Origin of the sequence: Nonomuraea sp. 3N208, assembly GCF_052245935.1 — a bacterium.
Lineage (GTDB): Bacteria > Actinomycetota > Actinomycetes > Streptosporangiales > Streptosporangiaceae > Nonomuraea.
Genome location: NZ_JBQQBR010000002.1, coordinates 224,334 through 281,732 on the forward strand (window position 1 = coordinate 224,334; position 57,399 = coordinate 281,732).

The 57,399-nt window shown below is 70.9% G+C and carries 50 protein-coding genes and 1 pseudogene (1 of these 51 cut by a window edge); 32 read left to right on the forward strand and 19 right to left on the reverse strand.

What is annotated here, in order from left to right; all coding sequences use genetic code 11:
- The first annotated feature begins 290 nt into the window (after positions 1-290).
- From mraY to ACTWPT_RS03510, 12 genes are all read left to right on the forward strand, one after another.
- Positions 291-1,346: a phospho-N-acetylmuramoyl-pentapeptide-transferase gene (gene mraY / locus ACTWPT_RS03455; protein WP_443175742.1), complete on the forward strand. Its 1,056-nt coding sequence runs from the start codon at positions 291-293 to the stop codon at positions 1,344-1,346.
- Complete coding sequence (gene murD / locus ACTWPT_RS03460; RefSeq protein ID WP_443175743.1) at positions 1,331-2,719, forward strand: UDP-N-acetylmuramoyl-L-alanine--D-glutamate ligase; 1,389 nt, start codon at positions 1,331-1,333, stop codon at positions 2,717-2,719. The genes mraY and murD overlap by 16 nt, the downstream gene beginning before the upstream one ends.
- The gene (gene ftsW / locus ACTWPT_RS03465; protein WP_443175744.1) at positions 2,703-3,980 is read left to right on the forward strand and encodes a putative lipid II flippase FtsW; all 1,278 of its coding nucleotides are present in this window, start codon (positions 2,703-2,705) and stop codon (positions 3,978-3,980) included. Before murD ends, ftsW begins: the two co-directional genes overlap by 17 nt.
- Positions 3,981-3,992: 12 nt before the next feature.
- Positions 3,993-5,069, forward strand: coding sequence for an undecaprenyldiphospho-muramoylpentapeptide beta-N-acetylglucosaminyltransferase (gene murG, locus ACTWPT_RS03470; protein WP_443175745.1), 1,077 nt, complete (start codon positions 3,993-3,995; stop codon positions 5,067-5,069).
- On the forward strand, positions 5,066-6,463 hold the full coding sequence (gene murC / locus ACTWPT_RS03475) for a UDP-N-acetylmuramate--L-alanine ligase (protein WP_443175746.1): 1,398 nt from the start codon (positions 5,066-5,068) through the stop codon (positions 6,461-6,463). The genes murG and murC overlap by 4 nt, the downstream gene beginning before the upstream one ends.
- Positions 6,464-6,632: 169 nt before the next feature.
- Entirely contained in the window at positions 6,633-7,298 is a 666-nt protein-coding gene (locus ACTWPT_RS03480) for a cell division protein FtsQ/DivIB (RefSeq protein WP_443175747.1), read from the forward strand.
- 323 nt (positions 7,299-7,621) lie between these two features.
- The gene (gene ftsZ, locus ACTWPT_RS03485; protein WP_443175748.1) at positions 7,622-9,049 is read left to right on the forward strand and encodes a cell division protein FtsZ; all 1,428 of its coding nucleotides are present in this window, start codon (positions 7,622-7,624) and stop codon (positions 9,047-9,049) included.
- 48 nt (positions 9,050-9,097) lie between these two features.
- Entirely contained in the window at positions 9,098-9,826 is a 729-nt protein-coding gene (locus ACTWPT_RS03490; protein WP_443175749.1) for a YggS family pyridoxal phosphate-dependent enzyme, read from the forward strand.
- Between the two features lie 140 nt (positions 9,827-9,966).
- Positions 9,967-10,467 carry a cell division protein SepF gene (locus tag ACTWPT_RS03495; RefSeq protein ID WP_443175750.1) on the forward strand — a complete coding sequence of 167 codons (501 nt, stop codon included), beginning with the start codon at positions 9,967-9,969 and terminating at the stop codon, positions 10,465-10,467.
- Positions 10,468-10,547: 80 nt separating this feature from the next.
- A complete protein-coding gene (locus ACTWPT_RS03500; protein WP_443175751.1) occupies positions 10,548-10,835 on the forward strand; it encodes a YggT family protein in 288 nt (95 codons plus the stop codon).
- Between the two features lie 105 nt (positions 10,836-10,940).
- Positions 10,941-11,813 (forward strand): DivIVA domain-containing protein, encoded by an 873-nt coding sequence (locus tag ACTWPT_RS03505; RefSeq protein WP_443175752.1) that lies wholly within the window; start codon positions 10,941-10,943, stop codon positions 11,811-11,813.
- Positions 11,814-11,888: 75 nt separating this feature from the next.
- The gene (locus ACTWPT_RS03510; protein ID WP_443175753.1) at positions 11,889-13,772 is read left to right on the forward strand and encodes a hypothetical protein; all 1,884 of its coding nucleotides are present in this window, start codon (positions 11,889-11,891) and stop codon (positions 13,770-13,772) included.
- Between the two features lie 124 nt (positions 13,773-13,896).
- On the opposite strand, the gene ACTWPT_RS03515 is transcribed toward ACTWPT_RS03510, so the two are convergent.
- Positions 13,897-15,171 (reverse strand): RNA polymerase sigma factor, encoded by a 1,275-nt coding sequence (locus tag ACTWPT_RS03515; RefSeq protein ID WP_443175754.1) that lies wholly within the window; start codon positions 15,169-15,171, stop codon positions 13,897-13,899.
- Positions 15,172-15,175: 4 nt separating this feature from the next.
- Positions 15,176-15,541 carry a YciI family protein gene (locus ACTWPT_RS03520; protein WP_443175755.1) on the reverse strand — a complete coding sequence of 122 codons (366 nt, stop codon included), beginning with the start codon at positions 15,539-15,541 and terminating at the stop codon, positions 15,176-15,178.
- A gap of 292 nt (positions 15,542-15,833) precedes the next feature.
- Here ACTWPT_RS03520 and ACTWPT_RS03525 point away from each other — a divergent pair, with 292 nt between their 5' ends.
- Positions 15,834-16,739: an NAD(P)H-binding protein gene (locus ACTWPT_RS03525; protein WP_443175756.1), complete on the forward strand. Its 906-nt coding sequence runs from the start codon at positions 15,834-15,836 to the stop codon at positions 16,737-16,739.
- Positions 16,740-16,954: 215 nt separating this feature from the next.
- Here ACTWPT_RS03525 and ileS read toward each other — a convergent pair whose 3' ends face one another.
- The gene (gene ileS / locus ACTWPT_RS03530; protein ID WP_443175757.1) at positions 16,955-20,101 is read right to left on the reverse strand and encodes an isoleucine--tRNA ligase; all 3,147 of its coding nucleotides are present in this window, start codon (positions 20,099-20,101) and stop codon (positions 16,955-16,957) included.
- Positions 20,102-20,581: 480 nt separating this feature from the next.
- Between ileS and ACTWPT_RS03535 the strand changes: the two genes are divergently transcribed.
- The 3 genes from ACTWPT_RS03535 to ACTWPT_RS03545 are packed head-to-tail and all read left to right on the forward strand — an operon-like array spanning position 20,582 to position 22,447.
- Positions 20,582-20,971 carry a TraR/DksA family transcriptional regulator gene (locus ACTWPT_RS03535; protein WP_443175758.1) on the forward strand — a complete coding sequence of 130 codons (390 nt, stop codon included), beginning with the start codon at positions 20,582-20,584 and terminating at the stop codon, positions 20,969-20,971.
- A gap of 35 nt (positions 20,972-21,006) precedes the next feature.
- Positions 21,007-21,525 carry a signal peptidase II gene (gene lspA, locus ACTWPT_RS03540; RefSeq protein WP_443175759.1) on the forward strand — a complete coding sequence of 173 codons (519 nt, stop codon included), beginning with the start codon at positions 21,007-21,009 and terminating at the stop codon, positions 21,523-21,525.
- On the forward strand, positions 21,518-22,447 hold the full coding sequence (locus ACTWPT_RS03545; protein ID WP_443175760.1) for an RluA family pseudouridine synthase: 930 nt from the start codon (positions 21,518-21,520) through the stop codon (positions 22,445-22,447). Before lspA ends, ACTWPT_RS03545 begins: the two co-directional genes overlap by 8 nt.
- A gap of 9 nt (positions 22,448-22,456) precedes the next feature.
- Here the strand turns inward: ACTWPT_RS03545 and ACTWPT_RS03550 are convergent, their stop codons facing one another.
- The 6 genes from ACTWPT_RS03550 to ACTWPT_RS03575 are packed head-to-tail and all read right to left on the reverse strand — an operon-like array spanning position 22,457 to position 29,026.
- A complete protein-coding gene (locus ACTWPT_RS03550) occupies positions 22,457-23,749 on the reverse strand; it encodes a serine/threonine-protein kinase (protein WP_443175761.1) in 1,293 nt (430 codons plus the stop codon).
- A gap of 9 nt (positions 23,750-23,758) precedes the next feature.
- The gene (locus tag ACTWPT_RS03555; protein ID WP_443175762.1) at positions 23,759-24,070 is read right to left on the reverse strand and encodes an AzlD domain-containing protein; all 312 of its coding nucleotides are present in this window, start codon (positions 24,068-24,070) and stop codon (positions 23,759-23,761) included.
- On the reverse strand, positions 24,067-24,732 hold the full coding sequence (locus tag ACTWPT_RS03560) for an AzlC family ABC transporter permease (RefSeq protein WP_443175763.1): 666 nt from the start codon (positions 24,730-24,732) through the stop codon (positions 24,067-24,069). The genes ACTWPT_RS03555 and ACTWPT_RS03560 overlap by 4 nt, the downstream gene beginning before the upstream one ends.
- Positions 24,733-24,743: 11 nt before the next feature.
- Positions 24,744-25,586, reverse strand: a complete 843-nt coding sequence (locus ACTWPT_RS03565) for an AraC family ligand binding domain-containing protein (protein WP_443175764.1) — start codon at positions 25,584-25,586, stop codon at positions 24,744-24,746.
- Positions 25,583-27,211 carry a serine/threonine-protein kinase gene (locus tag ACTWPT_RS03570; RefSeq protein ID WP_443175765.1) on the reverse strand — a complete coding sequence of 543 codons (1,629 nt, stop codon included), beginning with the start codon at positions 27,209-27,211 and terminating at the stop codon, positions 25,583-25,585. The genes ACTWPT_RS03565 and ACTWPT_RS03570 overlap by 4 nt, the downstream gene beginning before the upstream one ends.
- 9 nt (positions 27,212-27,220) lie before the next feature.
- On the reverse strand, positions 27,221-29,026 hold the full coding sequence (locus ACTWPT_RS03575) for a protein kinase domain-containing protein (protein WP_443175766.1): 1,806 nt from the start codon (positions 29,024-29,026) through the stop codon (positions 27,221-27,223).
- 289 nt (positions 29,027-29,315) lie between these two features.
- Between ACTWPT_RS03575 and ACTWPT_RS03580 the strand changes: the two genes are divergently transcribed.
- On the forward strand, positions 29,316-30,236 hold the full coding sequence (locus ACTWPT_RS03580; protein ID WP_443175767.1) for a chorismate mutase: 921 nt from the start codon (positions 29,316-29,318) through the stop codon (positions 30,234-30,236).
- 22 nt (positions 30,237-30,258) lie between these two features.
- Here ACTWPT_RS03580 and ACTWPT_RS03585 read toward each other — a convergent pair whose 3' ends face one another.
- Both ACTWPT_RS03585 and ACTWPT_RS03590 read right to left on the reverse strand, forming a co-directional pair.
- A complete protein-coding gene (locus tag ACTWPT_RS03585) occupies positions 30,259-31,332 on the reverse strand; it encodes an SGNH/GDSL hydrolase family protein (RefSeq protein ID WP_443175768.1) in 1,074 nt (357 codons plus the stop codon).
- 17 nt (positions 31,333-31,349) lie between these two features.
- Positions 31,350-32,702, reverse strand: a complete 1,353-nt coding sequence (locus ACTWPT_RS03590; RefSeq protein ID WP_443175769.1) for an amino acid permease — start codon at positions 32,700-32,702, stop codon at positions 31,350-31,352.
- Between the two features lie 171 nt (positions 32,703-32,873).
- Here ACTWPT_RS03590 and dnaE point away from each other — a divergent pair, with 171 nt between their 5' ends.
- Together dnaE and ACTWPT_RS03600 are read left to right on the forward strand one after the other, a co-directional pair.
- Positions 32,874-36,398 carry a DNA polymerase III subunit alpha gene (gene dnaE / locus ACTWPT_RS03595; protein WP_443175770.1) on the forward strand — a complete coding sequence of 1,175 codons (3,525 nt, stop codon included), beginning with the start codon at positions 32,874-32,876 and terminating at the stop codon, positions 36,396-36,398.
- Between the two features lie 77 nt (positions 36,399-36,475).
- Positions 36,476-37,846 (forward strand): amidase, encoded by a 1,371-nt coding sequence (locus tag ACTWPT_RS03600; protein WP_443175771.1) that lies wholly within the window; start codon positions 36,476-36,478, stop codon positions 37,844-37,846.
- Here the strand turns inward: ACTWPT_RS03600 and ACTWPT_RS03605 are convergent.
- Entirely contained in the window at positions 37,843-38,355 is a 513-nt protein-coding gene (locus tag ACTWPT_RS03605; protein ID WP_443175772.1) for a hypothetical protein, read from the reverse strand. The two genes, ACTWPT_RS03600 and ACTWPT_RS03605, sit on opposite strands and share 4 nt — an antisense overlap.
- 66 nt (positions 38,356-38,421) lie before the next feature.
- Here ACTWPT_RS03605 and murA point away from each other — a divergent pair, with 66 nt between their 5' ends.
- The gene (murA, locus tag ACTWPT_RS03610) at positions 38,422-39,729 is read left to right on the forward strand and encodes a UDP-N-acetylglucosamine 1-carboxyvinyltransferase (protein ID WP_443175935.1); all 1,308 of its coding nucleotides are present in this window, start codon (positions 38,422-38,424) and stop codon (positions 39,727-39,729) included.
- 52 nt (positions 39,730-39,781) lie between these two features.
- The gene (locus tag ACTWPT_RS03615) at positions 39,782-42,004 is read left to right on the forward strand and encodes a transglycosylase domain-containing protein (protein WP_443175773.1); all 2,223 of its coding nucleotides are present in this window, start codon (positions 39,782-39,784) and stop codon (positions 42,002-42,004) included.
- A 128-nt stretch (positions 42,005-42,132) separates the two neighbouring features.
- On the opposite strand, the gene ybaK is transcribed toward ACTWPT_RS03615, so the two are convergent.
- Together ybaK and ACTWPT_RS03625 are read right to left on the reverse strand one after the other, a co-directional pair.
- On the reverse strand, positions 42,133-42,588 hold the full coding sequence (ybaK, locus tag ACTWPT_RS03620) for a Cys-tRNA(Pro) deacylase (protein WP_443175936.1): 456 nt from the start codon (positions 42,586-42,588) through the stop codon (positions 42,133-42,135).
- 62 nt (positions 42,589-42,650) lie between these two features.
- Positions 42,651-43,409, reverse strand: coding sequence for an AraC family transcriptional regulator (locus ACTWPT_RS03625; RefSeq protein WP_443175774.1), 759 nt, complete (start codon positions 43,407-43,409; stop codon positions 42,651-42,653).
- A gap of 53 nt (positions 43,410-43,462) precedes the next feature.
- On the opposite strand from ACTWPT_RS03625, the gene ACTWPT_RS03630 reads away from it, so the two are divergent.
- Positions 43,463-44,587, forward strand: coding sequence for an MFS transporter (locus ACTWPT_RS03630; protein ID WP_443175775.1), 1,125 nt, complete (start codon positions 43,463-43,465; stop codon positions 44,585-44,587).
- Between the two features lie 58 nt (positions 44,588-44,645).
- Here ACTWPT_RS03630 and ACTWPT_RS03635 read toward each other — a convergent pair whose 3' ends face one another.
- Both ACTWPT_RS03635 and ligD read right to left on the reverse strand, forming a co-directional pair.
- Positions 44,646-46,127, reverse strand: a complete 1,482-nt coding sequence (locus tag ACTWPT_RS03635; protein WP_443175776.1) for a trypsin-like serine peptidase — start codon at positions 46,125-46,127, stop codon at positions 44,646-44,648.
- 168 nt (positions 46,128-46,295) lie between these two features.
- Entirely contained in the window at positions 46,296-47,306 is a 1,011-nt protein-coding gene (gene ligD, locus ACTWPT_RS03640) for a non-homologous end-joining DNA ligase (RefSeq protein ID WP_443175777.1), read from the reverse strand.
- A 453-nt stretch (positions 47,307-47,759) separates the two neighbouring features.
- On the opposite strand from ligD, the gene hisD reads away from it, so the two are divergent.
- The 9 genes and pseudogenes from hisD to hisF form a co-directional block, all read left to right on the forward strand.
- Positions 47,760-49,079 carry a histidinol dehydrogenase gene (gene hisD, locus ACTWPT_RS03645; RefSeq protein ID WP_443175778.1) on the forward strand — a complete coding sequence of 440 codons (1,320 nt, stop codon included), beginning with the start codon at positions 47,760-47,762 and terminating at the stop codon, positions 49,077-49,079.
- On the forward strand, positions 49,049-50,146 hold the full coding sequence (locus ACTWPT_RS03650; protein ID WP_443175937.1) for a histidinol-phosphate transaminase: 1,098 nt from the start codon (positions 49,049-49,051) through the stop codon (positions 50,144-50,146). The genes hisD and ACTWPT_RS03650 overlap by 31 nt, the downstream gene beginning before the upstream one ends.
- On the forward strand, positions 50,143-50,736 hold the full coding sequence (gene hisB / locus ACTWPT_RS03655; protein WP_127932046.1) for an imidazoleglycerol-phosphate dehydratase HisB: 594 nt from the start codon (positions 50,143-50,145) through the stop codon (positions 50,734-50,736). Before ACTWPT_RS03650 ends, hisB begins: the two co-directional genes overlap by 4 nt.
- The gene (locus tag ACTWPT_RS03660) at positions 50,733-50,888 is read left to right on the forward strand and encodes a hypothetical protein (RefSeq protein WP_443175779.1); all 156 of its coding nucleotides are present in this window, start codon (positions 50,733-50,735) and stop codon (positions 50,886-50,888) included. Before hisB ends, ACTWPT_RS03660 begins: the two co-directional genes overlap by 4 nt.
- Positions 50,882-51,523, forward strand: a complete 642-nt coding sequence (hisH, locus tag ACTWPT_RS03665; RefSeq protein WP_443175780.1) for an imidazole glycerol phosphate synthase subunit HisH — start codon at positions 50,882-50,884, stop codon at positions 51,521-51,523. Before ACTWPT_RS03660 ends, hisH begins: the two co-directional genes overlap by 7 nt.
- A 39-nt stretch (positions 51,524-51,562) precedes the next feature.
- On the forward strand, positions 51,563-51,901 hold the full coding sequence (locus tag ACTWPT_RS03670) for a hypothetical protein (RefSeq protein WP_443175781.1): 339 nt from the start codon (positions 51,563-51,565) through the stop codon (positions 51,899-51,901).
- Positions 51,902-52,624, forward strand: a complete 723-nt coding sequence (gene priA / locus ACTWPT_RS03675; RefSeq protein ID WP_443175782.1) for a bifunctional 1-(5-phosphoribosyl)-5-((5-phosphoribosylamino)methylideneamino)imidazole-4-carboxamide isomerase/phosphoribosylanthranilate isomerase PriA — start codon at positions 51,902-51,904, stop codon at positions 52,622-52,624.
- 20 nt (positions 52,625-52,644) lie between these two features.
- On the forward strand, positions 52,645-53,055 hold the full coding sequence (locus ACTWPT_RS03680; protein WP_443175783.1) for a Rid family hydrolase: 411 nt from the start codon (positions 52,645-52,647) through the stop codon (positions 53,053-53,055).
- Positions 53,052-53,507: pseudogene (hisF, locus tag ACTWPT_RS03685) on the forward strand (imidazole glycerol phosphate synthase subunit HisF); the annotation flags it as partial. The gene ACTWPT_RS03680 and the pseudogene hisF, both read left to right, overlap by 4 nt.
- A 32-nt stretch (positions 53,508-53,539) precedes the next feature.
- On the opposite strand, the gene ACTWPT_RS03690 reads toward hisF, so the two are convergent.
- The 3 genes from ACTWPT_RS03690 to ACTWPT_RS03700 all read right to left on the reverse strand — a co-directional run bounded on the left by ACTWPT_RS03690 (position 53,540) and on the right by ACTWPT_RS03700 (position 56,178).
- Positions 53,540-54,901 (reverse strand): glutamine synthetase family protein, encoded by a 1,362-nt coding sequence (locus tag ACTWPT_RS03690; RefSeq protein WP_443175784.1) that lies wholly within the window; start codon positions 54,899-54,901, stop codon positions 53,540-53,542.
- A gap of 60 nt (positions 54,902-54,961) precedes the next feature.
- Positions 54,962-55,123, reverse strand: a complete 162-nt coding sequence (locus ACTWPT_RS03695) for a hypothetical protein (RefSeq protein ID WP_443175785.1) — start codon at positions 55,121-55,123, stop codon at positions 54,962-54,964.
- Between the two features lie 425 nt (positions 55,124-55,548).
- On the reverse strand, positions 55,549-56,178 hold the full coding sequence (locus ACTWPT_RS03700; protein WP_443175786.1) for a TIGR03085 family metal-binding protein: 630 nt from the start codon (positions 56,176-56,178) through the stop codon (positions 55,549-55,551).
- Between the two features lie 117 nt (positions 56,179-56,295).
- Between ACTWPT_RS03700 and ACTWPT_RS03705 the strand changes: the two genes are divergently transcribed.
- Positions 56,296-57,399: the 5' portion of an ABC transporter ATP-binding protein gene (locus tag ACTWPT_RS03705; protein ID WP_443175938.1), read on the forward strand. The gene runs 723 nt beyond the window's last position; the window shows 1,104 of its 1,827 coding nt (coding positions 1-1,104); the start codon lies at positions 56,296-56,298; the stop codon falls past the right edge of the window.

Below are 57,399 nucleotides of genomic sequence, written 5' to 3' on the forward strand. Positions count from 1 at the left end.
GGGGCCTCCCCGCACGGCTGGCAGGCGCCCGGCGGCGGTGTGCCGCAGGGCCGGCAGGTGCCTGCGGGCTCGCCGCCCGCGACGCCGCAGGGACGCCAGCATGCGGTAGGCGGGCCCCCTGGGGGCGGGGGAGCGGCGTATCCGCCGCGGATCGTGCACGTGCCCGACGCCGAGGCGGCGGCGGCGGAGTTGAACCGGTGGCTGCGCCCCGGTGACGCGGTGCTGATCAAGGGGCCGAGGGCGATGGGCCTGGAGCGGACCGCCGAGCTCCTGCTCGGGGGTGCCGCCCAGTGATCAACATCGTCATCGCCGGCGCGATCGGCCTGGTCCTGTCGATGCTGGGCACCCCGCTGGCGATCAGACTGTTCTCGCGGCGCGGCTACGGCCAGCAGATCCGCGAGGAGGGCGTTCAGGCCCACCACGGCAAGCGCGGCACCCCCACCATGGGCGGCACGGTGTTCGTGCTGGCCGCCCTGTTCGCCTACGGCGCCTCCCACTTCGCCACGTTCACCCCGCCGACCGTGTCGGGCATGTTGGTGCTGTTCCTCATGACAGGCCTCGGCGCGGTCGGGTTCCTCGACGACTTCATCAAGATCTACAAGCAGCGCAGCCTCGGCCTGCGCAGCGGCGCCAAGGCGCTCGGCCAGCTCGTCGTCGGCGCCGTCTTCGCCTTCCTGGTGGTACGCCAGCCGAACGTCTACGGCATCACCCCCGCCGAGACCCGCGTGTCGTTCCTGCGCGACATCGGCCCGTCGATCGGCCTCGTCGGCTTCACCATCTGGGTCCTCATCATGATCGTCGGGTTCTCGAACGCGGTGAACCTCACCGACGGTCTCGACGGCCTGGCCAGCGGGGCGTCCGGCGTGGTGCTGGGCGCGTACGTGCTGATCGGCAACTGGCAGCTGCGCAACAACTGCATCGATCAGCTCGGCCCCAACTGCTACTGGGTACGAGATCCGCTCGACCTCGCCGTCGTGGCCGCCGCCGTGCTGGGGGCGCTGATCGGGTTCCTGTGGTGGAACGCCCCGCCCGCCCGCATCTTCATGGGCGACACCGGCTCGCTGGCCCTCGGCGGCGTGCTGGCCGGGCTGGCCATCGCCACCCGCACCCAGCTGCTGCTGATCATCCTCGCCGGGCTGTGCGTGATCATCACGCTGTCGGTGATCATCCAGGTCGGGTTCTTCAAGATGACCCGCAAACGGGTGTTCAGGATGGCGCCGCTGCAGCACCACTTCGAGCTGAAGGGCTGGGCGGAGACCACGATCGTGGTCCGCTTCTGGCTGATCGCGATGCTCTGCGCGGCGCTCGGCCTCGGCCTGTTCTACGTCGAATGGATGCCCAGGTGAGTGTGACCTGCGTCGCCGGGCTCGGCGTCTCCGGCACCGCGGTGGCCAGGGTGCTGGCCGAGCGTGGTGAGCGGGTCGTGGTCGTGGAGGCCGTGGCGGGGGAGCCGCAGCTCGCCGCCGCGGCGGAGCTGGCCAGGCTCGGCGTCGAGGCCCGGTTCGGGGAGATGGCGCTGCCGGAGGGTGTCACCCGGCTCGTCACCACGGGCTGGGCGCCGCACCACCCGCTGATCGCCGCGGCCGCGGACGCCGGAGTCGAGGTCGTCGGCGAGGTGGAGCTGGCCTGGCGGCTGCGCCCGGCCCAGGCCGCCCCGTGGCTGGCGCTGACCGGCACCAACGGCAAGACCACCGCCGTGCGCATGCTCACCTCCATCCTGCTCGCCGCCGGCCGCAAGGCCCTGGCCGTGGGCAACGTGGGCCTTCCCGTGGTACGCGCCGTCTGCGAGCCGTACGACGTGCTGGCCGTCGAGCTGTCCAGCTTCCAGCTGCACTGGTCGAGCACGCTGGCCCCGCACGCCGCGGCCATCCTGAACATCGCGCCCGACCACCTCGACTGGCACGGCTCCATGGAGGCGTACGCCGCCGCCAAGGGCCGCATCTACGAGCGCGCCGGCACTGTGATCTTCAACGCCGACGATCCCGAGGCGACCCGGCTGGCCGCGCCCTACCCGGGGGCCGTCGGGTTCACGCTCAGAGTGCCCAAGCGCGGGGAGATCGGCGTCGTCGAGGACCTGCTGGTGGACCGGGCGTTCGTGGCGGATCCGGCGGAGGCGGCCGAGGAACTGGCGACGCTGGAGGACGTGCGGCCGTTCGCGCCCCACAACGTGGCCAACGCGCTGGCCGCCGCCGCCCTCGCCCGCTCGCTCGGCGTCCCGTCCGAGGCGGTGTGCCAGGGCTTGCGGGACTTCACGCCCGACCCGCATCGCCTGTCGCACGTCGACCGGATCGGCGAAGTGGACTACGTCGACGACTCCAAGGCCACCAACCCGCACGCCGCCGCCGCGGCGCTCGCGTCGTACCCGTCGATCGTGTGGGTGGCGGGCGGCCAGCTCAAGGGCGCCGACGTCGACGACCTGGTACGCCAGGCGGCCCCCAGGCTGCGCGGCGCGGTGCTGCTCGGCGTGGATCGCGCCAGGATCGCCGAAGCCATCGCGCGACACGCCCCGAATGTCCCCGTCGTGGACATCGCCGATCGGGACACTGGTGCGATGGACAGAGTCGTCACAGAAGCCGCCCGCCTGGCCTCGCCGGGTGACACCGTGCTCCTTTCCCCGTCGGCGGCCTCCCTGGACATGTTCGCCGGCTATCCAGCGCGAGGGGAGGCCTTCGCGCGTGCCGTACACGAGCTGAGGCGGCGACGTGAGCACGACAGCTGATGAGCGGCCGGGCGCCGCGCACAGGCCGGGCAGCCCGTTCCGCGAGCAGCTGGCCTCGCTGAAGGAGCTGCTCGAGAAGCCGCTGACCACCTACTACCTGATCATCATGTGCAGCGCGCTGCTGCTCGCGCTCGGGCTGATGATGGTGTTGTCGGCCTCCAGCATCGAAGCGCTGCAGAAGACCGGCAGCCCGTTCTCGTGGTTCATCAAGCAGTCGCTGTCGGCTGCGATCGGCGTGCCCCTCATGTACGCCTGCTCGCGCCTGCCGGCCAAGTTCTTCCGCTGGGCCGGCTACCCGCTGATGGCGCTGTCGATCATCGCGCTGGTCATGGTGCTGTTCATCGGCTCGTCCGAGCTGGGCGCGCAACGGTGGATCTACATCGGCCAGCTCACCATCCAGCCGTCGGAGCCCGCCAAGCTCGGGCTCGTGTTGTGGGGCGCCGACCTGCTGGCCCGACGGGCGCGGCAGGGCCGGATCGAGTGGCGGCAGTTGCTGATCCCGCTCATGCCGGGCACCGCGATCCTGGCCGTGCTGGTCATGCTGGGCCGCGACCTGGGCACCACGCTCGTGCTGTTCATGATCTTCCTGGCGCTGCTGTGGGTGGTGGGGGCGCCGGTCAAGCTGTTCGGCGGCATCATGGCGCTCGCGATGCTGGCCGCGATCATCATGATCAAGGTGGAGCCGTACCGGATGGCGCGCATCGGCGCCTTCTTCGACCCGTGGGCCGACGCGCAGGGCGCCGGCTACCAGGCCGTGCAGGGACAGATCGCCATGGGCTCGGGCAGCTGGTTCGGGCTCGGGCTGGGCAGCAGCCGGCAGAAATGGAACTGGCTGCCGCACATCGAGAGCGACTTCATCTTCGCCATCGTCGGTGAGGAGCTCGGGCTGATGGGCACGCTGATGGTGGTGGCGCTGTTCGGGCTGCTTGGCTACGCGGGGTTGCGGGTCGCGGTGCGGGTCAGCGACCCCTTCATCAGGCTGGCGGCCGCCGCCATGGTGGCCTGGATCGTCGGGCAGGCCACCGTCAACATGGGCGCGGTGCTCGGCGTGCTGCCGATCACCGGCATCCCCCTCCCGCTGGTCTCGTACGGCGGATCCGCGCTGCTGCCCACGCTCGCCGCGCTGGGCATGCTGTTGTCGTTCGCCAAACGCGAGCCGGGTGCGCGGGAGGCGTTGGCGGCCCGTGGCCCCGGACCCGCCGCCCGGGCCCTAAGCTGGCTTGGCCTGGGAGGTACGACCAGACGCCGAGTGACACGTTAGGGAGTGACCGAGATGAGGGTGGTCCTCGCTGGTGGGGGAACGGCCGGGCACATCGAGCCCGCGCTCGCCCTTGCGGACGCGCTGCGCCATCTAGACCCCAGCATCGGCATCACCTGCGTCGGCACCGAGCGCGGCTTGGAGACGCGGCTCGTGCCTGCCAGGGGTTATGAGCTGGAGCTGGTGCCGGCCGTGCCGCTTCCAAGGGCGATCACCCCGAGCCTGCTCACTGTTCCTGGCAGGCTCGCAGGCGCGATCAACGCCACGGCCGGCATACTCGACCGCGTCAAGGCCGACATCCTGGTCGGCTTCGGCGGTTACGTCGCAACTCCAGCCTACCTGGCGGCCAAGCGGCGTGGCGTGCCGATCGTCGTCCACGAGGCCAACCCGCGGCCGGGTCTCGCCAACCGGCTGGGCGCCCGGCTCACCGAGCACGTGTTCACCGGTTTTCCCGATGCCGCGCTGCCCAGGGCCGAGTTCATCGGCACGCCGCTGCGCCGCGACATCGTCAACCTCGACCGGCTGTCGATGGGCGACAAGGCCCGCTCCTGGTTCGGGCTGGAGAACGACCGGCCCACGCTGCTGGTGTTCGGCGGCTCGCAGGGGGCCAGATCGCTCAACCAGGCCGCGCTGGTCGCGTCGCCGGTCCTGCGCCAGGCGGGCGTGCAGGTGCTGCACGTGCTGGGCCCGAAGAACACCGTAGAGCGCGAGCCGCCGCCCGGCGACCCGCAATACGTCCTGCTGCCCTACGTCGACCGCATGGACCTCGCCTACGCGGCCGCAGACGTGGCGCTGTGCCGCAGCGGCGCGTTGACGTGTGCCGAGCTCACCGCGGTGGGCCTGCCGGCCGCGTACGTGCCGCTGCCGCACGGCAACGGCGAGCAGCGCATCAACGCCGAGCGCATCGCCCGGGGCGGCGGCGGCCTGATGGTCGACGACGCCGACCTGTCACCCGATTGGATCATCCAGAACGTGCTGCCCATGCTCCACGACCCCGAGCGGGTCGCCGCCATGTCGGAGGCCGCCTCCCGGCTGGGGCGCAAGGACGCCGATATCATGCTTGCCAGGAAAGTGTTGGAGATAGCCCGATGAGTCTCGTGAAGCTGGTCGATTCCGTCCGCGTCGAAGATCTGGGACGCGTGCACTTCATCGGCATCGGTGGCGCGGGCATGTCCGGCATCGCCCGCATCCTGCTCAAGCGCGGCGTACGCGTGTCGGGCAGCGACGCACGCAGCTCCGACCTGGTCACCGAGCTGCGCGAGCTGGGCGCCACCGTGCACATCGGCCACGCTGCCTCCCACATCAGGGACGTCGACACCGTGGTCGTCTCGACCGCCATCCGGGACTCCAACCCGGAGCTGGGCGAGGCACTCAAGCAGGGCCTGCGGATCATCCCGCGGGCGGCCGCGCTGGCCTCTGTCATGGCCGGGCGCACCGCCGTGGCCATCGCGGGCACCCACGGCAAGACCACCACGACCTCGATGCTGACCGTGGCGCTGCAGAAGTGCGGCGCCGACCCGTCCTACTGCGTGGGCGGCCAGCTCGTCACCACGGGGCTCGGCGCCGACGACGGGCAGGGCACGGTGTTCGTGGCCGAGGCCGACGAGAGCGACGGGTCGTTCCTCATGCTGGCGCCCGACATCGCGGTGGTGACCAACGTCGAGGCCGACCACCTGGACAACTACGGCGACCCGCGGGCCGTGCACGACAGCTTCGCCAGGTTCGCCGACCGGGTCGGCTCGCTGCTCATCGCCTGCGCCGACGACCCCGGCGCGGCCGAGGTGGCCCGCAAGGCGCGGGAGCGAGGGCTGCGGGTCAAGACGTACGGCGCCGAGGGGGAGGACTACCGCGTGAGCGGCATCCGGCCCGACGGGTTCGGGACCGTGTTCGAGATCGAGGGCCGGGGCGCCGTACGGCTGGCCGTTCCCGGGGCGCACAACGCGCTCAACGCCGCCGCGGCGCTCGCCGTGGCAGACGAGCTGGGGCTGCCCTTCGAGGAGATCAGAGAGGGCCTGGGGGCCTTCACGGGGGCCAAGCGGCGTTTCGAGGCCAAGGGCGAGGCCGGCGGGGTCGCCGTGTTCGACAGCTACGCGCATCACCCGACCGAGCTGGCCGCCGACCTGAGGGCCGCCCGCGATGTGGTCGCCTCCTACTCCGGCACCGGGCGGGTCATCGCGATCTTCCAGCCGCATCTCTACTCGCGCACCCGGTTCTTCGCCGACGAGTTCGGCGCGGCGCTCGGGCTGGCCGACGAGGCCATCGTGCTCGACGTCTACGGCGCCAGGGAGGACCCCGAGCCGGGGGTGTCCGGCGCGATGGTGGCCTCGCGGGTGCCGCTGCCGGACGAGCGGGTGGCGTACGCCCCGGACCGGGCCACGGTGCCCGAGTTGGTGGCCGAGCGGGCGCGGCCCGGCGACATCGTGCTCACGATGGGGGCAGGCGACGTCACGGAGCTCGGCCCGCACATCGTCGCCCGCCTGTCCTGACGTCCCGCGCCCCTGGACGGGCCGACGCGGGGTCCTGCCGCACTCCTGTGCCCCTCTCCTCGCAAAGGACCGCGACCCCGGACGGCGGGAGAGAAGCGGGGTTTGGGCGTGGCGTGCGGCGTCGCGCCGTACTCAGGCGTAGGTTCGGTGCCGACACGGTGGGAGGGCGATGAAGGCGCGGACGGCGTTCCTCGTGCTGCTGACCGCGGGGGTGGTGGGCACGGCCGCTTGGCTGGTGTTCTTCTCGCCCGTGCTCGGCGTGCGCTCGATCGAGATCGTGGGAAATCTCACAGTTCCCAGTGAGCGCATCGAGCAGCAGGCCGGGGTGGCGGACCTCCACCCGCTCGCCACGGTCGACCTCGCCGGCGTCCAGAGCCGTGTCCTGGGCATCAGGCAGCTCGCCAGTGCGAAGGTCGACAGGGTCTGGCCGGGCACGCTCAAGATCGAGGTGGTCGAGCGGGAGCCCATCGCCGTCATCGCCGCCGGTGACAAGTTCGCCGTCGTGGACAAGCAGGCTGTGGTGATCGAGGTCAAGTCCGCCGCCCCGCCGCTGCTGCCGCTGCTCAAGGTCGACCGTCCCGCCGCGGGCGATCCGGCCTTGATGGCGGCGCTGCAGGTCATCCAGGCGGTTCCGGACGAGGTGGCCCCGAAGGTCAGGCAGGTGCGCGCGGGAACGGCCGAAGGGGTGACCCTGGAGCTGTCCGACGGGCGAAGCGTCGTGTGGGGCGGCCCCGACCGTCCCGAGGAGAAGGGCCGCATTCTGGCCTCGCTTCTCAAACGCGAAAAGGCCACGGTGTACGACGTCAGCTCTCCGGACGTGGTGACACTGAAGTGATCAAGAGTGTCAGGGTCTGGCAAGGGCATCGCCGAGCCTGTGCGAGGTGGGGGTCGCGGCGTGAGAGCCTAAAGTCGGAGGTTCGGCAGAGGAGTGCTCCGACCAGGCGCGACTTCGGAGCGAAACGGACAGCCCGCGACACGCCGGACGTGCTTGCGGCGCGGTTAGTTGACCCGCCAGGTAGGGGGCTCCTACTGTCCGTATCAATCCTCAGGTTGACATAAATCTAAATCTCAACTTGAGGTTGAGAGTTATCCGAACTGACAAAAGCGGAGATGATCCGCACCGAAATGGCAAGTCAACGAGCGGAAAGGCCCCTCGTCGTGGCAGCACCGCAGAACTACCTCGCGGTCATCAAGGTCGTCGGCATCGGCGGCGGCGGAGTGAACGCCGTCAACCGGATGATCGAGGAGGGACTCAAGGGCGTCGAGTTCATCGCCATCAACACCGACGCCCAGGCGCTGCTGATGAGTGACGCCGATGTGAAACTCGACGTGGGCCGTGAGCTCACGCGCGGACTCGGCGCCGGCGCCAATCCCGACGTCGGGCGCAAGGCGGCAGAGGACCACCGTGAGGAGATCGAGGAGGTCCTCAAGGGGGCCGACATGGTCTTCGTCACGGCGGGCGAGGGCGGCGGCACCGGCACCGGCGGCGCGCCCGTCGTGGCCAACATCGCCAGGTCGCTCGGCGCGCTCACCATAGGTGTGGTGACCAGGCCGTTCAGCTTCGAGGGCCGCCGCAGGGCCATGCAGGCCGAGGCGGGCATCGAGACGCTGCGCGACGAGGTCGACACGCTGATCGTGATCCCGAACGACCGGCTGCTGTCGATCTCCGACCGGCAGGTGAGCGTGCTCGACGCGTTCAAGGCGGCCGACCAGGTGCTGCTGTCCGGTGTGCAGGGCATCACAGACCTCATCACCACCCCCGGTCTGATCAACCTGGACTTCGCCGACGTCAAGTCGGTCATGTCCGGCGCCGGCTCGGCCCTCATGGGCATCGGCCACGCCCGCGGCGACGACCGCTCGGTGGCGGCCGCCGAGATGGCGGTCTCCAGCCCGCTGCTCGAGGCCAGCATCGACGGGGCGCACGGCGTGCTGCTGTCCATCGCGGGCGGCTCGGACCTGGGCCTGTTCGAGATCAACGAGGCCGCCCAGCTCGTGTCCATGGCGGCCGCGCCCGACGCCAACATCATCTTCGGCACGGTCATCGACGACGCGCTCGGCGACGAGGTGCGCGTGACGGTGATCGCCGCCGGCTTCGACGACGTGCCGGGTCCGGCGGAGAAACAGCTGCCACGTCCGGCGAGCCGCCCCGCCGCGTCGCCGCCGCCCGCGCCGCCCGTGTCCTCGCCCGTACGGCCGAGCGTCTCGTCCCCCAGCGTGAAGTCGGAGCCGCCCGCGCTGCGCCCTGAGCCGCGCGCTGAGATGCGTTCCGAGCCTCGCCCCGACTTCAGGCCGGAGCCGCGTCCTGAGCCCCGTCCTGAGGCTCGTGCGGACTTCCGTCCGGAGCCCCGGAGCGAGTTCAGGCCCGAGCCCGTGCGCCCCATGGAGCCGGTGCAGGCGGCCGCCGAGCCGGCCGACGAGCCACCGGCCGACGGGCCGTCCGGCCCCGTCTCGATCCCGCGGCCCGCGCCCGAGCCCGCCAACCCGCCCACGCCCATCACCTCCCGCATGTCGGAGCCCGCCAAACGTCCGCGCGTGATCTTCGAGGAACAGGAAGAGGAACTCGACGTTCCCGACTTCCTCAAGTAACACGGAGACCCGACGCCGCTCCCCCAGGGATACGGGAGCGGCGCGCTCATGTGCGCCGAGAGCCGAATCGGGAGGGAGACTCACGTGAGAAGGGACGAGATCGCGGCCGGGCTCGCCGAGGTCGACGAGCGCATCGCGGCGGCCTGCCGCGCGGTGGGCCGCGACCGCGGCGAGGTCACGCTGATCGCCGTCACCAAGACCCGGCCCGCCGAGGACGTGCGCATCCTGGCCGAGCTGGGTGTGCACGACATCGGCGAGAACCGCGACCAGGAGGCCGCGGCCAAGGCCGCCGAACTCGCCGACCTCTCGCTGACCTGGCACTTCGTGGGCCAGCTCCAGACGAACAAGGTCCGCTCCGTCGTCGGATACGCCGACGTCATTCACTCCGTGGACCGCGTCAGGCTGGTGGAGGCGATCAGCAGGGAGGCGGTTCGCCAGGGCCGCAACGTCGGCTGCCTGGTGCAGATCGCGCTCGACGACGACCCGGCCAGGGGCGGCGCGCGGCCCGCCGACGTGCTCGAGCTCGCCGACGAGGTGGCACTCGCCGAGGGCCTGTGGCTGGGCGGCGTCATGGCGGTGGCGCCGTTGGGCGAGGAGCCCGCCAAGGCGTTCTCCAGACTGCGTGACATCGCCACCCGGGTACAGGAGCAGCACCACCGCGCCACGATGGTCTCCGCCGGGATGAGCGAGGACCTCGTGGAGGCGATCGCCTACGGCGCGACACACGTGCGGGTCGGTACGGCGTTGCTCGGTCGCCGCAAGCCCTACGTCAGGTAATGTCCCCTCAAGTGGGTCTTCAGGTCCATGATCAGGTAGAGGTCGATCGGCGGTGAGCTCCAAGGGGGTACGGCTACCGCCTCGGAGCCCGGCGAAGGGTCCCGAGCGAGGGCGACCGTGAGCAGGAGGACGACGTAGCGATGGCCGGCGCGATGCGCAAGATGGCGGTCTACCTCGGTCTCGTGGAGGACGACCGCTACGAGAGGTATGAGACCTACCCGGACGACTACGCCTACGACGACGAGGCGCAGCGAACCGGCGAGGAGCGGGCCGTGGCGGTCCAGGACCGCGACGAAGAGCCGGACGCCGGGGTTCCCGCGCCTAGACCCGCCACGACGATCCTGGAGCGCCGGACTACGGATCTGGCCCGGATCACGACCCTACATCCCCGGACGTACAACGAGGCGCGCACCATCGGAGAGCACTTCCGCGACGGCACTCCGGTCATCATGAATCTGACCGAGATGGTTGACAGTGACGCAAAACGACTCGTTGATTTCGCGGCAGGTCTCGTCTTTGGCCTACACGGCAGCATTGAACGTGTTACCAACAAGGTGTTCCTGTTGTCCCCTGCCAATGTCGAGGTGACTGCCGAGGACAAGGCCCGAATCGCGGAACGCGGGTTCTTCAATCAGAGTTAGAGTCTCTGTATGTCTATCGCACCCAACCGGGTCTCGCCGAGACCGGAAGGGCTCATCAGAAGTGGAGGCGCGGCCGGGCCGTGGGGATCATAGGTCAGATCTTGGTCGTTGTCCTGTCTCTCTACTTGGTGCTGCTCATCGGCAGGATGATCTTTGAGACGGTGCAGGCCTTCGCCCGCCAGTGGCGTCCGTCGGGCGTCGTCCTGGTGCTGGCGGAGGCCACATACACCGCAACAGACCCACCACTCAAGTTCCTCCGCCGTTTCATTCCTCCGCTCCGGTTGGGTACGGTGGCCTTTGACCTAAGCTTCACTGTCCTGTTCATCGTGGTCCTGATCTTGATCCAGATCGCCGGGTCGCTGCGATGACGGGGACGGTGGCGCCGGTCGTGATCCAACTCGTGTCCGCGCTGAAGTGATTCGGGTTGCCGTCCCTCCGGACAGACTCCCCAAGCGCGCCAAGGAGACCAAAAAATGCCGCTGACGCCCGCTGATGTGCGGAACAAGCAGTTCAGTACCACCCGGCTGCGGCCGGGCTACGACGAGGAAGAGGTCGACGCCTTCCTCGACGAGGTGGAGGCTGAGCTCGACCGCCTGATCCAAGAGAACGAGGAGCTTCGCGCGAAACTGGCCGAGTGCCTGCGCGGGAAGGTGCCGGGCGGCATGAACATGCCCATGGCATCCGCTCCGGTTCAAGAGCAGCCCAAGCCGGAGATGATGGCGCCGCAGCAGCCGGAGCCCATGCGGGCCCCCGAGCCGCCGCCGGTGCAGCAGCAGCCGGTCCCCGTGGCCATGAGCATGCCTCCCGCCGAGGACAACATGGACACCGCGGCCCGCGTGCTCGCGCTCGCGCAGCAGACCGCCGACCAGGCCATCGCCGACGCCCGCCGGGAGGCGGACGAGACGGTCACCCGTGCCCGTCGCGAGGCCGACGAGATCCTCACCAAGGCCCGCCGCCAGGCCGAGCAGGTCATCGGCGACGCGCGCGCCCGCGCCGAGACGCTCGAGCGCGACGCGCAGGAGCGTCACCGCCAGGCCATGGGCTCGCTGGTGCAGACCCGTGACGAGCTCGAGCGCAAGGTCGAGGAGCTGCGCAGCTTCGAGCGCGAATACCGCAGCAGGCTCAAGCTCTACCTGGAAAACCAGCTCGCCGAGCTCAACGTCTCGGCCGAGGGCAGCGGTGGGTTCCCGGTCATGTCCAGTGGTCCGCAGGGTCAGGCTCCCGCCATGTCGCACGCCGTGCAGGGTGGCCAGCAGCCTCTTCCCGGCAGCCCTAACCCGTTCGGCGGCGAGGCCCCGCAGGGCGTCTTCCCCGGCGGTGACGGTCCGCACAACGACCGCCGGTAAAGTAACGGGTCACTGCGAAGGGAGCGGAGCTCCCGAGTCAATGAGCGTAGGACCTGTCACTCGAAAGAGCCCTCTGTGATCCTTATCAGTGCTGGTTTGGTGCTCGCGGCAGTCGTGCTGCTGATCGCGGGCTTCGTACTGGCGAAGCCGTTCCTGATCATGTGGTCCATCGTGGTCAGCGTGCTGTCCGCGCTGTTCCTGGTGATCGGGGCCTTCCTGCGGCGTCACGAGCTTTTCCCCGGTGGTGGGCGGGCCGCTGCGCCGGCCACCCCTCCGAAAGGGCTCTTGCCGCCCGGCTTGCCGTACAACCAGACCGGTCCTGTGGCTCACCAGCCGCCACCTCAGCAGCCGCGTCCGCAACCGCCGCAGCGGACGGTGACCGTACCGGCCGCCGCCCCGCGCCGCCCCGCGGCAGGCGGCGTCGCGCCGGACGCGATCGTGCTGGTGATCCCCGGACGAAAGCGCTACCACGTGGCCGGCTGCCGTCAGCTGGCCGGGCGGGAGCACGAGGAGCTCACTTACGAGGAGGCACGCGAGGAGGGCTTCACTCCCTGCACCACGTGCCTTCCTGACGCAGCGCTCGGTGGACGGCAGCTGCCGCCTGCCGCCGACCCCGAGCCCGCTGCTGCGGCATCCCCCTCCGCGTTCGCCGCGGAGAGCCGGGCCCAGACCGCCCCGGAGAGCCGGGCCCAGACCGCCGCGGAGACTCGCGATCTGCGTCCGCCGGTCGCTCCGCCGAAGCCCGACACGAAGGCTTCCACCCCCAGCCCGGAGCCCGCCGCCGCCCACGAGGAAGGCGCCGCCGGGTGGTTCGGCAGGCCGGCCGCCGCATCCGCCGGCCAGGCCCACTCCTCCTCCGCCGCCTCGGAATCCGAGGACGAGCCGGCGGAGACGCAAACCTCCATTTTCCGGCCGCCGAACGCGCTCAGGTCCGAGTCGCCGTCTTCGGGCGCGACGAACCGCCCATCGTCCGGCGAACCGTCACAGGCGTCCGGCACGTCACCCGCATCCGGCAGTGCGCCTTCCAAGCCTGGTGCCGGGCCCTCCCGGCCCGCCGGCGACGCCCGGACTCCCGCTGATAAGTCCGACACATCCTCCGCCGGCAAGACAGGGACCCCTGCCGCCAAGGGCGGCCCGTCCACAGGTAAGGGCGACACGCCCACCGACCAGACGGGGTCCGCCGCGGACCGTACCGGACCTGGCGCGGGCAAGGCCTCGGCACCCGAGGGCGTGACCGGGCCTTCCCTCCGCCGCCCGGGCCAGCCTGGCGCGCCCGGGGGTGGACCAGGAGAGACGGTCGCCAACCTCAGGCAACCTGGAAGGCCCCTGTGGTCCGAGAGTCCTGCCGAGGACGACGACTCTGGGCCGTCCACGGCTCCACAGCCGCGTGTGCCTTCTTCTGCGGCGCCTTCCCGCCCAGGGGGTCCGGGGGCGCCGGGAGGGTCTGCTGGACCGTCTCAGCGTCCTTCTGGGGGTCCTTCCGGGGCCGCCAAGATGTTCGGGCCCGCGCAGCCGGAGCAGGACGTGGTGCTGGAGCGGCCCGCCTCCTCGGCCGAGTCGGAGGCCAAGCCCAAGGGACCGCTGCCCCCGGGGCCGGCCGCCTTCGCCAGGTCCTCGAAGGAACGGCCGTCCGGCACGGGCGCCGGGCCAGGTGCGTCCAGCACGGGTGCGAAGGCCGACCCTCCCAGGACCGGTGCTCCCGCGAAACCGCAGACCTCAGGGGCCAAGACCGAGGCCGCGGGTTCCAAGGGCGGCGACGAGCCTGCCGCCGCTTCCAAGGGCGAGCGTCCCGGCACGGTGAAGGTCATCGTCGGCACGCGCCGTTACCACAGCACCACCTGCCCGTTGATCAAGGGTGCGGGCGAGTCCGGCGTGGAGACGATGACGCTCGCCGCAGCAGAGGCGGCCGGACTGACGAGCTGCTCGGTCTGCCAGCACGACCGGGAAACGGTCGCCTGAGCAGCCGCGAGATGCTCGCCTGGAGCGACGGCGCTATGAGGTATCAGTAGAGCCGCTGCGTTCAGTAGTCGGCCAGGGTGCGCACTAAACGATGTACGGGCGGCGCGCGCCTCGACGGTTGGGCTCAGGTCAGGTGAGCGCGGACCTCCTCGAGCCGTCCGGTCAGGAATGCGCGTTCCACGAGGTTGTCGGTCATGGCCAGGGCCTCTTCGTACGCCGCGGTCGCCTCCTCCCACCGCCCCAGCCGGCGCAAGAAGTCGGCACGGGCCGCGCTGAGGTAGCCGTACGTGGCCAGCACCGGTTCGTTGAGCAGCGGGGTGAGGGCGGCGAGGCCGGCCCGAGGGCCGTCGCGGAAGCCGATCGCGACGGCGCGGTTCAGCTCGACTACCGGGGACGGCCACAGGCCGCGCAGCACGTCGTACAGCCCGACGATCTCCGTCCAGTCGGTGTCTTCCCAGGTCGCCGCGTCGGCGTGCACGGCGGCGATGGCGGCCTGCACGGCGTACCTCGTCGGCGCCTGCCGCAGCGATTGCGCCAGCAGCGCGGTGCCCTCAGCGATCTGCCGGGTGTCCCACCGCGTCCGGTCCTGATCGGCGAGCAGGACGAGGCGACCAGTGCCGGACAGCCGGGTGTTCCGGCGTGCGTCGGTGAGCAGCATCAGCGCGAGCAGGCCGGTGACCTGGCCGTCGCCCGGCAACAGCTGGTACAGCGTGCGGGCGAGGTGGATGGCACCATCCACCAGGTCCTGGCGCACGAGCTGCGCACCGACGGGTGCGGCATGGCCGGTGGTGAACACCAGGTGCACCACGTCCAGGACGGCGCTGACCCGCTCGGGAAGATCGGTACGCGCGGGAACGCGGTACGGGATCCGGGCGGTGCTGATCTTCTTCTTGGCACGCGTGATCCGCGCCGCCATGGCGGACTCCTGGACCAGGAACGCCCGGGCCACCTCGGCCGTGGACAGGCCGCACACCAACCTCAAGGTCAGCGCCACTTGCGCGTCGCGGGACAGCGCCGGGTGGCAGCAGGTGAAGATGAGGCGTAGCCGGTCGTCGTCGACCACCGGCGGGTCGTCACGGTCTTCCGGCCCGACCACGACGTCGTCCACAACGAGTGACGGTAGCGCCGATCGGAGCACGGACTGCCGCCGCAGCAGGTCCTTCGCGCGGTTGCGCGCGACGGTGGTCAGCCAGGCGCCAGGCCGGGCAGGAACACCGCTGGTGGTCCAGGTGCGCAGCGCCTGCGCGTACGCGTCCTGCGCGCACTCTTCGGCAAGGTCGAGATCGCGCACGACACGCACCGTCGCGGCGAGCACCCTGGCCCACTCGCGACGGTGCGCCTGCACGATCGCCTCGTTGACGTCGACGTCAGCGGCGGGACCGCGCTCGTGTTCGGTCACGCGGTCAGCTCGCCTCGCGGATCGGCCGGATCTCGACCCCGCTGTGCGCCGCGGACACCTCGGGCAGCTTCTCGGCGAGCGCGATCGCCGCGTCGAGGTCCGGCGCCTCCACCAGGTAGTAGCCGCCCAGCACCTCCTTGGTCTCCAGGAACGTCCCGTCGGTCGGCGTGGGCCGGCCACTGACGGTGCCGCGCAGGGAGGTCGCGGTGGTGGATGACTCCAGTTCGTGACCACCGAGTATCGCGTCACCGGCCGCCGCGGCGAAGGCGGCGTGGCCGGCGTTAAGTTCCTTGATCTCCTCCGGGGACCTCGCCTCCCAGAGCCGCTCGTCCCCGTAGATGAGGAGCAGGTATTTCGCCATCTCGGACATCCAATCGCTCTGAGGCCAGTTTGGCCTGACTACCTGTACGACGAACGAGGCGGTCGCGAATCGATGCGCCCTCACCGTATCCGTCGGACCGGGTAACCGGGATATACGTCGACAGAGCGCCCCGGCTCGGATTCGGACGCGCTCCGCCTGCGGTTCGCCACCATCGGCTGAACCCCACCGCTCGGGCGCGGGTACACCTGCTCAAGAAGCGGATCCTGCTGCCCGGCGCACCGTGTTGGTTCGCGGTCGGCGCGTCCGGTCCCGTCACACGGCGTTCTAAGGAGATCGACCGATGTCTGCCAGTGACCTTGTTCTGATTGCCGGGGCCGGTGGCGTGGGCCGGACAGTTCTTGGCCGGCTGCGTGCGCAGGACGTGCCGGTGCGGGCGATGGTCCGCCGCGACGATGATCGTGCGGCTGACATGCGTGCGGTCGGCACGGAGGTCGTCGTCGGCGATCTGACCCGGCCCGAGAGCGTGGCGGCCGCGCTGGAGGGTGTCGGGCGGATGTACTTCGCGATGCCGGTGTCGCCGGACCATCTGCTGGCCGCGACCGTGGTGGCCACCGTGGCGCGGGAGTACGGGGAGCTGGCCGGGCTGGTCGGTATGTCACAGATGACGGTGTCGCAGATGACCGCCACCAGCACCGCGGAGTCGCACCAGCAGCGGCTGCACTGGCTGGCGGAGCAGGTACTGAACTGGTCGGGCCTGCCGGTGGTACACATCCGGCCGACGTCGTTCCTGGACAATCCGCTGTTCACCACGCTGGCGGCGCGGTCGATCCGGGAGAACGGCACGATCGCGCTGCCGTTCGGTATGGGGCGCACGTCGCCCGTCGCCGTGGACGACGTCGCCCGGGTGGTCGCCACCGTGCTCCGCGACCCGGCTCCGCACATCGGGCACGTCTACGAGCTGACCGGGCCACGCACGGTCGACATGACGGAGATGGCCGAGGAGTTCTCACGGGCGCTGCGGCGTCCGGTGTCCTATGTGGACGTGCCGCTGGACCGGTGGCGGGCCGAGGTGCTCGCGAAGGCGGGCCTGCCGCCGCACACCGAAGAGCACATCGCCACCATGGCCCGGCTGCACCGCGAGAACCGCTACGACCGCCTGTCCGACGACGTCGAACGAGTGACAGGCGTACCAGCCCAGACGATCGAGGCGTTCGTGGCCGCTCGCAGGGACTTCTACCTGGGCTGAGCGGCGCGGAAAGCTGGACGACCCGCCTGCCGATCGCCGACGCTCCCCGTCCTGGACTTCGACGGAGAGGGGCCCGAGTGTGGAGGGTAGCCATCCCCCGTCGCATGACAGCAGCCCCGGTGGCATGTACAGGCCGTCACCACCCGCCTTCCTGGCCGGTGAGCCCGAAGCCGGGCGTAGGGGCGCGCCTGGATGGTGGGCGCGCCCCGGCGCCGTCAGGCGCGGCGGAGGTGGAAGGTCAAGGACAGGTCCTCATCCACGTGGGACGGCAGGTCGTTCATCGTGCCCTCCGTGACCGTCGTCGCCAGGACCTCCTCGGCGACCGCGTGCGGCTCGGCACGCAGGGCCGCGGCGAGGTCCGCCGACGAGGTGGTCCACCACAGCTCGATGCGGTCCGTGATGGACAGGCCCGTCGCCTTGCGTGCCTCCTGGACCAGGCGGATGACCTCGCGCAGCAGCCCCGCGCGGCGCAGCTCGTCGTTGAGCTCCAGGTCCAGCGCCACGGTCTCGCCGGTGCCGGTGCCGATCGCGCCGGTCTCCACTGCCCAGCCCGTCCGGGGCTGCTCGTTGACGATCACGTCGTCCGGGCCGAGCATGATCTCGCCCAGCTCGTCCGCCTCCACCATGACCGTGCCGCCGGAACGGAGAGCACGCGCCACCCGGGTCGCGTCCGCGGCGGCCACGGCGGCGGCCACGAGCTTGGTCCGGGAGCCGAAGCGCTTGCCCAGGGCCCGGAAGTTGGGCTTGATCGTGTAGGACACGAGATCGGCGCTGAAGCCCGACATGTCCTCGATGGTCTGGACGTTGAGCTCCTCGGCCACCAGGCCGCGCAGCTCGCCGGGCAGCGACGGCCAGCCGTGCGCGCCCACCAAGGCCCGCCCGAGCGGCTGCCGGGTCTTGACGCCCGACGACGCCCGGGCCGAGCGGCCGAGCTCCACCAGGCGGCGCACCAGCGCCATCTGGTCGGACAACGCCGGGTTCAGCAGGTCCTCGCGGACCTCCGGCCAGGACGCCAGGTGCACCGACGAGGGCGCCTGCGCCGAGCGCAGCACGTCCCACAGGTAGTCGGTGACGAACGGCGTGATGGGTCCCATCAGCCGCAGCACCGTCTCCAGGCACTCGTACAGCGTGGCGAACGCATCCTCCGAACCCTGCCAGAAGCGGCGGCGCGAGCGGCGCACGTACCAGTTGGACAGGTCGTCGAGGAAGTCGGCCAGGCGGCGGCCGGCGCGCTGGGTGTCGTATTCGTCCAGAGACGCCGTGACGTCGGCCACCGTGCGGTGCAGCTCGGCGAGCGCCCAGCGGTCGAGCAGCGGCCGCTCGGCCGGCGGCGTGGCGTCGGCCAGCCTGGCCGGCGACCACGACTCGGCGTTGGCGTAGAGGGTGAAGAACGACGAGGTGTTCCAGAGCGTCAGCAGGACCTTGCGGACGATCTCCTCCAGGGCGTTGTGCCCCACGCGGCGGGCCGCCCACGGCGAGCCCGAGCAGGCCATGTACCAGCGCAGTGCGTCGGCCCCGTGCTGGTCCATCAGCGGGATGGGCTCCAGGATGTTGCCCAGGTGCTTGCTCATCTTGCGGCCGTCCTCGGCCAGGATCAGGCCCAGGCACAACACGTTCTCGTAGGAGGACTGGCCGAAGACGAGCGTGCCGACGGCCATCAGCGAGTAGAACCAGCCGCGGGTCTGGTCGGTGGCCTCGCAGATGAACTGCGCCGGGTAGACGCCCTCGGGCTTGCCTCGCTCGCCCCACTGCGCGAACGGCATCGAGCCGGAGTCGTACCAGGCGTCGATGACGTCCGGCACGCGGCGCGCGAGAGCGCCGCACGTCGGGCAGTCGAAGGTCACGTCGTCCACGTATGGGCGGTGCGGGTCGAGCGCCGAGACGTCCTGGCCGGCGAGCGAGCCCAGCTCCTCCAGGGACCCGACGCAGGTCACGTGGGACTCGTCCGCCGAGCACACCCACAGCGGCAGCGGCGTGCCCCAGTAGCGCGAGCGCGACAACGACCAGTCGACGTTGTTGCGCAGCCACTCACCGAAGCGGCCCCACTTGATCGTGTCCGGGTACCAGTTGGTGTTCGCGTTCTCGGCCAGCATCTGGTCCTTGACCGCGGTGGTGCGGATGTACCAGGACGGGAGCGCGTAGTAGAGCAGCGGCGTGTGGCAGCGCCAGCAGTGCGGGTAGGCGTGCTCGAAGTGGCCGCCGCGGAACAGCAGGCCGCGGGCCAGCAGGTCCTCGGTCAGCTCCTCGTCGGCGTCCTTGAAGAACCGGCCGCCGACCATGGGCACGTCGTCGAGGAACCGGCCGTCGGGGCCGATCGGGTTGACGACCGGCATGTTGTACCGCCTGATCACGGCCAGGTCGTCGGCGCCGAAGGCCGGCGCCTGGTGGACCAGGCCGGTGCCGTCCTCGACCGTGACGTAGTCGCCGAGCACCACATAGTGGGCGTCCGGGATGTCGACCAGCTCGAACGGGCGGGAGTAGGTGGTGCGCTCCAGGTCACGGCCGCTGTAGCGGGCCACCTCGGTGACGCCCTCGCCCAGGACCGGCAGCAGCGGCTCGGCGACGACGAGCACCTCTCCGGCCGCGGTGCGGGCCGCGACGTAGGTCACGTCGGGGTGCACCGCCACCGCCGTGTTGGACACCAGCGTCCACGGCGTCGTCGTCCACACCAGCAGCGCCGCGCCCAGCTCGGCCAGCGGCCCTGAGGTCACCGGCATGCGGACGTAGACCGACGGGCTGGAGACGTTCTCGTAGCCGCCGGGCTGGCCCAGCTCGTGGTCCGACAGGCCGGTGCCGCAGCGCGGGCAATACGGCGTGATCCGGAAGTCGCGGAACAGCAGCCCCTTGTCGAAGACGACCTTCAGCGACCACCACACCGACTCGATATAGGACGGGTCCATGGTCCGGTACGCCTGCGACAGGTCGATCCAGTAGCCCATGCGCTCGGTCAGCTGCTCGAACGCGTCCACGTGCCGCAGCACCGACTCGCGGCACTTGGCGTTGAACTCGGCGATGCCGTACGTCTCGATGTCCTTCTTGCCGGACAGACCCAGTTCCTTCTCCACGCCCACCTCGACGGGCAGGCCGTGGCAGTCCCATCCGGCCTTACGCGGGACGCTGAATCCGCGCATGGACTTGTAGCGTGGGAACAGGTCCTTGAACACCCGCGCCTCGACGTGGTGCACGCCGGGCAGGCCGTTGGCGGTGGGCGGGCCCTCGTAGAAGACCCAGGCGGGGTTGCCCGCGTTCTGCTCGATAGAACGCTCGAAGATCTTCCCGTCCCGCCAGCGGTCGAGGACCTCGCGCTCGAGCGCGGGCAGGTCGACCTGCGCGGGAAGAGGGCGGAAGGTTGGGGAAGACATTTCGGGCGGGCCTCCACGCTTGGTCAATATGGCAGGACAAGCGCGAAGGGACGAAGCCGAAACGGCTCCGCGGTACCACCCTTCTTGACCCCGCCCGCAGGGCGAGGCCCTCTTCATTTGATCTGCTGCCGGTTCTAATGAGCTCGCGAGAGCCGTTCTTCCGGCGGCTCCGGGGTGATATCCCTCACAGTCGGGCCCCATCAACGCCTTGCAGTCTCAAACCATAACGCAGAGTGGAGGCAAAGGCTTCCAGGTTTCCCTGGTGACGCCCTGCGGCGTCACCGCAGCTGCCACAACTCCGGTACGGAAGGCGTAAACGGCAACAAAGTTGTGGGAATGGACGCGGCTGATGAGGAGTTAGATGCGCGAGGCGGGATAGTACGCAGGAGGTAAACCGTCCGGCGGGTCGTTTGCCGTTCCGTTATCAGGATCCTAAGCTGCCCGCACCCTTACGGCCTTGATCAGCAATGGAGGCACGCCATGGCGGCAGTCACGCAGACCGCTACCCCTTCGATGTGGTCGGAGGAGGAGCTGGCCGAGGTACGCGGCATGCTCCAGACGGAGATCGACGAGCTCGAGGCGGACATTCATCGCCACGAGACGGAGATAGCCTCTGGAGACGTCACCCAGGGCGCCGGAGACGACCAGGCCGACGCCGGTGCCAAGACGTACGAGCGCGAACGCGAGATCGCCCTTACCCTGAATGCGCGCGATCTGGTCGCGCAGAACGAACGTGCGATCGCCAGGATCGACGCGGGGACTTATGGAGTGTGCGAATCGTGCCACAAGCCGATCGGCAAGGAACGCCTTCAGGCGTTCCCGAGGGCGACGCTGTGCGTGGCCTGCAAGCAGAAGGAGGAGCGCCGGTAGGCAGACCTCGGGGTCGTCTGTTCGCCGTCCTCATCGTGCTCGCGGCCGTGATCTACGCCGCCGACCTCATCACGAAGACGGTGGTGCTGCGGACACTTGAGGGCGAAGCGCCTCTGGTCGTCATCAAGGACGTCCTGCAGTTCCGGGTGATCTTCAATTCCGGTGCCGCGTTCAGCATCGGCACCGGGATGACCTTCATCTTCACGCTGATCGCCGCGGCGGTGGTGGTGGCCATCGTGCGCACCGCCCGCAAGCTGGGCAGCCGCGCGTGGGCCATCACGCTCGGCCTGCTGCTCGGCGGGGCACTCGGCAACCTCACCGACCGGCTGCTGCGCTACCCGTCGGGGTTCGGCCGGTCCACGCAGCTCCAGGGGCACGTGGTGGACTTCATCGAAGTGCTGCCCGGGCACTTTCCCATCATCGACTACTTCCCGGTCTTCAACATCGCCGACTCGGCGATCGTCTGCGGCGGCATCCTCGCGGTCATCCTGGCCTGGCGCAACGTGCAGATCGACGGCTCCAGAGAGGCCAAGGAGGGGAAGAAGGATGACTGAGCAGCGCAGCCTGCCCGTGCCCGACGGGCTGGAGGGCGAGCGGCTCGACGCCGCACTCTCGCGGCTGTTCGGCTTCTCCCGCACCCGCGCGGCCGAGCTGATCGGCGCGGGCGAGGTGCTGGTCGACGGCCGGCAGCCGGCCAAGTCCGACCGGGTGCACGCGGGCGCGTGGCTGGACGTGACCTTGCCGCCGCCGGTGACCACGCCCATGCCGGTGGCCGAGCCGGTGCCCGGCATGACGCTCGTCTACGAGGACGACGACATCGTGGTGGTCAACAAGCCGATCGGGGTGGCCGCCCACCCGACCGTCGGCTGGACGGGACCCACCGTGATCGGCGGGCTGCTCGGCGCCGGCCACACGATCGCCACCAGCGGAGCCGCCGAGCGCCAGGGCATCGTGCACCGCCTGGACGCCAACACCACCGGCGCGATGGTCGTGGCCAAGAGCGAGCACGCCTACTCGCGGCTCAAGCGCGCCTTCAAGGAGCGCACGGTCGACAAGCGTTACCACGCGCTCGTCCAGGGGCATCCCGACCCGTTCCGCGGCACCGTGGACGCGCCCATCGACCGGCACCCGTCAGGCGACGGCCGCTTCGCGGTGGTGGCCGGCGGCAAGCCCTCCGTCACCCACTACGACACCGTCGAGGCGTTCCGCGCGGCCTCGCTGCTGGACATCAAGCTGGAGACCGGGCGTACGCACCAGATCAGGGTGCACATGGCGGCACTGCGCCACCCCTGCGTCGGCGACCTGCTATACGGCGCCGACCCGACGCTCGCCGCCCGGCTGGGGATCACCCGGCAGTGGCTGCACGCGGTCGCGCTCGGGTTCGAGCACCCGTCCACGGGGGAGTGGATGTCGTTCGGCACCGACTACCCGCAGGACCTGCAGAAAGCGCTCGACATCGTCCGCGACGAGTCCTGACGCCCGGCTTCAGCCGCGTTTCCCAGCCTTCTTCTTGTCCACGTCCGACGCCGTGCCGTTGTCCGATCCGTCGACCGTGCCGGGTGACTCGGCCGGCGTCTCCTCCTTGTCCTTCTTGGACTTGGTGGCCGTCGGCTCCTCGGACGGGCTCTTCTTCTCGCGGTCGGGTGTCCTGGGTTGATCCCTCGTGGGAGGCGGCGTGCTCTGCGGCGCCGGCGGCTCGTACGTGGATTGCGGCGAGGTCTGCATGACCGACCCCGGCGACTGCGACGACGGGGACGGGATCGTAGTCACCACGACGGGCGTGGGCGGGGGAGTGCGCTGCGTGTCGTCCGGCCGGCTGGACCACCAGGCCGCGCCGCCCGTGACGAGGCCGACCAGGAGCGCGCCCGCGCCGATCGCGGCCAGCGGCAGCCTGCGCCGCGGCCGCCCCGCGGTCCCCGTCGTGACGGCGGCGGGCACGGGACCCGTCTGCTCGGGGACGCCGCCCGCCAGGATCGCGGTCAGCCGCCGCTCGGCCTCCTCCAGCGTCATGCGCTCGCCCGGGTCCTTGCGCAGCAGCCCCAGTAGCACGGGGGCGAGCACGCCCGCCCGGGCCAGCGGCTCCGGCTCGGCGTGCATGACCGCGCCGAGCGTGGCCAGCGCGTTGTCCCGCTGGAAGGGCGAGTGGCCCTCGACCGCCATGTACAGCGTCACGCCCAGCGACCACAGATCCGAGGCGGGCCTGGCCGAGCCGCCCGCCGCGCGTTCCGGCGCCATGAAGGCGGGGGTGCCGATCAGGATGCCCGTCCTGGTGACGGGCGCCTCGTCCTCAGTGGTGGCGATGCCGAAGTCGGTCAGCACCGCCCGGCCGTCCTCGGCGAGCAGCACGTTGTCCGGCTTGACGTCGCGGTGCAGCACCCCGGCCGCGTGCGCGGCCCGAAGCGCCTCCAGCAGCTGCAGCCCGACGTTCGCGGTCTCGAGAGGGGGCATCGGGCCGTCCTCGCGGATCAGCTCGCCTAAGGTGCGCGAGTGCACGAGTTGCATGATGATCCACGGGTGCCCGCGCTCCTCCAGCACGTCATAGACGGTCGCCACGCCCGGGTGCGCCACCCGGCCCGCCGCCCTGGCCTCGCGGAACGTGCGCACCGAGAACACGTCGCGCTCGGGCCCCGTCAGGTCAGGAGGCGGCAACACCTCCTTCACCGCCACGTCGCGGCCGAGCACCTCGTCGTGCGCCTGCCACACGGTGCCCATGCCGCCTTTGCCGATCGTCCTGAGCAGGCGATATCTCCCGCCGATCGTCCCTGCTGAATCGGACATGCACGGCGACTACCCCAGAAGCATCCGGACAAGCGCGGTGACGACCGCCGCCGCGGCCAGAACGACGAGGAACGGGGCCCGCAGCAGCAGCGCCACGACGGCCGCCCCCAGCCCCGCCGTGCGGGCCGGATCGAAGCGCAGCCCGCCCGCCTCCGTGAACACCTGCACCGCGATCAGCGCGGCCAGCAGCGCCACCGGCACAAGCTCGGCGAACCTGCGCACCGCCGGATGGTCCAGCACCCGTCGTGGTGCCGCCAGCCCGGCCAGCTTGAGTGCGTAGCAGCCGGCGCAGACCGCGGCGATCGCCCACCACAGCGTCATCGCGCCATCACCACCAGCACGGCAGCGGCGGACAGCAGCACCGGCACGCCGGGCGGCAGGAACGGGGTGGCGCACAGCGCGATCGCCGCCGCGACCGCGGCCAGCAGGCGCAGCTCCTTGCTCGCCGCCAGCCGGGGCCACAGGATGGCCAGGAACGCGGCCGGGCCCACCGTGTCCAGCCCCAGCACCCCCGGGTCGCCGAGGAAAGACGTGCCGTAGGCCCCCGCCAGCGTGCAGAGGTTCCAGGTGACGTAGAGACTGGCGAACGTGGCCGTGAATCCGGCCCGTGCCGCCCGCTCGTCCGGCTGGGCGAGCGCCACGGCCGTGGTCTCGTCGATCACGCCGTGCGCGGCCAGCAGCCGGCGCGGGCCGCGTATGTCCCGCAGCAGGCCGGCCAGGCGCAGGCCGTACAGCGTGTTGCGGCCGCCGAGCAGCAGCGCGCCCGCGGTGGCGGCCACCAGGTCGCCGCCCGCGCCGACCGCCCCCGTCAGGGCGAACTGCGAGGCGCCCGTGAACGTCAGCAGGCTCAGCACGCACGCCTGCGGCACGGTCAGGCCCGCGATGATCGCGGCGGCGCCGAAGGCGAGCCCGGACAACCCCACGGCCACGCCCACGCCCAGACCGTCCCGCACGGCGGCGGAACGATGTGTTGTCGGATCCATGGGGCGAGAGGCTAGGCGGTGGGGGAGTCGCCAGTCTTGTACGTTCCTGCGGCCCGCTGGTAGGCGGCGGGCGGTACGCCCACGATGCGGCGGAAATGCCGGGTCAGATGGGCCTGGTCGGTGAAGCCCACCTCGGCGGCCACCCGCGCCGGCCGCACCCCCGACTCGAGAAGGTGGCGCGCCCGGCGGACCCGCAGCGAGGTCAGGTAGGCGTGCGGCGGCAGCCCCGTCGCGTCCTTGAACGCCCGCAGCAGCGCGAACGGCCGCGCCCCCACCGCGCCGGCCAGATCCTCCAGCGTCGGCGGGTCCACCAGGCTCTCGTGCAGCAGGTCGCGTGCCTCCCGCACGGCCCGCCCGCCCTCGCCGAGCAGCGCCGCGGGCGGCCGCGGCGCGCCGTGGCGGGTCAGCAGCCGGGCGAACAACGTGCGACTCAGCGTCGAGGCGGCCAGCGCGTCGCCGCGCTCGGCCGCCTGGTGCGCCCGGCCGAGCAGCGCCGCCACCGGGTCGTCACGCACCACCTGCTCGGCGAAGTGCGGCGTCCCGTACGGCGCGCCCAGCTCGGCCGCGATCCCGGCCAGCGCGTCGATCGACGGGTAAAGCATGCGGTACGACCACCCGCCGGGCACGCCGGCCTGACCGGTGTGCACGGCGTCCGGGTTGACCAGCACCAGCTCGCCCGCGCCCGCCCGATGGGTGACGCCCCGGTAGTCGAACTCCTCGACGCCCGTGACGATGAGGCCGATGGCGTAGCCGTCGTGCACGTGCCGGGAGAAGCGGTGGGTGACGTAGCGGGCCTTGAGCAGGTCCGTCTCCGGCACCGCCGGGTGCCGGAAGAAATGCGCCTGCTCCTTCACAGCGGTTTGAACGTCCTGGCGAACTTGGTGAAGTAGTGCTTGTCCCGGCTCCAGCGGACGTCCGTGGTCTCCCAGTAGAGGGCGAACGGGCGGCCGCCGGCGGTGTGGAAGCCGCGGTTGATCACGTGGATCAGCTGCTTGCCGCGCATCCGGGTGAACTCCCAGTCCGCGGCCGCGCGGCCCCGGTAGCGCACCGGGGTGATGCCGATGCGGGTGTATCCCTGGAACTCGCCCTTGGCCTGGATCTCCTTCTCCAGGGCGAGCCAGGCCTGCTCTGGAGACTTCCAGCGGACCTCAGGAGTGGTCCACTCCACGACCATCGTCCCGGGGGAGTCAGGGCCTTTGATGGAGACGCTGTCCCTGGTGGAGTGCTTCTTGGCCTGCCATCCCTGGGGCATGGCGATCGAGAACCGGCCCGCCGGGCTGGTGAAGGTCCGCCATCCGGCGGGCACCGTCTGGGCGGGCGTCGCCGACGCGGTGGCGGTGGCGGTGGCGGTGGGGGTGGGGGTGGGCGTGGGCGCCGTCTGGCTGTAGTAGAGCAGCGTGCCCCCCGTGCCCAGAGCCGCCACCCCGACCACGGCGGACAGCGTGATCCACAGCGCCTTCCCACGGCGGTGCCGCTCCCGGACGGTGGGATACGGCTCGCCCGCGGTCGGGTACGACTGACTCTCGCTCGTCGCCTGCCACCCACCGCCGGCCGTCGGATGGCCGGCGGGCGTCTGATGAGAGCCGCGGCCTGCCGCGCGACGACGGCCGTGCGAAGCAGGCGCCTGGCGAGGGCCTTGTGGAGTGGCTGCGGCGGGCGCTTGGCCACCGCCGCTTGAGGCGTTGACGGCGGCCTCGTGCAGCAACCGGGCGGCCTCTTCCGCCGGCATCCGCGTGCCAGGGTCGCGCCGCAGCAGCCCCATGATGACCGGTGCGAGCGCCCCGGCCCGCGCCGGCGGCTCGGGCTCGTCACGCAGCACGGCCGCGACCGTCGCCGCCCACGAGTCACGCCTGAACGGCGGCTCGCCCTCGACCGCCGCGTACAACGTCGCGCCCAGCGACCACAGATCGGACTCCGGCCTGGCCTGCTCACCGTTGAGCCGCTCGGGCGGCATGTACGCGGGCGTGCCCACCAGCCCGCCGCTCGCCGTCAGCCCCGCCTCCGCCTCCAGCGAGGCGATGCCGAAGTCGGTCAGCACGACCCGGCCATCATCGGCGAGGAGCACGTTCTCCGGCTTCACGTCGCGGTGCAACACCCCGGTGGCGTGCGCGGCCCGCAGGGCGTCCAGCACCCGCGCGCCGATCATCGCGACCTGTCCGGGCCGCAGCGGGCCCTGCTCGCGCACCACCTGCCCCAGCGAGCGGGAGCGGACGAGCTGCATGACGATCCACGGGCGGCCGTCCTCCTCGACGACGTCGTGGATGACGACCACCGAGGGGTGGTCGAGGCGGCCCGCCGCCCTGGCCTCCCTGATGGTCCGGCGGTTGAGCTCGGCCCGCTTGGCCTCGCCGACGCCCGCGTAGCGGACCTCCTTGATCGCCACCGTGCGGTCGAGCAGCTCGTCGTAGGCACGCCAGACCACGCCCATCCCGCCCTCGCCGAGCGGCTCGATGAGCCTGTAACGGTTGCTGACCTGCACGTCGAAAGCCTACTTGGCCGGTTTGAACGTCGCGCAGAACCCCTCGAAGAGGTCGTAGTCCTTCTTCCAGTGGCTGTCGAGCGTGTGCCAGTAGATGGCGTAGGCCCGCCCGTTGTCGGTGACGAAGCCCCGGTTGCGTACGCGGGTCTTGCCGGTGTTGGTGTTCCAGGTGAAGTCCCAGTCGGCGGCCGCCTTCATGTAGTCGACCTTCTTGATATCGAGCAACTTGTAGCCGCCGAAGTTGTTCTTGAGTGAGGGTTCCTGCTTCTTCCAGTCCTTGTACGGGTCCGTGCCCGGGTTCGCGGCCTCTTCGATCATGAGGTACGCGTTGGGCGCCGCCCCCGGGCCCCTGAACTTGACCTGTCTGCCGCTGCGGGTCAACACGTCCCAGCCCTTGGGCAGTCCGATGGAGAAGCCCATCTTCTTGTCCTTGTACATCTTCCAGCCGGCGGGCAGCGGGTCGGCCGACTTGGTCGGGCTGGGGCTCGGGCTGGGACTGGCGGTGGCGGAGGGGCTCGGCGACGCGGACGGCGCCGTCGAAGGCGGCTGGGACGCGTTCGGTGAGGCCTGCGAGGGCGTCGCGGTGACCACGGCGGCCTGCTGCGACCTGTCGGGGTCCGGTGTGCTGTCCTCGGGAGCCGAGCGCAGGCCGAGGTAGCCGCCCACGCCGGCGACGAGCATGACCGCCACGGCCGCCGCGATGATCGGTCCGAGGCGCCGCGGGTCGGCCCTGCCCGCGTCGACCGTGGACTCGCCGGGCGGTCTCGGGCCGCCGGTCGCCGGGGTGAGCCGCGCGCCGGTCTCAGGCACGGCCGCAGGGACGGGGGCGAGGTTGGGGTCGGTCGGGGTGTCGTCCTCGGCCGGTTCCTGGCGTGACGCGGACTGGTACGGCGGTTTGCGCGGTTTGGCCGGGACGGTCGGCTTACGCGGCTTGGCCGGCGACGGCACCTCCAGCTGCTGTGCCGCGGGGAACTGCGCGGTCGGCGGCGGGCTCGACTGCGCGATGGCCCCGCGCAGCTGGCGCGTAGCCTCCTCGTGCGTGAGCCGCTGCACCGGCTCCTTGCGCAGCAACCCGCTGATCACCTCGGCCAGCGGGCCGGCGTTCCGCGCGGGATCCGGCTCGTCGGTCAGCACGGCGTGCATGGTCGCCAGGGCCATGCCGCGCTCGTGCGGCGAGCGGCCCTCCACGGCCGTGTACAGCGTGGCGCCCAGCGACCACAGGTCCGACTCACGCCGCGCGGGCAGGCCCTTGAGCCGCTCGGGGGCGATGAACGCCGGCGTGCCCGCCAGCCCCGTCACGGTCAGCTGCGTCTCGGTCTCCAACGTGGCGATGCCGAAGTCGGTGAGCACGACCCTGCCGTCGTCGGCCAGCAGCACGTTTTCCGGCTTGACGTCACGGTGCAGCACGCCGGCCTCGTGGGCGCGGTGCAGCGCGTCCAGCACCGCCAGGCCGATCTCGGCCACCCGCTTGTGGGGCAGCGGCCCGTCCTGCTTGATCACGGCGCCCAGCGACCGCGACTGGACGAGCTGCATGACGATCCAGGGACGGCCGTCCTCCTCGATCACGTCGTGCACGACGATCACGTTGGGATGCTCGAATCTGGCCGCCGCCCTCGCCTCGCGCATCGTGCGCCGGTTCAGGAGCTGCACTTCCTCGCCCAAGGCGGCCGCGTATCTGACCTCCTTGACGGCGACGGTGCGGTCAAGGAGCTCGTCGTGGGCGCGCCAGACGATGCCCATCCCGCCCCTGCCGATGGGTTCCTGCAGCTGGTAGCGGCCGGCGATGCGACGTCCGTCCTGCTTCCGATCCGACATCAACGGCCTCAAACCCTCCCTCTAGGCCAAGAAATACTCCCATAGCGAGGGATCAACGGCGACTCGCCAGAAGGCCAGTCCGCCATGTGAGAACGATCGTCCAGCAGGTGGAGGGGTGGGGTAGGGTGCTGAATATGACTTGTCGCTACGCGTTTACCGAGCCGGCTCCGGGAGGGCCGGTCGGCGGCTAGCGACCACCTGGAGTCGGCACAAGGCAGAGACGCCCGTCTCTGCCTTTTTGGTTTTTATCCGCCGGCTTCAGGGAGCCGGCCCGAATGTGGAGTCGAGGATGTCATCGACGTTGGAACGGCACGCGGTCGCCGTTGGAGATCTGCTCGTGGGCGAAGGGCCCGCCGTGGTGATCGGCAGCAGGGTGAGTCTGCGGGCTCATGGCGGGCGGGCGGACGCCTATGAGGTGTTGCGGGATCGGGCCACGCTGGCGGAGCCGTACTCGGCGGCCGATTTGCCGGCGATCGCCGAGTTGGCGGACGCCGTGGTGGTGGGGGCCTCGTGGACGCGCGACATCCCGCTGGTACGCGCGGTGGCCGGGCTCGGGCTGCCGGTGGTGGTCGAGCGGCGGGCGTCGGCGCCGGTGGAGGAGTGGCTGGGCCTGGCCGACTACTGCGCGGGCGAGGGCGACGGGCGGGTGATCCTCTGTGAGGGCGGCCTTCCCGATCACGCCCAGCGCGGCCGGTCCGATCACGCCAAGGGCGGCCGCCCCGACCTGGGTCTGATGCGGGCGGCCCGGATGATCTCGGGCCGGCCCGTTCTCGCCGACGTCTCCGGGGACATCGGGCTGTCGGCGGCCGCGGTGGCGGCCGGCGCCGACGGCCTGATCGTCGAGAGCGCGGGCCCAGAATCGGCGGCGGACCCGCTGACGGCCCTGCGTGTGGCGGAGGAGGCCGTGACCGTCGTCGGCGCGCTGCTGCGCCCTGAGGCGCCCGCCACGCTGCCGGAGTGCCGTGCGGCGATCGACCGCGTGGACGCCGCCCTGGCCACCCTCCTCGAGCACCGCGCCGCCCTGGCGGGCATCGTGCAACGCATCAAGCCGGTCGGCGGGTTCGCGGGACGGGACATGGCCAGGGAACGTGCTCTGGTGGCGCGGATGGCCTTGCGCGCACCGTCGCTGGGCGAGGCGCGTCTCGCCCCCATCATGAACGCCGTGATCGAGGCCGGCCTGCACCTGGCCGAGGAACGCGCGGCACCGTGAGTCGAGGGACGCGGGCACGGTGTCACGGGGTGGCGAGGTGGAAGTTGTTCATGGGGCGCCCCGGGCCGGCGGCGATCTGCTTGGTGATCAGATCGGCGAAGCGGCGGTAGCCGTCGCCCGTCGGGTGGTAACTGCGGGCGTTGACCTTGAGCTCCTCCATGTCCATGTGCAGCCCGTTCAGATAGGGTTGCGGCCGCCCCACCTCGTGCCCGGTGAACGCCTCGTAGGCGTCGACGTATTCGACGCTCCCCGGCCCCTCGAAGGCCGCGATCGCCCGGTCGAACTCGGCCACCACCGCCCCCACCGTGTCGTTGAGCCGCCGCGTCACCCCGTTGAGCCATCGCTGGTCCTCGACGGTGAGGTTGTCCACGGAAGCCACGGGATCCCGGGGGAACGGCCGGGGGTAGCCGAGCACGATGATCCTCGCGTTGGGCGCGCGGACGCGCAGCTCGCGCAGGACCTTGGACATGTCGGCCCGCAGCCGCTCGATGCGGTGGGCGACGGCCGCGTCCTGGTCGACGCAGGCCGACGACCACGGCAGCTTGGCGATGCAGGCGGTCAGGACCTTGGTGAAGCCGGCGTCGTTGCCTCCGATGCTCAGCGTCACCAGGCTCGCGGCCGGGCCCACGCGGGTGATCTGCGGCTGGTGGCCCCACTGGCCGGAGAAGAGCTGGCCGGTGGTGGCGCCGCTGCAGGCGTAGAAGGCGGTGCCGCCGCCGAAACGGTAGGTCTGGGCGACCAGCGGCACGTAGGAGCCGGTGGCGCGGTGGCAGCGGTCGGCGCCGTCGTTGATCGGCCGTTTGTCCAGCTCGTAGACGCCCTCGCCGGAGGAGAAGGAGTCGCCGAGCGCGATGTACGCGCCGCTCTGCGCGACCTGCACCGGCGTCAGGCGGACCACCCGGGGTAACCCGCCGCGCGGCGTCCCGCCGTCAGGGCAGCCCGCGTCCAGGAGGGCGCAGGCCAGCTTCGGGTAGACGCCCAAGGGCAGGCACGCCAGCGCGAGCGCGACGCCGACGGCCGCGGCGGCGGCGATGTGGACGATGGTGCGCCGTCTCGACTCCTGCAGCGCGGCCTCCCCCCGGAACGGCGACTCCATCGAGGGTAACCCGGCGATCAGCGAGCCGCGCTCGCCACGCGCCGCCGCTTGACGGCCAGCCAGCCCAGCGCGATGGCCACGACCAGCGCGGGGATCAGGAAGAACGCGACGCGCTGATCGCGGTCGGCGAACGGCATCAGCAGCACCACCAGCGCCAGGAAGCCGAGCGTCAGCCAGTTCGTGTACGGCGAGCCCGGCATGGGGAACGACGAGCGGTGCCCCGACCGCCGCAGCCGGGTCTGGCAGTGGACCAGCACGCCCCAGGTCGTGATCACGCCGAGCGAGGCGACCGCCGTGGCGATGTTGAACGCCCGCTCCGGCAGGAAGTAGAACAGCGCCACCCCCGCCAGGAACGTCGCCGCGGTGAACAGGATGCCCCCGATCGGCACGTGCCGGGTGCTGAGCGCCCCGGCGAAGCCCGGAGCCTCGCTCTTCATGGCCATCGAACGCAGGATGCGGCCCGTGGCGTACAGGCCCGAGTTGCACGACGACATCGCCGCCGTGATCACGACGAGGTTCATGGCGTCGCCCGCCCACGGGACGCCCAGACCGGAGAAGACCGTTACGAACGGGGACTCGCCCGCGCGATAGGCGGTCCATGGCAGCACCATCGCCAGCAGCGCCACCGACCCCACGTAGAAGATCGCGATGCGCCACACCACGCCGTTGATCGCCTTCGGCATGACCTCGTGCGGCCTGGCCGTCTCGCCCGCTGTGATGCCGACCAGCTCGATCGACGCGTACGCGAACACCACCGACTGCAGGCTCATCAGCACGAGCGGGAACCCGGTCGGGGTGAAGCCGCCGTGCGCGACCAGGTTGTGCGGTCCCGCCTGGCCGACGGAGAAGACCACGAGCACCAGCCCCACCACGAGGAAGACAGTGATCGCCAGGACCTTCAGCATGGCGAACCAGAACTCCAGCTCCCCGAACAGCCGGACGGACAGCAGGTTGACCGTCAGCACGAACCCCAGCGCGATCAGCGCCGTCGCCCATTGGGGGAACGCCGGCGCCCAGTAGTAGATGTACGTGGCGATCGCGGTCAGCTCGGCGATGCCGGTGAACGCCCAGTTGACCCAGTACATCCAGCCGCTGGCGAACGCCGCCCACGGGCCGATGAACTCGCCCGCGTACTCGACGAACGACCCCGACACCGGGCGGTAGAGCACGAGCTCGCCCAGCGCCCGCATGACGAAGAACGCGGCGAGCCCGGCGGCGGCGTACGAGAGCACCAGGGCGGGTCCCGTGGCGGCCAGCCGGCCGCCGGCGCCGAGGAACAGGCCCACCCCGATCGCCCCGCCGATCGCGATCATCTGGACCTGCCGGTTGCCCAGCGCGTGTGTGTATCCCTCGTCCGTTTGCGTGCGCACTGAGTGTCTCCTCCACTACTTCCCGTAACAGAGACGATATCGGTGCTGGTCACAGCGCCGGCGACCGGGGCGCCGGTCCGGCTGATCGCGCCGTGCGGCCCCGGAATGTCGGTCCGGGCCACTAGAGTCAGAGCGCACCAAACACAGCTTCAGACCGGGAGGCGCCGCTCCATGTCGTCCGACTCGTTCGTGCATCTGCATGTGCATACGGAGTATTCGATGCTCGACGGCGCCGCCCGTCTGAAGCAGATGTTCAAACAGGTCGGCGAGCTGGGCATGCCCGCGATCGCGATCACCGACCACGGCAACATGCACGGCGCCTACGACTTCTACAAGCAGGCGATCGGCGCCGGCATCAAGCCGATCATCGGCATCGAGGCGTACGTGGCGCCGGAAATCCGCCACAACAAGCGCCCGGTGCTGTGGGGCGAGCCGCACCAGAAGAAGGACGACGTCTCAGCGGGCGGCTACTACACCCATATGACGATCTGGGCCCGCAACAAGACGGGCCTGCACAACCTGATGAAGCTCAGCTCGCGTGCCTACACCGAGGGCTTCGTCCGCAAGTGGGCGCGCATGGACGCCGAGATCCTCGCCGAGCACGCCGACGGCCTTATGGCCACGACCGGCTGCCCGTCGGGCGAGGTGCAGACGCGGCTGCGGCTGGGCCAGTACGACGAGGCGGTCAAGGCCGCGGCGAAATTCCAGGAGATCTTCGGCAAGGACAACTTCTACCTGGAGATCATGGACCACGGCCTCGACATCGAGCGCCGCGTCCGCGACGGGCTGACCAGGATCAGCAAGGAGCTGGACATCCCGCCGCTGGTCACCAACGACTCGCACTACACCTACGAGTCCGATGCCCCATCTCACGACGCCCTCCTGTGCATCCAGACCGGCAAGCAGCTGTCGGACCCCGACAGGTTCCGTTTCGACGGCAGCGGCTACTACATCAAGAACGCCGACGAGATGCGCGCGGTCGACTCCTCCGACCTGTGGGCGGAGGGCTGCCGCAACACGCTGCTGGTGGCGGAGAAGGTCGACCCGGCCGGCTTCTTCGAGCACAAGAACCTCATGCCGACCTTCCCCGTCCCGGACGGCATGACCGAGGAGCAATACTTCCGCCAGGAGGTCTGGAAAGGGCTCGAGCGCCGCTTCCCCGAGGGAGTGGACGACGAACACCGCGCGTGGGCGGAGAAAGAGCTGCGGGTCATCGTCCAGATGGGCTTCCCGAGCTACTTCCTCGTGGTCGCCGACTTCATCATGTGGGCCAAGAACAACGGCATCCGCGTCGGCCCCGGCCGTGGCTCGGCGGCCGGCTCGCTGGTGGCGTACGCGCTGGGCATCACCGACCTCGACCCGATCCCGCACGGCCTGATCTTCGAGCGCTTCCTCAACCCCGAGCGCGTGTCCATGCCCGACGTCGACATCGACTTCGACGAGCGCAGGCGCGGTGACGTGATCAGGTACGTCACCGAGAAGTGGGGCGCCGACAAGGTCGCCATGATCGCCACGTTCGGCACCATCAAGGCCAAAGCCGCCATCAAGGACGCGGGCCGCGTCCTGGGCTACCCCTACGCGCTGGGCGACAAGGTCTCCAAGGCCTTCCCGCCCGCCGTCATGGGCAAGGACATCCCGCTGGCGGGCATCTTCGACAAGGACCACCCCCGTTACGCCGAGGCCGGCGAGCTGCGCAGGCTCTACGAAGAGGACGTCGACGTCAAGGCGACGATGGACCTCGGCAAGGGCCTCGAAGGCCTGATCAGGCAGACCGGGGTGCACGCCGCCGGCGTGATCATGTCGGCCGAGGTGCTGACCGACTACATCCCGGTCATGCGCCGCGACTCCGACGGCGTGATCATCACGCAGTTCGACTACCCGACCTGCGAGACGCTCGGCCTGCTGAAGATGGACTTCCTGGGCCTGCGCAACCTCACGATCATCGACGACTGCCTGAAGATGATCGAGTCCACCACCGGCGAGCAGATCGACCTGCTACAGCTGCCGCTGGACGACCGCAAGTCCTACGAGCTGCTGGCCCGGGGCGACACGCTCGGCATCTTCCAGCTGGACGGCGGCGGCATGCGCTCGCTGCTGCGGCTCATGCGCCCCGACAACTTCGAGGACATCTCCGCGGCCCTCGCGCTCTACCGTCCGGGCCCGATGGGCGCCAACTCGCACACCAACTACGCGCTGCGCAAGAACGGCCAGCAGGAGATCGTCCCGATCCACCCCGAGCTCGAGGAGCCGCTGAAGGAGATCCTGTCCACGACCCACGGCCTGATCGTCTATCAGGAGCAGGTCATGGCCATCGCGCAGAAGGTCGCCGGCTACTCGCTGGGCGGCGCCGACCTGCTGCGCCGCGCGATGGGCAAGAAGAAGAAGTCCGAGCTGGACAAGCAGTTCGAGTTCTTCGAGAAGGGCATGCAGGACAACGGCTTCTCCGCCGCGGCCATCAAGGCGCTGTGGGACATCCTGCTGCCGTTCTCCGACTACGCCTTCAACAAGGCCCACACCGCCGGCTACGGCCTGGTGTCCTACTGGACGGCGTACCTCAAGGCCAACCACCCGGCCGCCTATATGGCCGCGCTGCTGTCGTCGGTGAAGGACGACAAGGACAAGTCGGCCCTCTACCTCAACGAGTGCCGCCGCATGGGCATCAAGGTGTTCCCGCCGGACGTCAACGACTCCGACTTCGACTTCACCCCGCGCGGCACCGACATCCGCTTCGGCCTGTCGGCGATCCGCAACGTCGGCGCCAACGTGGTCGACGGCATCATCGCCGCCCGCAAGGAGAAGGGCCGCTTCGCCGACTTCAAGGACTTCCTGCGCAAGGTGCCGGCGCTCGTCTGCAACAAGCGCGTCATCGAATCGCTGATCAAGGCGGGCGCCTTCGACTCGCACGGCCACGTGCGCAAGGGCCTGGTCATGGTCCACGAGCAGGCGGTCGACGCGATCATCGACATCAAGAAGAACGAGGCCATCGGCCAGGACTCGTTGTTCGGCGCGATCGACGGCGGCGAGGACCAGACGTTCGACGTGCAGATCCCGCCGGGGGAGTGGGACAAGACCACGCTGCTGCAGTTCGAGCGGGAGATGCTCGGCCTCTACGTGTCCGACCATCCGCTGTTCGGCGTCGAGCACATCCTGTCGGCCGGGGCGGACTGCTCGATCGCCGCCCTCCAGGACGACAGCCGGCCCGACGGGCAGATAGTGACCGTGGGCGGCATCCTCAGCGGTGTGCAGCGCAAGGTCACCAAGAAGGGCGACACGTGGGTGCTGACCCAGCTGGAGGACCTCGAAGGGGCGATCGAGGTGATGATCTTCCCGTCGGCGTACCAGCTGTGTTCTACGCTCCTGGCCGAGGACGCGATCGTGTTCGTCAAGGGGCGGATCGACAAGCGGGAGGACGTCGGCAAGATCATCGCGATGGAGGTGACGGCGCCCGACCTGACGCAGGAGGCGGGCGGGCCCCTGCTGGTGAGCCTGCCGCTGACCCGCTGCACGCCGCCGGTCGTGAGCCGGCTGAAGGAGATCCTCACCACCCACCCGGGCACCTCCGAGGTCCATCTGCAGGTCCACAACGGGCCCAAGACGACCGTGATGCGCGTTGACGACCGCCTGCGCGTGACCCCCTCGCCCGCCCTGATGGGCGACCTCAAGCAGCTGCTCGGCCCGGCCTGCCTGGGGGCCTGATCTCGACGATACGGCGGTGCGGCGGTGGGCAACCCTCGCCGTCGCCCGGCCGCCGGGCGTGGGGCAGGATCGCAAGAGTGAGCGAACTGCACTACCTCAGCGCGACCGAGCTGGCCCACCTGATCAGGACCAAGCAGGTGAGCGCCGTCGAGGTCGTCCAGGCCTGCCTCGACCGTATCGAGGACGTCAACCCCCGCGTCAACGCCATCGTGACCCTGGTCGCCGAGCAGGCCCTGGCGGCGGCCAAGAGCGCGGACGCGCGTGAGCCGGACGCGCCGCTGCACGGCCTGCCCGTCGCGCACAAGGACCTCGTCGACACCGCCGGCATCCGCACCACCTACGGCTCGCCGCTCTTCGCCGGCAACGTTCCCGGCCAGGACGACCTGATCGTCCAGCGGCTCCGGGCCGCGGGCGCCATCACCATCGGCAAGACCAACACCCCGGAGTTCGGCACCGGCTCCCACACCGTCAACGAGGTCTTCGGAGCCACCAGAAACCCCTACGACCTGGCCAAGTCGGCCGGGGGGAGCAGCGGGGGAGCGGCCGCGGCCTTGGCCACCGGCATGGTGCCGCTGGCCGACGGGTCCGACATGGGCGGCTCGCTGCGTAATCCGGCCTCCTTCTGCAACGTCGTGGGCCTGCGGCCGACCCCCGGCCGGGTGCCCGTCGTGTCCGATTCCAACGCCTGGTACACCCTGTCCGTCCTCGGTCCGATGGCGCGGACGGTCGAGGATGTCACGCTGATGTTCGGGGCCATCGCCGGGTTCGACCGCCGCTCCCCGTACGCGATCAAGGAGGTCTTCGCCCCGGAGCCGGAGGAGGGGGTCGCGGGCATGCGCATCGCCTGGAGCCCGGATCTGGGCGGGCTGCCGGTGGACCCGCGGACGGCCGCCGTCACCGCCACCGCGCCTGCCGTGTTCGAAGGGCTCGGGGCGCGGGTCGAGCAGGTCGAGCTTGATCTGTCGGACGCCGAGGACGCCTTCCGCACCTACCGGGCCTGGAACTACACGCTGGCCTTCGGGGAGCTGGACGGGCTCGGGCCCAACACCGCCTGGAACGTCGAGCAGGGCCGCAAGGTCACGGGGGCCGACCTGGCCCGGGCCGAGCAGGCACGCAGCCGCCTCTACCAGCGCATGGCCGCGTTCTTCGACACCTACGACGTGCTGATCACGGTGGTCAGCCAGGTGCCGCCGTTCCCGGTCGAGCATCCGCACGTCAGTGAGATCAACGGGCAGCGGCTGCCCGACTACCTCGCGTGGATGCGCTCGGCGTACTGGATCAGTGTCCTGCACGCGCCCGCGGCTTCCGTCCCGGCGGGGTTCACGCCGGACGGGCTGCCCGTGGGGGTGCAGATCGTCGGCAGGCCGTTCGAGGACGCCAGGGTCCTGCGCGTGGCCCGCGCGTTCGAGCAGGCCACACAGCACGGGCGGCGCCGCCCGCCACTCTAGAGCGGCGCCCCGTACGGTTGCCGCAGCGGCGACTCCCGGTATCCGTGCATGCCCTCAAGCAGCCCGAACAGCCCCACCGCGAGCAGCGGCCAGGACAGCAGCACACCGTCGGCGGTCAGCTTCAGCGCGCCCGGGACGATCTTCACCCCGGGCGCCGCCGCGGCCTCCACCGCGACCGCCCCGATCGTGAACGTGGACCCGATCCAGAACGTCAGTGCCGCAGCCGCCATCCCGCCCGCGCACAACCCGAGCAACACCGGCAGCATCCAGCGCCGCCCGGCGAACCATGCGACCCCGCCGCAGAGCAGCCCCATCCCGCCCGTGATCACCGCGAACCAGCCGTCGGCCGCGATCAGCGCCTGCGTGGACGGGTCGGCCAGCATCAGCCCTTGCTCCGTGACCTGGTACGGAGCTCTCGGCGACACGCCCGACCAGAGCAGCCCGGCCCCGAGCCCCAAAGTGGCGAGTGTGAGGACAGTTACCGCAAAAGCGCGCACTTCCCTCGTCACGCCACTCCCCTTCACAAGTACGTCCGAATCAGCTTGATGGTATCCCCCGGTTAGGCTCGCTTCGTGATGCAAGAAGAGGTCTGGTTGATAGAGCCGTCCGGTCCGCTCCGGGGGGACGTCGAAGTACGCGGTTCCAAGAACGGCGTGTCCAAGCACATGGTCGCCGCCATGCTCGGCAGTGGGGAGAGCAGCATTCACAACGCCCCTGAAGTGGGCGAGGTCGGCATCACCGCCGCCATGCTGGAGGCGCTCGGCATCCACGTTCGGATCTCCGGGTCGGAGATCAGGATCGAGCGCGGCCCGGAGATCGAGCCGCGGGTGCCCGACGCGTTCACGGGGCTCAACCGCATCCCCATCCTCATGCTCGGGCCGCTGCTGCACCTGGCGGGGGAGGCGTTCGTCCCGCTGGTCGGCGGTGACCCGATCGGGCGGCGGCCGGTGAACTTCCACGTGGAGGCCCTGCGCTCGATGGGCGCCGAGGTGGAGGTGGGCGACACCGGCATCTACGCCAAGGCCAAACGCCTCAACGGCACCAGGCTCGAGCTGCCCTACCCGAGCGTGGGCGCTACCGAGACGGTGCTGATGTCGGCGGTGCTGGCCGAGGGCAAGACCGTGCTGAAGAACGCCGCCATGGAGCCCGAGGTGGTGGAGCTGGCGCTCTTCCTGCAGCGGATGGGGGCCAGGATCGAGCTGTCGCCCGACCGCAGGATCGTCATCGAGGGCGTCGAACGGCTGCGCGGCGCCTCCACCTGGCTGACCGGCGACCGCATCGAGGCGTTCTCGTACCTCGCGGCGGGCCTGGTCACCGGCGGAGAGGTGCGGGTGCACGGCTGCCCGCAGGACCGCCTGGTGACCGCCATCACCACGCTGGCCAGGATGGGCGCCCAGTTCGACATCAACGACGAGTACCTGTGCGCCACCGCCCCGCCGGAGGGCCTGCGTGCGGCGGCCGTGCAGACCGACACCCACCCCGGGTTCATGACGGACTGGCAGACGCCGCTCATGGTGCTGTTCACTCAGAGCCAGGGCATGTCCGTCCTGCACGAGACGGTCTTCGAGAACCGCCTGGTGTACGTGCCCGCGCTGCAGAAGATGGGCTGCGAGATCGAGGTGTTCGACCAGTGCCTGGGCGGCCCCGCGTGCCGCTACCACGACACCAACGCCCGGCACTCGGCGGTCGTGCGCGGCGTGTCCAGGCTCAGGGGCGCCGACGTGACGCTGCCCGACATCAGGGCCGGGTTCTCGGCGGTGCTCGCGGCCGCGGTGGCCGACGGGCCGTCCACGCTGCGCGGCGTGCACCACATCGAGCGCGGTTACCACCGGCCGTTCCAGCAGTTCGCATCCCTCGGTCTGAACATTCGCCGGGACAAGTAAAGAGGTAGGAACCGGGCGTTTGCTGGCGTTCGGGCGGTTGCAGATTTTCTACGTGACCGTACTGAAATCCGTCGGCGGACTCGGCCTGGCCGGGGCGGTCGGCGGGGTACTCGTGGCGGGGCTGGCCGCGCCCGTGGTGAGCGGGGGCGGCCTCGCGGCCAAGGACGTCGCGAACACCTTCGTCCACCTGCCGCCCGCCCCGCGCGAGGAGCCGCTCGCGCAGGTGACCAGGCTGCTGGACAAGGACGGCCGGCCGTTCGCCCAGTTCTACGAGGCGAACAGGACGGCCGTCCCGCTCCGCGCGGTCGCCCCTGTGATGCGCAAGGCGATCGTGGCCATCGAGGACGCCCGCTTCTACGAGCACGGTGGCCTCGACGTCCGGGGCACCTTGCGGGCGCTGCTCACCAACACCCAGGCAGGCGGCATCCGGCAGGGCGGCTCGTCCCTGACGCAGCAGCTCGTCAAGAACATCTTGGTGGAGAGCGCCCGCAGCGAAGCCGAGCGCGACCGGGCCCGTGCGCCGAACCTGGCCCGCAAGATCACCGAGCTGCGGTACGCCCTGGCGCTCGAACGCAAGTACCGCAAGGACGAGATCCTGGAGCGGTATCTGAACATCGCCTACTTCGGCGCCGGCGCGCATGGCGTCCAGGCGGCGGCCCGCCGCTTCTTCTCCACGTCGGCCTCCCGGCTGACCCTCACCCAGGCGGCCACGCTGGCGGGCGCGGTGCGGATACCGTACTCGACCGACCCGTCGCTCGGCGACGCCCAACGCGCGCGGCTGCGGGAGCGGCGGGACCTCGTGCTGGACCGCATGGCCGGACTCAAGCTGATCACTCAGCAGGAGGCGGCCAACGCCAAGCGCTCGCCCCTCGAGCTCAAGCTCAGGCCCGAGCCCGGCGGCTGCGAGCAGAGCGCTTACCCGTTCTACTGCCTGTACGTGAAGCACGAGCTCCTGTCCAATCCGGCGTTCGGCAACACCGCGACCCAGCGGCGGGCCAGGATGGCCAGGGGCGGACTGGTGATCAGGACCAGCCTCGACCCGATCGCGCAACAGGCCGCCGAGCGGGCCATCCGCCGCCACGTGGACCCCGAGGACACCGAGGTGGCCGCCGAGGCCATGGTGGAGCCGGGCACCGGGCGGATCAGGGCGATGGCGGCCAGCAAGCAGTTCGGCCGCAACCCGGGCAACCGCAAGAACGGCCCCAGGACCACCTTCAACCTGCCCGCCGACGTGGCGCACGGTGGCGGGCAGGGTTTCCAGGCCGGGTCCACGTTCAAGGTGTTCACCCTGGCCACCGCGTTGAAGCAGGGGTGGAGGTTCGGCGACGGCTTCCAGACGCCCGGGGCGCTGGTGCCCGGCCAGGGCTACCGCAACTGCAAGGGCCGGCCGGTCAACGACCCTGACACTCGCGTGCTCAACGCCAGCGGCGAGGGCTCCGGCGGCCCGCACAGCATCGAGACCGGCACCTGGAAGTCGGTGAACATCTTCTACATGATGCTGGAGCGCAAGGTCGGGCTCTGCAACGTGGTGAAGACCGCCAAGGCGCTCGGCGCCGTACGCGCCGACGGCAGGCCGCTGCGCGAGGTGCCGACGTTCACGCTGGGCGTCAACGAGATGGACCCGGTGACGGTGGCGGCGTCGTTCGCGGCGTTCGCCGCCCGCGGGGTCTACTGCCGGCCGCTGGCCATCGTGGAGATCGTCGGCAGGAGCGGGCGGCGCATTCACGTGCCGCCGGCCTGCGAGCAGGCCATCGAGCGGCCGGTCGCCGACGCGGTCAACCATGTGCTCATGGGGGTGTTCGACAAGGGCACCATGAAAGGGCAGAGCCTCGGCCGGCCCGCCGCGGGCAAGACCGGTACCAACAACGGCTACACCTCGGCCTGGTTCGCCGGCTACACGCCGCAGCTGGCGGCGGCGGTCAGCGTCGGGGACATCCGGGGCTCGTACCGCTTCCCGCTGCAGGGTGTGCAGATCGGGGACCAGTACTACGGCTCGGTGCAGGGCGCGTCGCTGCCCGGGCCGATCTGGGTGGAGTCGATGGGGCCCGCGCTGCGCCGCGTCGAGCCTCGGGGGTTCCGTGGGCCGAACATGGGGCGCTTCGGCGGCGGCCACACGCCTGGGTTGAAGGAGGCCCTGGCCGAGGAGGAAAAGCGCGAGAAGAGGCGCGGCGACCGGGCCTTCGCCAAGCGCCACCGCAAGCTCTTGCGGTGGCTGCTCGGCCGGAGCCCGGCCGCGCCCTCCCAGGATTGGCCGCTACGCCGCCGCCGCCACTAGCCGCGATCTCCGCGCCGCCCCGGAGCGGCCGCCTCGCCGTCGGCGACTCCGTGCCGCCTGTCCCAGGACGCCGGCCTGCGGGCCGGCCGACCCGCACCGAAGTGCGGCCGGCCGGCGGAATACGGCGGTCACGCGCTCTTGCCTATGGGGGCGGTGACCGCCCTGGTGAGCGTGATGAGGTTGTCGGGCGCGGTCTCGATCTGCAGTCCGCGCTTGCCGGCCGAGAAGTAGATCGTCTCGAAGTCGAGCGCCGAGGAGTCGACCACCGTCGGCAGCTGCTTGCGCTGCCCCAGCGGGCTGATGCCGCCCACGACGTAGCCGGTCACCCGCTCCACCTTCGCCGCGTCGGCCATCGCCGCGCGCTTGCTGTTGAGCGCGCTCGCCAGCGCCTTGAGGTCGAGCTTGCCCGCCACCGGCACCACCGCCACCGCGAGCCCGCTCTCGACCTCCGCCACCAGCGTCTTGAAGATCCGCTCGTACGGGACTCCGAGCGCGTCCGCCGCCTCCTCGCCGTAGGCCTGGGCGGCGGCGTCGTGCTCGTAGGGGTGGAGCGTGAACTCGGCCTTGGCCTTCGTCAGGGCCATGGTGGCCGGGGTGCCGCCCCCGTTGCCTTTCGATTTGCTCACGACCAACGATTGTAGCGAATCTACAATGTAAAGGCCCGGCCGGGGGTGTACCCGAACGCCCGCCTGAACACGTCGATGAACGCGCTCGCCGACGCCCACCCGCACCGGTGCGCGACGGCGGTCACCGGGAGGCCGTCGGCGAGCAGCAGCAGCGCGTGGTGCAGGCGGAGCTGGGTGCGCCATTGCGGGAAGCTCATCCCGAGCTCGCGGCGGCACAGCCGGGCGAGCGTGCGCTCGCTGGTGCCGGACTGCGCGGCCAGCCGTGCGAGGGTGCTGCCGTCGGCGGGGTCGCGGTGCAGGATCGCGCAGACGGCCGCCAGCCTGGGGTCTTCCGGGGCCGGCAGGTGGAAAGGCTGCTCGGGGGCGCCTTTGAGTCGATCGAGCAGCACGGCCAGCAGCCGCCCACGCTCCCCGCCGTCCGCGGGGAGGGGGTCTCGCGTGGGGGACGCGTCATCGGTGTACGCGATGATCAATTCGCGGAGCAGCGGGCCGACGGCGAGGACGGCCGGCCGGTCGAGGGCGAGCGGGTTGCCGGTGAGGCCCACCAGACGCAGGTCGGTGTCGCCGTGGGCGCGGTGCTCGTGGACGGTGCCCGCGGGCACCCAGATCGCCCGGTTCGCCGGGGCCACCCACGTGCCCGCGCTCGTGGTGACGGAGAGCACGCCGCGGCAGGCATACACGATCTGGTGGGTGTTGTGCCGGTGCGCGTCTATGCCGGCGCCGGGCGCGAGCGGCCGTCGTCCGGTAGGCGCTTCGGGCAAATGGCGGATTTCCGGCATGATTTGGCATTTTATCGGAAGCGGGCCAGAAGGCGCCGGGAAATGATCGAGGGGTGAACAGGATCCCCATGCTCGCCGCCGGCCATGCCACCGTCGATCTCTACCAGGGCGCGGTGCCGGCGCTCGTGCCGTTTCTGGTGGCCGAGCGCGGTTACGGCTACGTCGCCGTCTCGGGCGTGGTGCTGGCGGCGACGCTGCTGTCGTCGATCGTGCAGCCGGTGTTCGGCGTGCTGACGGACAAGTGGCGGATGCCGTGGCTGATCCCGGTGAGCATGGTGGTGGCCGGGTCGGGGGTGGCGGTCGGCGGCGTCACCGACTCCTACGTACTGACCTGGCTGGCCGTGGCGCTGTCCGGGCTGGGCGTGGCCGCTTACCATCCGGAGTCGGCGCGGCTGGCCAGGGTCGCCAGCGCGGGCAGTCATGTGCGGATGAGCTGGTTCTCGCTCGGCGGCACGCTGGGCTTCGCCTCGGCTCCCGTGCTGGTGACGCCGTTGCTGGCGGTGTGGGGTCTGGGCGCCTCACCGTTCCTGGTGGTCCCGGCCGTGCTGGGGGCGCTGGTGACGCTTCCGGCGATCCGCGCGCTCGCCGGGCGCGGGCAGGAGGCCAGGGTCTCGGCGCCGGTGCCGGGCCGCGACGACTGGCCGTCGTTCACCAGGCTGACGCTGGTGATCGTCTTCCGCTCGGTCGTGTACGTCGGCCTGAGCGCCTTCGTGGCCCTGTTCATGGGGGGCGGGGCGGCGGGAGCGGTGGCGCTGTTCGTGTTGTTCGCCGGTGGGGCCGTCGGGACCGTGCTGGGCGGCAGGCTGGCGGCCCGCTGGGGCCGGGTGCGCACGATGCGCCTGGCCTACGCGACGGCCGTCCCGGCAGTCGCCGGCGTGGTCCTCGCGCCCGGACCCGCCGCGTACGTCTTCATCGCCGCTTCGTCGATCGCCCTGTACGCCCCGTTCTCCCTGCACGTGACGCTGGGCCAGGACTTCCTGCCGAGCCGGGTGGGCACGGCCAGCGGCGTGACCCTGGGGCTGGCGGTGAGTGTGGGCGGCCTGGCCAGCCCTCTGGTGGGGGCGGTCGCGGAGGCGGTCACGCTCAGGACGGCGTTGGCCTGTTTGATCGTGTTCCCGGTCCTGGCCTGGCTGCTGGCTCGCACGCTGAAGGAGCCCGCCCTCGAGCCCGCCCCGTGAACCACACGCCCAGGAGGCGTCGTCCACGGCCTGCGGCGGCCGATCCGTCCGGGGAGGGTCAGCGCCGGGTTGCGATGGTGAACACGGACGTGTTGTCGCGCTGGCTCGGGTCGAGAGGCGTGGAGGTGACGTGGGCGCTGACCGGCAGGCGCGGCTTGGCGTCGCGGGCGACGTGCACCCGGGCCGAGATCGTGGCCGGACGGCCCGGCCTGACGGCGCCGATCACGCACGTGGCCTGGCGTTCGGCGCGCTCGCACGCGGCTCCGCTGACCGCGCCGAAGCTGGCGCCTGGCGGCGCCGTGAGGGTGACCGGCACCTGCGCCGCCGCCATGAGGCCCCGCATGGTGACGGTGACGGTGGCGGTGACGGTCGCGTCGCCGCCGGGCCGGACCGGCTCCCCGGGCCCGGTGGCCGTGACGGACATGGCGTCGTAGACGCCACTGGGGTCGGCCTTCGTGACGATCGCGCCGTAGCTCTCGGTGGTGAGCGCGTTGGCGACGGAGAAGCCTTCGTACGGGCCGTCTTCCGTGCCGGCCGACAACACGCCGATCAGCTCGTTGGTGCCCTCGAGCACCCAGGGTCCGCCGCTGTGCCCCTTGGAGAGGTGGCAGTTGCCGGTCTCCAGCTTCGCCGGCGCGGCGCCGGCCGCGCGGGCCGGCTGGGTCCTGGCCAGGCACCAGAGCTGTTCTTGGCCGTCGTACGGCTTCCTGCCGAGGATCCCCGGGTAGCCCGCGGTGACGACGGTGTGGCTGCCGCGCTGGCTGCGCATGGGCGTGAAGGCGCCCACGGCGTCCTGGAGGGTGCGGTTCTCCTTGGTCTTCGCGCCCACCTCGATGAGAGCGACGTCGTAGGGCGAGTTCCAGTCGCCGCCGCTCGTCCCGGTGTAGGCGTCGGGCTTCCACGCGCGCCGCCCGCCCCACTGCCCGTACGGCTCGCGCTGCCGCTCCCCGGCGGCCCGCCCGTCGTAGGCGGGCACGAACGCGAAGCTGGTGTGCCAGTGGCCGCTCGTGGCGCCCTCGGGCACGCTGTACACACAGTGGGCGGCGGTGATGACGAGCAGCCCGGCGGCCGAGCGAACGACCGAGGCGCTGCAGGAGTCGCCGCGCCCGCCGGCGTTGACGAAGAACAGCCGGCCGATGATCCTGCTGCGCTCGGCGCCCGTGTACGGACGGCGCACCGGCGCGTACCCGTTGGCGTCCCCGCCGGGGGTGAGCCGCTTGCCCGCGGGCACGGTGAGCCGTCGCAGAGCCGCCGCCGGGCTCGCCAGGCTCTCCGGCAGGTCGGCGGCGCCGGCCATGGCCTGCTTGCCCGGCGTCCAATAGCGCACGGCCTGTTCCGGGCGCATCAGCGGGGAGGACTCGGCGCCCCAGCTCTGGTCGTGCGCCGGGACGACGGGCGGTTGTGCCGGGACGACGGGCGGTTGTGCCGGGGCGGCGGGCGGTTGTGCCGGGGCGGCGGGCGGCGGCCGGTCGGCCGCGGCGGGCAGCGCGAACGCCACGCCGGCCAGCGTGGTCAGTGTCGTGACCAGAGTTCCCGGCACAGCGTCCCCCTGAGCAGATCGGATCCATGGCTCCGATCACTGTATGTCATGAATTGGAGACGCAAAGTAGTTGGCGTGCTCGTGTCGTGACGCGTACACCTCGGTCGCGGGGATCGGCGGCGAAGCGTCCATCCAGGCGAGCGGGGGCGGGTCCGCGATGGGTGGCGGTCAGCCGGCCGCGGCGTCGCCGCCGCGCCGTTGGCGCAGGATCTCGGCGGCGTCGGTCTCGTCCGGCTCGCGATCGGGGCGGAGCCCGCGCCACGACGGGTGGCGCAACATCCCGTCGCCGGTGACCTCGGCGTACTGGACCTCTCCGACCACGCGCGGCTCGACCCATCGCGCGTCGCGGGCGTGCTCGCGTGGCACGGGCTGGTCGAACGGCGGGCCGGGACGCTCCAGCGGTGCCAGCCGCTCCTGCAGGTCGCGCAGCATGGCCTGGGTGAAGCCGGTGCCGACGTGGCCGACGTACAGGAGCCGCCCGTGCTCGTCGTACGCGCCGAGCAGCAGCGACCCGATCATCCCCGAGCGCCGTCCGCCGCCGGGCTGCCAGCCGCCGATCACGACCTCGACGGTGCTGACGTTCTTGACCTTGGTCCATTCGCCGCTGCGCCTGCCCGGCCGGTACGGCGAGCTCATCCGCTTGCACACGACCCCTTCGAGCCCGAGCTGCCGCGAGGAGTCGAAGGCGTGCCTGGCGTCGTCGGCGAACCAGGTGGGCACCTGCCACCGGTAGCCGGGCGTGAACGTGCCCTCCAGCAACTCCCTGCGCTCGGTGTAGGGCAGTGAGATCGAGCTGGTTTCGTCCAGGTGCAGGATGTCGAACGCCATGAACGTCACCGGCACTGTCCTGGCCAGCTCGGCCGCGACGGCCGCGTGGCGCTGGTGCATACGGGGCTGCAGAGCCTCGAAGCTGAGCCGCCCGGCCTCGTCGAACGCCACGATCTCGCCGTCGACGACGGCGGCGCGGCCTCCGGTGGCGCCGGCCATGAGCTGCAGCTCGGGGTAGGCGGGGGTGATGTTCTTGCCGTTACGCGACATCAGGCGGACGCCGCCGCCCTCGAGGTAGGCGAGTGCCCGCACGCCGTCCCATTTCATCTCCACCGCCCAGCCCGGGCCCTGTACCGAAGCCAGGGTGCCGAGCTGGGCCAGCATCGGCGCGTACGTCGGCAGCCGCACCATGGTGCATGCCGTACCCCGTCCGCTTGATCGACAGTGGTGGAGGGGGGTCTACAGATGGTCAAGCCGCGTGTCCTCCACCAACTCGGCCAGGTCGACGCCGTGTTCGCCGAGTTCGGCGACGGTGGCGCAGTAGCCGTGCACGCCGGAGTGCTCACCTGCAAAGATAACTTAGCGTAATATTTGACTGCATAAAGTATTCCGGCGTGTGATGTTACAAAGACATGCCCGGCGGGCAGAGGGGATGGCTCAGAAGCTCTTCAGAGCCGTGGCCGCGCCCCCGTGGCGGCCACGGCGTCCGCCCCGGCAGGCCCGGTCCGGGGTGACGACGGCCGCGGGAGCGGCAGAGACGACTGCCGCTCCCGCGGCCGTCGAGTGCCCGGGGAGTGATCAGGAAACGTGTCCCGCAGTGTGGACAGAACGAGATTCAGGGGCCGGACTCCGTAGACTGTTGGCGTGATTTCCCGTATCGACATGCGCGGTTCCCTGCCGGACAACCTGCGCGACGTGCTGCCACGCGCCGAGCTCGACGTCGAGGCCGCCCTGGAGAAGGTGCGGCCCATCTGCGACGACGTGCGCCATCGCGGCGTGGCGGCGGTACGGGAGCTGACGACCCGGTTCGACGGCGTCGAAATCGCCACCACCCGCGTCCCCGTCGAGGAGATCGAGCGCGCGCTCCGCGAGCTCGACCCCAGGGTCAGGGCGGCGCTGGAGGAGTCGATCAGGCGGGCCAGGCTGGTCCACCGCGACCAGCGGCGCGCCGACGTCACCACCGAGGTCGTGCCCGGCGGCACCGTGACCGAGCGGTGGGTGCCGGTCGACCGCGTGGGCCTCTACGTCCCCGGCGGCCGCGCCGTCTATCCGTCGAGTGTGGTCATGAACGTCGTCCCCGCCCAGGAGGCCGGCGTCGCCTCGCTGGCGGTGACCAGCCCGGCGCAGAAGGACTTCGGCGGGCTGCCGCACCCGACGATTCTGGCCGCGTGCGCGCTGCTCGGCGTGGACGAGGTCTACAACGTCGGTGGCGCGCAGGCGGTGGCCATGTTCGCCTACGGCACCGAGGAGTGCGCGCCGGCCACCATGGTGACCGGTCCGGGCAACATCTGGGTCGCGGCGGCCAAGCGGCTGCTCAAGGGCCGCATCGGCATCGATTCCGAGGCAGGCCCGACCGAGATCGCGATCCTGGCCGACGAGACGGCCGACCCGGTCCACGTGGCGGCCGACCTGATCAGCCAGGCCGAGCACGACACGATCGCCGCCGCCGTGCTGGTCACCACCAGCCCGGAGCTGGCCGAGGCCGTGGAGAAGGAGCTGCCGGGACAGGTGTCGGCGACCAGGCACTCCGCGCGCATCGCCGAGGCCCTGGGCGGCCGGCAGTCCGGCATCGTGCTGGTCGGCTCGCTCGACGACGGCCTCAAGGTGGTGGACGCCTACGCCGCCGAGCACCTGGAGATCCACACCGCCGACGCCGCCGCCGTCGCCGCACGGGTCCGCAACGCCGGGGCGATCTTCGTCGGCACGTACGCGCCCGTCTCGCTCGGCGACTACCTCGCCGGGTCCAACCATGTCCTGCCCACGGGCGGCTGCGCCTGCCACTCCAGCGGCCTGTCGGTGCAGTCGTTCCTGCGCGGCATCCACGTGATCGACTACACCCGCGAGGCCCTCGCGGACGCCGCCGCCCACGTGTCGGTCCTGGCCGATGCCGAAGACCTGCCCGCACACGGCGCCGCTATCCGCGCCCGTTTCGACTGGCGAGTGCCCACGGAGACCCCCGAGTGAACCTGGACGACCTGCCCATCCGCGACGACCTGAGGGGAAAGACGCCGTACGGCGCACCCCAGATCGACGTTCCGGTCCGGCTCAACACCAACGAAAACCCCTACCCGCCCTCCCCGGAGCTGGTCGCCGACCTGGCCGAGGCGGTCCGGGCCCAGGCGGGCGAGCTCAACCGCTACCCCGACAGGGACGCCACCGCCCTGCGCGCCGACCTGGCCGATTACCTCGGGCACGGCCTCAGCACCGAGCAGGTGTGGGCGGCCAACGGCTCCAACGAGGTGCTCCAGCAGATCCTGCAGGCGTTCGGCGGCCACGGCCGCACCGCCATCGGGTTCGAGCCGTCCTACTCGATGCACCCGATCATCACCGGCGGCACCAACACCGAGTGGATCCAGGCCAGCCGCGAGGAGGACTTCTCGCTGGACCACGGCAAGGCCGTCGCAGCGATCGAGGAGCACCGGCCCGACATCGTCTTCCTCGCCTCGCCCAACAACCCGACCGGCACCGCCCAGCCGATCGAGACGATCGAGGCGGTCCTGGCCGCCGCCCCCGGCATGGTCGTGGTGGACGAGGCCTACGCCGAGTTCGCCCGCGAGGGCACGCCGTCGGCGCTCACGCTGCTGCCCGGCCACCCGAGGCTGATCGTCACCAGGACGATGTCCAAGGCGTTCGCCATGGCGGGCACGCGGCTGGGCTATCTGGCGGCGCACCCGGCCGTGGTGGAGGCGCTGCTGCTGGTGCGGCTGCCGTACCACCTGTCGACCCTCACGCAGACGGCGGCGCGGGTGGCGCTGCGCCACCGCGCGGAGCTGCTGGGCACGGTGGACGCGCTGCGGCGCGAGCGTGACGAGACGGTGACCTGGCTGCGGTCCAAGGGCCTGGCCGTGGCCGACTCGGACGCCAACTTCGTGCTGTTCGGGCGGTTCCCCGACCGGCGCAAGGTGTGGGAGGGACTGCTGGAGCGTGGTGTGCTCATCCGCGAGGTGGGCCCGCCCGAATGGCTGCGTGTCACGATCGGCACCGGCGAGGAGATGGCGGCCTTCCGCGCCGCCCTGGAAGGAGTCCTGTGAGTCGCGTAGGCCGCGTCGAGCGCGTTACGAAAGAGACCTCGGTCCTGGTGGAGGTCGGTCTCGACGGCACCGGCCGGGTCGAGGTGGCCACCGGGGTCGGCTTCTTCGACCACATGCTGGCCCAGCTCGGCAAGCACGGGTTGTTCGACCTGACCGTCAAGACCGAGGGCGACCTGCACATCGACTCCCACCACACGATCGAGGACACCGCGCTCGCGCTGGGTACGGCGTTCCGCGAGGCGCTGGGCGACAAGTCCGGCATCAGGCGGTTCGGCAGCGCATCGTGCCCGCTGGACGAGTCGCTCGCCCAGGTCACCGTCGACCTGTCCGGGCGGCCCTACCTGGTGCACACCGAGCCCGAGGGCATGGCGCCGATGATCGGCCCCGACTACGACACGACGATGACGCGCCACATCCTGGAGTCGCTCGTCGCCCAGGCCGCGATCTGCCTGCACGTGCACGTCCCTTACGGGCGCAACGCGCACCACATCGTGGAGGCCCAGTTCAAGGCCCTGGCCAGGGCGCTGCGTGAGGCGTCCGAGCTCGACCCGCGCGCCACCGGGGTGCCGAGCACCAAGGGCGTCCTATGACGGACAACCTCCTCGCCGGCGTGATGGTGTTCATCGGCTTGTTCCTGATCGGCGGCGTGTTCTCCCTGGCAAAGCAGGGACTCAAGATCGGTGCCGTCGTCTGCGCGCTCGGCGCGGCGATGGCGATCACGGCGGGGGTGCTGTGGTGGTGACGAAGAAGAACATCGTTGTACTCGACTACGGGTCGGGCAACCTGCGCTCCGCGGAGCGCGCGCTGGCCAGGGTCGGCGCCGAGGTGACCGTGACGCCCGACTTCGACGCCGCGCTCAACGCCGACGGGCTGGTCGTGCCCGGCGTCGGTGCGTTCGAGGCGTGCATGAGCGGGCTCAAGAGCGTCCGCGGTGAGCAGATCATCGGCAGGCGCCTGGCCGGCGGCCGGCCGGTGCTGGGCATCTGCGTCGGCATGCAGATCCTGTTCGCCAGGGGCGTCGAGCACGGCGTGGAGACCGAGGGCTGCGGCGAATGGCCGGGCACCGTCGAACGGCTCGACGCGCCCGTGCTGCCCCACATGGGGTGGAACACCGTCAAGGCTCCCGCAGGCAGCGTCCTGTTCGCCGGCCTCGACGCCGCCACCCGCTTCTACTTCGTGCACTCCTACGGCGTGCGCGAGTGGGAGCTGCGCACCGGCGAGGGGTTTGCCGAGCCGATCGTGACGTGGGCCGAGCACGGCGTGCCGTTCGTGGCGGCCGTGGAGAACGGCCCGCTCAAGGCCACCCAGTTCCACCCGGAGAAGTCCGGCGACGCCGGCGCGGCCCTGCTCACAAACTGGCTGGGCACCGTTGAGTGAGGGCCCCGCGTTCCTCTCTGGAGTGACGGAGCGGGCGCGGTGAGCAAGGAGCGGGCGCGCCGCCGGGCCGAGCGCGAGGCCGAGCGGGCCCGCGCGATCCGGGCCAACGAGGAGCGACAGGCGCGCCTGGCCCGCCGCCGCGCCTTCCGGAGCTCGATCGTCAGGCTCACGCCGCGCCCGGTGCGCTTCAACCGCCAGGGCGGCCTGCTGGCGCGCCGCCAGCGGGCCCAGAACGCCCTGGTGGCGCTCGGGTTCTTGCTCGTCCAGGCGGTCGTCTGGTTGCTGTGGGGGTCGTTCTTCGCCAGCTTCGCCGTCCTCGTCCTGTCCGTGCTGCTCGTACCTGTTGTCGTGACCCTCGCCTTCGACCGGAGGATCTGAATGTCGCTCGTCTTGCTGCCCGCCGTGGACGTCATCGACGGCCAGGCTGTTCAACTGGTCCAGGGCGTGGCCGGGACCGAGAAGGGCTACGGCGAGCCGTTCGCCGCCGCGCTGGCCTGGCAGGAGGCGGGCGCCGAGTGGATTCACATGGTGGACCTGGACGCCGCGTTCGGCCGGGGGAGCAACCGGGAGCTGATCGCCGACGTGATCGGCAGGCTGGACGTCAACGTGGAGCTGTCCGGCGGCATCCGCGACGACGAGTCGCTGGCCGCCGCGCTGGCCACGGGCTGCCGCCGGGTCAACATCGGCACCGCCGCGCTGGAGAAGCCCGACTGGTGCCGGAAGGCCATTGCCGAGCATGGCGACAAGATCGCGGTCGGTCTCGACGTGCGCGGCACGAAGCTGGCCGCCCGCGGCTGGACCGAGGAGGGAGGCGACCTGTGGGAGGTGCTCGACCGGCTGGAGGCCGACGGTTGCCCCCGCTACGTCGTCACCGACGTGACCAAGGACGGCATGCTTCAGGGCCCCAATCTCGACCTCTACCGCCGGATCTGCGCCCGTACCGACAAGCCGGTGGTCGCCAGCGGCGGCGTCTCCAGCCTGGATGACCTGGTCGCACTCGCTTCTCTCGTCCCCGACGGACTGGAGGGCGCCATTGTGGGCAGTGCCCTGTACGCTCACGCGTTCACATTGGAAAACGCGCTTGCCGCGGTGCGCGGGTGACTTCGCCGGGAGGGGGCGGAATGAGCGTCGGTAGCGTCAGCATGCACAGCATCGGGCCGAGGGTGTTCTCGGGTGGAATCTGGGAGGAGAAGTACGGCTACGCACGCGCCGTGGTCGTCGGAGAGCGGGTGATCGTCTCCGGCTGCACGGCCACGGTCGACGGCGAGGTACGCCACGTCGGCGACGCCTACCATCAGAGCCTGACCGCGATCGACATCGCGCTCGCGGCCGTCCTGACGGGCGGGCTGACCCGCGAGGACGTCGTCATGGTCCGTTACTACGTGGTGGATCAGCGCCACTTCGACCTCGTCGGGCGGGCCATCGCCGAGGTGTTCGGCGAGGTGCGTCCCGCCTGCACGGGAGTACGGGTGGCCGGCCTGGTCGACCCGAGAATGCTGGTCGAGATCGAAATCGAGGCGTTGCGAGCATGACCGTAGCGGTAAGAGTCATCCCCTGTCTCGACGTGGACGCCGGACGTGTGGTCAAGGGCGTCAACTTCGAGAACCTGCGCGACGCGGGCGACCCCGTCGAGCTGGCGAAGCGCTACGACGAGGAGGGCGCCGACGAGCTGACCTTCCTCGACATCACCGCCTCGTCCGGTGAGCGCGAGACCATGCTCGACGTCGTACGCAGGACCGCCGAGCAGGTGTTCATCCCGCTCACCGTCGGCGGCGGGGTGCGCTCGGTCGAGGACGTCAACCGGCTGCTGCGGTCCGGCGCCGACAAGGTGTCGCTCAACACGGCCGCCATCGCCCGGCCCGAGCTGCTCACTGAGGCGTCGCGGCGCTTCGGCGCCCAGTGCGTCGTGTTGTCCGTGGACGCCCGGCGCGCTCCCGGCACGCCGAGTGGCTTCGAGGTGACCACGCACGGCGGGCGGGCCGGGCTGTGCCCTGAGGCGGCGGTGCGGGGCGGCGTTCAGAACACCCGCATGTGGTTGAACAGCTCGTACGAGACGTCCTTCACCCCGAACGCGGCGGCCTCCGACCGCTTGACGGCCAGATACGCGCTGCGCCGCAGCGGCCCCAGCGCCTCCATGAGCAACTCGTCGGCCTCGAGCGCGTCCAATGCCTCGTCCAGCGACGACGGCAGGCGCGAGTATTGGCCGGGCCGCGTGTCGGGGTCCACGTCCACGGGCGCCCCCGGATCGAGCTTGCGCCTGATCCCGTCCAGCCCGGCATGGATCACGGCCCCCAGCGACAGGTACGGGTTGGCGGAGGAGTCCGACGGCTTCAGCTCCAGGTTCGGCTCGCCGGTCTCGCCGAGCGGCGAGCACACGCGGACGGCGGCCTCCCGGTTGTCGGGGCCGTACACCGCGTACGCGCTGGACCACATGCGGGGTGCCAGGCGGCGGAAGCTGTTGACGCTGCCGCACGTCAGCGCGGTCAGGGCGGGCAGGTGGGCGAGCAGGCCGCCGATGAAGCCATCACGCACCTCCCCGTCGTCGGCGAAGACGTTGTGCGTGTCGCTCCACAGCGACAGGTGCAGGTGGGCGCCGTTGCCGGCCTGGTCGGCCAGCGGTTTGGGGGCCAGCGTGGCCCACATCTGCATGCGCAGGGCCACCCCGCGCACGGTCTCCCTGAACAGGACGTGGTTGTCGGCTGCCCGCAGCGCGGGCGCATGCCTGATCGACAGCTCCTGCTGGCCGGGCCCCAGCTCCGGGTGGTAGTGCTCGACGCGCATGCCCTGCGTCTCCAGGGCGTGGATGAGCTTCACGGTGTAGTCGTGCGCCGTGTCGAACCCGGTGTTGGCGTAGCAGAGCGAGTCGTCGAGCGGCATGAGCCGGTCCGGTCCCCCCGTAGGGTCGGGCAGGCGGCGGCCCAGGGTGAACTCCGGCTCGAACGCCGCCTGGAGCGTGTAACCCTCCGTGGCCAGCTCCGCGATCGCGTTCTTGAGAAACGTGCGCGCGCACGCCTCCCACGGCGAGCCGTCCGGCCGCCGCAGATCTGACAGCATTGCCGCCGCGCCGGGTGCGTGGGGCAAGGGAACGTACGTGGCGGGATCGGGGACGATGCGCACCTCGCCCACCGGACCCATGTGCTCGACGTCCTGGAGCTGGTCGAGCATGTTCATCGCCATCATGGCCACCGTGTGCCCGATGCCGGTGTTGAGCCGTTCGGCCAACCGTGATCGGGAAGCCGCTTTTCCACGAATGACGCCACCGTGGTCGGCGTACAGAAAACGAATCAGCTCGATGCCCTCGAGCTCCGCGCGCTCGAGGATGCGCCGCACGTTCGGATCAAGCTGATTGATCTTGGTGCCGCTCGGGCGATCTCTCATCCTGCCTGCGTAGCACGATCTGGCAGCGCGGGGAAGCATCTGCCGCAGGCAGAACCGTCGTTAGGCCAGAACCCTGGAGAAGAATGTCGCCAGCTGATTGGCTCCTTGGATGATTCCGTCGAATACACCGTTGACCGCGTCGGCGGCTTGGGCCGGCCGGGTGAACAGGTAGAAGACCACGAACGCGACAGCCGCGTAGGTGATCACCTTCTTGACCTGCATGGGGGCCTCCTGCAGTCCATTCCCAGCCGTATATACCCGGATCTGGGCGATCACTGGCATCCTCTGTGAAGATGTTCATGATCCTAACCGGGGGCTTCCTTTCCTATGCCATGGTAAAGGCTTGACTTCGTGTGCGAGCACTTGGCGCGCCGGGGTTTCCGCTCCCGGCTGTCGAGGTACATCCTCCGCCCATGAGCAGATCCCAGGCGATGAGCTGGGCCCACCGCATGGCCGGCGCGGCCGGCGCCCCGGCGGCGAGCCGGTGACCAGCTGGTTGACCCGCCAGGTGGGCGTGAGGATCATCAGCGCCCAGAAGGGCGCGGCCACGTAGAAGCTGACCTGCTCGCCGCGCAGGATTGGCGGCGCGTCGGCAACGCCAGTATCAGCAGCGAGAACAGCGGCAGGGCGTGCATGCCGACGAAGGGCTACATGCCCAGGGAAGCCTTGCGCAGCTGGGAGACGGCGTGGGGGTCCCCGGTGAGCTCCACACGGGCGTGCTCCTGGCGGCCGAAGCAGAACATCAGCAGCTCGGAGGCCGTCCCCGTCACCTCCACCCGGGGGCCCTGACGGGGGCCGCCGAGCGCGACGCCGCCGCCGAGGCGGTGCAGGACGACGCCCACGGGCGACTTGCGCAGCATCAGCCTGGCGCCGCTCGACACCCGCTTCCAGATGAGCCGATCGAGGTCGGCGGGCAGCTCGCGCGGCTCCCACGACGGCTGGGCGCGGCGCACGTCTTCGTGGTGCACGAAGAGCTCCAGGGCGTTGACGGCCTCGTCGAGGAACGGCAGCAGTCCGTACACGCCGCCCGGCTTGCGCACCATGCCGACCAGCTCGGGGTAGGGGTGCTTGGCCTTGAGCCCGTTCTGGACCGAGGCGGTGTAGCCGGCCAGCGGCTTGAGCGCGATCCCGCTCATCGCGTCGGGTCGGCGCTCGCGCAGCACCAGGTGGGCGGCCAGGTCGTAGGTGGTCCAGCCCGCGCAGAGCGTCGGCGCGTCCGGCCCGAGCCGGTCGAGCAGGTCGCAGAGCGCGGCGCGTTCGCCACGAGCGTGAGTCACGTGGTCAACCCTACCTGTGGGAATAACTGGTTGATCAGAGGTGATGTAGTGACTTGCGTAGAGAGAAGTCAGCTGAGGGGAGCCTACCGAGTGGCGAGCAAGGTCACCTCGGCCGTCATGCGCCAAGGACTACGGGTCCTTGGGGTGGCCATTCGCACCGAGAAGGCGGTCTTCGCGCTGGCCGTTCTCGCCAGCGCCGTCTATGGCGGCATGACCGTGGCCTCCTCCTGGGCGCTCGGCTGGGCCACGCAGCACGTGCTGCTGCCCGCCTTCGCCGAGGGCGAGGTGGCCTCGGGCGCGCTGTGGACCGGGATGCTCCTCATCATCGGCACGGCGCTGCTCAAGGCTTTCGGCGTGGCGGGCCGCCGCATCCTTGCCGGGGTCATGCAGTACCGCATGCAGGCCAGGTCGCGCAGGGATGTCACCCAGCAGTACCTGCGGCTGCCGCTGTCCTGGCACCACCGGCACCCCACCGGGCAGCTGCTGTCGAACGCCAGCGCCGACGCCGAGGCGGCCTGGGCGCCGCTCGCGCCGCTGCCGATGGCAATCGGCGTGGTCGTCATGCTGGTCACGGCGGCGATCGCGATGATCTTCACCGACCTCGTGCTCGCGCTCGTCGGCTTCCTCATCTTCCCGGCCATCGCCGTGCTCAACCTCGTCTACCAGCGCAAGCTGAGCCCGCTCGCCACCCGCGCGCAGCAACTGCGCGCCGAGGTCAGCGAGATCGCGCACGAGAGCTTCGACGGCGCGCTCGTCGTCAAGACTCTCGGCAGGGAGGACCTGGAGACCGAGCGATTCCTGCGCCGTGCCCACGAGCTGCGCGACGCCAACATCGCCGTCGGCCGGGTACGCGGGCTGTTCGACCCGATGCTGGAGGCGCTGCCCACGATCGGCGTGCTGGCGGTGCTCGCCGTCGGCGCCCTGCGCCTGTCCGGGGGCTCCATCGTCGCCGGCGACCTGATCCAGGTCGCCTATCTGTTCACGCTGCTGTCCTTCCCGATCAGGGCGCTCGGCTGGGTGCTGGCGGAGCTGCCGCGCAGCGTCGTCGGCTGGGAGCGGGTGCAGGCCGTCCTGGACGCCACCGGCTCCATGGCGTACGGCGACGCCGCCACGACCTCATCCGCGCCCGCCGAGCTGGAGGTGCGCGGCGTGTCGTACCGCTACGGCGAGGCCGAGGTGCTGCACGACGTCACCTTCGACGTGCCGGCCGGCCGCACCGTC

Bases quoted from the DNA above. Each gene is read 5' to 3' on its own strand.
- murD (WP_443175743.1), top strand. From the start codon at position 1,331: ATGGATGCCCAGGTGAGTGTGACCTGCGTCGCCGGGCTCGGCGTCTCC.
- murG (WP_443175745.1), top strand. From the start codon at position 3,993: ATGAGGGTGGTCCTCGCTGGTGGGGGAACGGCCGGGCACATCGAGCCC.
- murC (WP_443175746.1), top strand. From the start codon at position 5,066: ATGAGTCTCGTGAAGCTGGTCGATTCCGTCCGCGTCGAAGATCTGGGA.
- ACTWPT_RS03480 (WP_443175747.1), top strand. From the start codon at position 6,633: ATGAAGGCGCGGACGGCGTTCCTCGTGCTGCTGACCGCGGGGGTGGTG.
- ACTWPT_RS03490 (WP_443175749.1), top strand. From the start codon at position 9,098: ATGTGCGCCGAGAGCCGAATCGGGAGGGAGACTCACGTGAGAAGGGAC.
- ACTWPT_RS03495 (WP_443175750.1), top strand. From the start codon at position 9,967: ATGGCCGGCGCGATGCGCAAGATGGCGGTCTACCTCGGTCTCGTGGAG.
- ACTWPT_RS03505 (WP_443175752.1), top strand. From the start codon at position 10,941: ATGCCGCTGACGCCCGCTGATGTGCGGAACAAGCAGTTCAGTACCACC.
- ACTWPT_RS03520 (WP_443175755.1), bottom strand. From the start codon at position 15,541: ATGTCCGAGATGGCGAAATACCTGCTCCTCATCTACGGGGACGAGCGG.
- ACTWPT_RS03525 (WP_443175756.1), top strand. From the start codon at position 15,834: ATGTCTGCCAGTGACCTTGTTCTGATTGCCGGGGCCGGTGGCGTGGGC.
- ileS (WP_443175757.1), bottom strand. From the start codon at position 20,101: ATGTCTTCCCCAACCTTCCGCCCTCTTCCCGCGCAGGTCGACCTGCCC.
- ACTWPT_RS03535 (WP_443175758.1), top strand. From the start codon at position 20,582: ATGGCGGCAGTCACGCAGACCGCTACCCCTTCGATGTGGTCGGAGGAG.
- ACTWPT_RS03545 (WP_443175760.1), top strand. From the start codon at position 21,518: ATGACTGAGCAGCGCAGCCTGCCCGTGCCCGACGGGCTGGAGGGCGAG.
- ACTWPT_RS03550 (WP_443175761.1), bottom strand. From the start codon at position 23,749: ATGTCCGATTCAGCAGGGACGATCGGCGGGAGATATCGCCTGCTCAGG.
- ACTWPT_RS03555 (WP_443175762.1), bottom strand. From the start codon at position 24,070: ATGACGCTGTGGTGGGCGATCGCCGCGGTCTGCGCCGGCTGCTACGCA.
- ACTWPT_RS03560 (WP_443175763.1), bottom strand. From the start codon at position 24,732: ATGGATCCGACAACACATCGTTCCGCCGCCGTGCGGGACGGTCTGGGC.
- ACTWPT_RS03575 (WP_443175766.1), bottom strand. From the start codon at position 29,026: ATGTCGGATCGGAAGCAGGACGGACGTCGCATCGCCGGCCGCTACCAG.
- ACTWPT_RS03580 (WP_443175767.1), top strand. From the start codon at position 29,316: ATGTCATCGACGTTGGAACGGCACGCGGTCGCCGTTGGAGATCTGCTC.
- ACTWPT_RS03585 (WP_443175768.1), bottom strand. From the start codon at position 31,332: ATGGAGTCGCCGTTCCGGGGGGAGGCCGCGCTGCAGGAGTCGAGACGG.
- dnaE (WP_443175770.1), top strand. From the start codon at position 32,874: ATGTCGTCCGACTCGTTCGTGCATCTGCATGTGCATACGGAGTATTCG.
- murA (WP_443175935.1), top strand. From the start codon at position 38,422: ATGCAAGAAGAGGTCTGGTTGATAGAGCCGTCCGGTCCGCTCCGGGGG.
- ybaK (WP_443175936.1), bottom strand. From the start codon at position 42,588: ATGGCCCTGACGAAGGCCAAGGCCGAGTTCACGCTCCACCCCTACGAG.
- ACTWPT_RS03625 (WP_443175774.1), bottom strand. From the start codon at position 43,409: ATGCCGGAAATCCGCCATTTGCCCGAAGCGCCTACCGGACGACGGCCG.
- ligD (WP_443175777.1), bottom strand. From the start codon at position 47,306: ATGGTGCGGCTGCCGACGTACGCGCCGATGCTGGCCCAGCTCGGCACC.
- ACTWPT_RS03660 (WP_443175779.1), top strand. From the start codon at position 50,733: ATGACGGACAACCTCCTCGCCGGCGTGATGGTGTTCATCGGCTTGTTC.
- priA (WP_443175782.1), top strand. From the start codon at position 51,902: ATGTCGCTCGTCTTGCTGCCCGCCGTGGACGTCATCGACGGCCAGGCT.
- ACTWPT_RS03680 (WP_443175783.1), top strand. From the start codon at position 52,645: ATGAGCGTCGGTAGCGTCAGCATGCACAGCATCGGGCCGAGGGTGTTC.
- ACTWPT_RS03690 (WP_443175784.1), bottom strand. From the start codon at position 54,901: ATGAGAGATCGCCCGAGCGGCACCAAGATCAATCAGCTTGATCCGAAC.
- ACTWPT_RS03695 (WP_443175785.1), bottom strand. From the start codon at position 55,123: ATGCAGGTCAAGAAGGTGATCACCTACGCGGCTGTCGCGTTCGTGGTC.